Source organism: Streptomyces capillispiralis (genome assembly GCF_007829875.1).
GTDB lineage: Bacteria > Actinomycetota > Actinomycetes > Streptomycetales > Streptomycetaceae > Streptomyces > Streptomyces capillispiralis.
In genome coordinates, this window is record NZ_VIWV01000003.1 from 1 (window position 1) to 53,640 (window position 53,640).

The 53,640-nt window shown below is 70.0% G+C and carries 65 protein-coding genes and 2 pseudogenes (1 of these 67 only partly in view); 39 read left to right on the forward strand and 28 right to left on the reverse strand.

Translation table 11 applies throughout. The annotated features are described in order from the left end of the window. Nucleotides 1-144: 144 nt before the first annotated feature. The 3 genes from FHX78_RS36205 to tpg form a co-directional block, all read right to left on the reverse strand. Complete coding sequence (locus FHX78_RS36205) at nt 145-765, reverse strand: hypothetical protein (RefSeq protein ID WP_145872437.1); 621 nt, start codon at nt 763-765, stop codon at nt 145-147. A 66-nt stretch (nt 766-831) separates the two neighbouring features. Then, nucleotides 832-2,034, reverse strand: a complete 1,203-nt coding sequence (locus tag FHX78_RS36210) for an IS110 family RNA-guided transposase (protein ID WP_145872438.1) — start codon at nt 2,032-2,034, stop codon at nt 832-834. 379 nt (nt 2,035-2,413) lie between these two features. After that, nucleotides 2,414-3,004, reverse strand: coding sequence for a telomere-protecting terminal protein Tpg (tpg, locus tag FHX78_RS36215; protein WP_145872439.1), 591 nt, complete (start codon nt 3,002-3,004; stop codon nt 2,414-2,416). A 60-nt stretch (nt 3,005-3,064) separates the two neighbouring features. On the opposite strand from tpg, the gene FHX78_RS36220 reads away from it, so the two are divergent. Continuing rightward, the gene (locus tag FHX78_RS36220) at nt 3,065-3,553 is read left to right on the forward strand and encodes a hypothetical protein (protein WP_145872440.1); all 489 of its coding nucleotides are present in this window, start codon (nt 3,065-3,067) and stop codon (nt 3,551-3,553) included. Nucleotides 3,554-3,633: 80 nt separating this feature from the next. Here FHX78_RS36220 and FHX78_RS37865 read toward each other — a convergent pair whose 3' ends face one another. Then, nucleotides 3,634-6,348, reverse strand: a complete 2,715-nt coding sequence (locus tag FHX78_RS37865) for a SpoIIE family protein phosphatase (RefSeq protein WP_229924236.1) — start codon at nt 6,346-6,348, stop codon at nt 3,634-3,636. A gap of 245 nt (nt 6,349-6,593) precedes the next feature. Between FHX78_RS37865 and FHX78_RS36230 the strand changes: the two genes are divergently transcribed. Beyond that, nucleotides 6,594-6,791, forward strand: coding sequence for a hypothetical protein (locus tag FHX78_RS36230; protein WP_145872441.1), 198 nt, complete (start codon nt 6,594-6,596; stop codon nt 6,789-6,791). Nucleotides 6,792-7,225: 434 nt separating this feature from the next. On the opposite strand, the gene FHX78_RS36235 is transcribed toward FHX78_RS36230, so the two are convergent. Beyond that, nucleotides 7,226-8,032, reverse strand: coding sequence for a hypothetical protein (locus FHX78_RS36235; protein ID WP_229924237.1), 807 nt, complete (start codon nt 8,030-8,032; stop codon nt 7,226-7,228). Nucleotides 8,033-8,210: 178 nt separating this feature from the next. On the opposite strand from FHX78_RS36235, the gene FHX78_RS36240 reads away from it, so the two are divergent. Then, nucleotides 8,211-8,810 (forward strand): hypothetical protein, encoded by a 600-nt coding sequence (locus FHX78_RS36240; protein WP_145872442.1) that lies wholly within the window; start codon nt 8,211-8,213, stop codon nt 8,808-8,810. Nucleotides 8,811-8,879: 69 nt separating this feature from the next. Here the strand turns inward: FHX78_RS36240 and FHX78_RS36245 are convergent, their stop codons facing one another. From FHX78_RS36245 to FHX78_RS36265, 5 genes are all read right to left on the reverse strand, one after another. Beyond that, nucleotides 8,880-9,080, reverse strand: coding sequence for a hypothetical protein (locus FHX78_RS36245; protein WP_145872443.1), 201 nt, complete (start codon nt 9,078-9,080; stop codon nt 8,880-8,882). Between the two features lie 179 nt (nt 9,081-9,259). Continuing rightward, nucleotides 9,260-9,928: a hypothetical protein gene (locus FHX78_RS36250; RefSeq protein ID WP_145872444.1), complete on the reverse strand. Its 669-nt coding sequence runs from the start codon at nt 9,926-9,928 to the stop codon at nt 9,260-9,262. Next, on the reverse strand, nt 9,925-10,527 hold the full coding sequence (locus FHX78_RS36255; protein ID WP_145872445.1) for a sigma-70 family RNA polymerase sigma factor: 603 nt from the start codon (nt 10,525-10,527) through the stop codon (nt 9,925-9,927). Before FHX78_RS36255 ends, FHX78_RS36250 begins: the two co-directional genes overlap by 4 nt. A gap of 376 nt (nt 10,528-10,903) precedes the next feature. Continuing rightward, nucleotides 10,904-11,344 (reverse strand): sigma-70 family RNA polymerase sigma factor, encoded by a 441-nt coding sequence (locus FHX78_RS36260; RefSeq protein ID WP_145872446.1) that lies wholly within the window; start codon nt 11,342-11,344, stop codon nt 10,904-10,906. 345 nt (nt 11,345-11,689) lie between these two features. Beyond that, nucleotides 11,690-11,815, reverse strand: coding sequence for a terminal protein (locus FHX78_RS36265; protein WP_229924238.1), 126 nt, complete (start codon nt 11,813-11,815; stop codon nt 11,690-11,692). Here FHX78_RS36265 and FHX78_RS36270 point away from each other — a divergent pair, their 5' ends adjacent. Further along, entirely contained in the window at nt 11,816-12,016 is a 201-nt protein-coding gene (locus tag FHX78_RS36270; protein WP_145872447.1) for a hypothetical protein, read from the forward strand. A 40-nt stretch (nt 12,017-12,056) separates the two neighbouring features. Here the strand turns inward: FHX78_RS36270 and FHX78_RS36275 are convergent, their stop codons facing one another. Both FHX78_RS36275 and FHX78_RS36280 read right to left on the reverse strand, forming a co-directional pair. Next, a complete protein-coding gene (locus tag FHX78_RS36275; protein WP_145872448.1) occupies nt 12,057-12,254 on the reverse strand; it encodes a hypothetical protein in 198 nt (65 codons plus the stop codon). Beyond that, nucleotides 12,251-13,783 carry a hypothetical protein gene (locus FHX78_RS36280; protein ID WP_145872449.1) on the reverse strand — a complete coding sequence of 511 codons (1,533 nt, stop codon included), beginning with the start codon at nt 13,781-13,783 and terminating at the stop codon, nt 12,251-12,253. The genes FHX78_RS36275 and FHX78_RS36280 overlap by 4 nt, the downstream gene beginning before the upstream one ends. A 257-nt stretch (nt 13,784-14,040) precedes the next feature. On the opposite strand from FHX78_RS36280, the gene FHX78_RS36285 reads away from it, so the two are divergent. Both FHX78_RS36285 and FHX78_RS37870 read left to right on the forward strand, forming a co-directional pair. After that, on the forward strand, nt 14,041-14,601 hold the full coding sequence (locus tag FHX78_RS36285) for a hypothetical protein (RefSeq protein WP_145872485.1): 561 nt from the start codon (nt 14,041-14,043) through the stop codon (nt 14,599-14,601). 4 nt (nt 14,602-14,605) lie between these two features. Continuing rightward, the gene (locus FHX78_RS37870; protein WP_229924242.1) at nt 14,606-15,511 is read left to right on the forward strand and encodes a DUF4231 domain-containing protein; all 906 of its coding nucleotides are present in this window, start codon (nt 14,606-14,608) and stop codon (nt 15,509-15,511) included. Nucleotides 15,512-15,632: 121 nt separating this feature from the next. Here FHX78_RS37870 and FHX78_RS38030 read toward each other — a convergent pair whose 3' ends face one another. From FHX78_RS38030 to FHX78_RS36320, 7 genes are all read right to left on the reverse strand, one after another. Beyond that, on the reverse strand, nt 15,633-16,484 hold the full coding sequence (locus FHX78_RS38030; RefSeq protein WP_268257239.1) for a serine/threonine-protein kinase: 852 nt from the start codon (nt 16,482-16,484) through the stop codon (nt 15,633-15,635). After that, nucleotides 16,478-16,792 (reverse strand): protein kinase domain-containing protein, encoded by a 315-nt coding sequence (locus FHX78_RS38035; protein WP_268257240.1) that lies wholly within the window; start codon nt 16,790-16,792, stop codon nt 16,478-16,480. Before FHX78_RS38035 ends, FHX78_RS38030 begins: the two co-directional genes overlap by 7 nt. A gap of 111 nt (nt 16,793-16,903) precedes the next feature. Beyond that, nucleotides 16,904-17,740 carry a DciA family protein gene (locus FHX78_RS36300; RefSeq protein WP_145872450.1) on the reverse strand — a complete coding sequence of 279 codons (837 nt, stop codon included), beginning with the start codon at nt 17,738-17,740 and terminating at the stop codon, nt 16,904-16,906. Further along, nucleotides 17,737-20,367 carry a hypothetical protein gene (locus tag FHX78_RS36305; RefSeq protein WP_229924243.1) on the reverse strand — a complete coding sequence of 877 codons (2,631 nt, stop codon included), beginning with the start codon at nt 20,365-20,367 and terminating at the stop codon, nt 17,737-17,739. The genes FHX78_RS36300 and FHX78_RS36305 overlap by 4 nt, the downstream gene beginning before the upstream one ends. Nucleotides 20,368-21,297: 930 nt before the next feature. Continuing rightward, a complete protein-coding gene (locus tag FHX78_RS36310; RefSeq protein ID WP_145872451.1) occupies nt 21,298-21,627 on the reverse strand; it encodes a hypothetical protein in 330 nt (109 codons plus the stop codon). A 72-nt stretch (nt 21,628-21,699) separates the two neighbouring features. Then, nucleotides 21,700-22,260: a UTRA domain-containing protein gene (locus tag FHX78_RS36315; RefSeq protein WP_145872452.1), complete on the reverse strand. Its 561-nt coding sequence runs from the start codon at nt 22,258-22,260 to the stop codon at nt 21,700-21,702. A gap of 69 nt (nt 22,261-22,329) precedes the next feature. Continuing rightward, complete coding sequence (locus FHX78_RS36320; RefSeq protein WP_189908797.1) at nt 22,330-23,142, reverse strand: GntR family transcriptional regulator; 813 nt, start codon at nt 23,140-23,142, stop codon at nt 22,330-22,332. A 490-nt stretch (nt 23,143-23,632) separates the two neighbouring features. Between FHX78_RS36320 and FHX78_RS36325 the strand changes: the two genes are divergently transcribed. The 14 genes from FHX78_RS36325 to FHX78_RS36385 all read left to right on the forward strand — a co-directional run bounded on the left by FHX78_RS36325 (nt 23,633) and on the right by FHX78_RS36385 (nt 35,244). Beyond that, the gene (locus tag FHX78_RS36325; protein WP_145872454.1) at nt 23,633-24,241 is read left to right on the forward strand and encodes a hypothetical protein; all 609 of its coding nucleotides are present in this window, start codon (nt 23,633-23,635) and stop codon (nt 24,239-24,241) included. Nucleotides 24,242-24,412: 171 nt separating this feature from the next. Continuing rightward, the gene (locus tag FHX78_RS37100; RefSeq protein ID WP_167532038.1) at nt 24,413-24,577 is read left to right on the forward strand and encodes a hypothetical protein; all 165 of its coding nucleotides are present in this window, start codon (nt 24,413-24,415) and stop codon (nt 24,575-24,577) included. 82 nt (nt 24,578-24,659) lie between these two features. Continuing rightward, nucleotides 24,660-24,842: a hypothetical protein gene (locus tag FHX78_RS36330; RefSeq protein WP_145872455.1), complete on the forward strand. Its 183-nt coding sequence runs from the start codon at nt 24,660-24,662 to the stop codon at nt 24,840-24,842. 160 nt (nt 24,843-25,002) lie between these two features. Next, nucleotides 25,003-25,308 carry a WhiB family transcriptional regulator gene (locus FHX78_RS36335; protein WP_229924247.1) on the forward strand — a complete coding sequence of 102 codons (306 nt, stop codon included), beginning with the start codon at nt 25,003-25,005 and terminating at the stop codon, nt 25,306-25,308. 109 nt (nt 25,309-25,417) lie between these two features. Beyond that, nucleotides 25,418-25,777 (forward strand): hypothetical protein, encoded by a 360-nt coding sequence (locus FHX78_RS36340; protein ID WP_229924248.1) that lies wholly within the window; start codon nt 25,418-25,420, stop codon nt 25,775-25,777. Between the two features lie 241 nt (nt 25,778-26,018). Continuing rightward, entirely contained in the window at nt 26,019-27,740 is a 1,722-nt protein-coding gene (locus tag FHX78_RS36345) for a DUF2637 domain-containing protein (RefSeq protein WP_145872456.1), read from the forward strand. Nucleotides 27,741-27,877: 137 nt separating this feature from the next. Beyond that, nucleotides 27,878-28,426 (forward strand): hypothetical protein, encoded by a 549-nt coding sequence (locus tag FHX78_RS36350; RefSeq protein WP_145872457.1) that lies wholly within the window; start codon nt 27,878-27,880, stop codon nt 28,424-28,426. Then, complete coding sequence (locus tag FHX78_RS36355; protein WP_037970934.1) at nt 28,423-28,626, forward strand: hypothetical protein; 204 nt, start codon at nt 28,423-28,425, stop codon at nt 28,624-28,626. The genes FHX78_RS36350 and FHX78_RS36355 overlap by 4 nt, the downstream gene beginning before the upstream one ends. Before the next feature lie 123 nt (nt 28,627-28,749). Continuing rightward, entirely contained in the window at nt 28,750-31,362 is a 2,613-nt protein-coding gene (locus FHX78_RS36360) for a hypothetical protein (RefSeq protein WP_145872458.1), read from the forward strand. A gap of 14 nt (nt 31,363-31,376) precedes the next feature. Further along, on the forward strand, nt 31,377-31,811 hold the full coding sequence (locus FHX78_RS36365) for a conjugal transfer protein TraB (protein ID WP_145872459.1): 435 nt from the start codon (nt 31,377-31,379) through the stop codon (nt 31,809-31,811). Nucleotides 31,812-31,897: 86 nt separating this feature from the next. Next, nucleotides 31,898-34,192: a hypothetical protein gene (locus tag FHX78_RS36370; protein ID WP_145872460.1), complete on the forward strand. Its 2,295-nt coding sequence runs from the start codon at nt 31,898-31,900 to the stop codon at nt 34,190-34,192. 40 nt (nt 34,193-34,232) lie between these two features. Further along, nucleotides 34,233-34,421 (forward strand): hypothetical protein, encoded by a 189-nt coding sequence (locus FHX78_RS36375; RefSeq protein WP_029380917.1) that lies wholly within the window; start codon nt 34,233-34,235, stop codon nt 34,419-34,421. A 44-nt stretch (nt 34,422-34,465) separates the two neighbouring features. After that, nucleotides 34,466-34,654: a hypothetical protein gene (locus tag FHX78_RS36380; protein WP_145872461.1), complete on the forward strand. Its 189-nt coding sequence runs from the start codon at nt 34,466-34,468 to the stop codon at nt 34,652-34,654. A gap of 92 nt (nt 34,655-34,746) precedes the next feature. Then, nucleotides 34,747-35,244: a hypothetical protein gene (locus FHX78_RS36385; protein ID WP_145872462.1), complete on the forward strand. Its 498-nt coding sequence runs from the start codon at nt 34,747-34,749 to the stop codon at nt 35,242-35,244. A gap of 83 nt (nt 35,245-35,327) precedes the next feature. On the opposite strand, the gene FHX78_RS36390 is transcribed toward FHX78_RS36385, so the two are convergent. Next, entirely contained in the window at nt 35,328-35,546 is a 219-nt protein-coding gene (locus tag FHX78_RS36390) for a hypothetical protein (protein WP_145872463.1), read from the reverse strand. 91 nt (nt 35,547-35,637) lie between these two features. Between FHX78_RS36390 and FHX78_RS36395 the strand changes: the two genes are divergently transcribed. After that, on the forward strand, nt 35,638-36,417 hold the full coding sequence (locus tag FHX78_RS36395) for a hypothetical protein (RefSeq protein WP_145872464.1): 780 nt from the start codon (nt 35,638-35,640) through the stop codon (nt 36,415-36,417). A gap of 264 nt (nt 36,418-36,681) precedes the next feature. Further along, nucleotides 36,682-37,107 (forward strand): RRQRL motif-containing zinc-binding protein, encoded by a 426-nt coding sequence (locus FHX78_RS36400; RefSeq protein WP_145872465.1) that lies wholly within the window; start codon nt 36,682-36,684, stop codon nt 37,105-37,107. Between the two features lie 8 nt (nt 37,108-37,115). Here FHX78_RS36400 and FHX78_RS36405 read toward each other — a convergent pair. Continuing rightward, a pseudogene (locus FHX78_RS36405) lies at nt 37,116-38,305 on the reverse strand (IS110 family RNA-guided transposase). Between the two features lie 256 nt (nt 38,306-38,561). On the opposite strand from FHX78_RS36405, the gene FHX78_RS36410 reads away from it, so the two are divergent. From FHX78_RS36410 to FHX78_RS36485, 16 genes and pseudogenes are all read left to right on the forward strand, one after another. Then, the gene (locus FHX78_RS36410; protein WP_145872466.1) at nt 38,562-38,810 is read left to right on the forward strand and encodes a hypothetical protein; all 249 of its coding nucleotides are present in this window, start codon (nt 38,562-38,564) and stop codon (nt 38,808-38,810) included. Next, nucleotides 38,807-39,094 (forward strand): hypothetical protein, encoded by a 288-nt coding sequence (locus tag FHX78_RS36415; RefSeq protein WP_145872467.1) that lies wholly within the window; start codon nt 38,807-38,809, stop codon nt 39,092-39,094. Before FHX78_RS36410 ends, FHX78_RS36415 begins: the two co-directional genes overlap by 4 nt. Nucleotides 39,095-39,206: 112 nt before the next feature. Continuing rightward, nucleotides 39,207-39,713 carry a hypothetical protein gene (locus FHX78_RS36420; RefSeq protein ID WP_145872468.1) on the forward strand — a complete coding sequence of 169 codons (507 nt, stop codon included), beginning with the start codon at nt 39,207-39,209 and terminating at the stop codon, nt 39,711-39,713. Then, nucleotides 39,710-40,057: a hypothetical protein gene (locus FHX78_RS37245; protein ID WP_189908778.1), complete on the forward strand. Its 348-nt coding sequence runs from the start codon at nt 39,710-39,712 to the stop codon at nt 40,055-40,057. Before FHX78_RS36420 ends, FHX78_RS37245 begins: the two co-directional genes overlap by 4 nt. A 1-nt stretch (nt 40,058) precedes the next feature. Next, nucleotides 40,059-40,226 carry a pRL2-8 gene (locus tag FHX78_RS36430; RefSeq protein WP_145872469.1) on the forward strand — a complete coding sequence of 56 codons (168 nt, stop codon included), beginning with the start codon at nt 40,059-40,061 and terminating at the stop codon, nt 40,224-40,226. An 88-nt stretch (nt 40,227-40,314) separates the two neighbouring features. Further along, nucleotides 40,315-41,258 (forward strand): annotated as a pseudogene (locus tag FHX78_RS36435) (AAA family ATPase). Between the two features lie 98 nt (nt 41,259-41,356). Continuing rightward, on the forward strand, nt 41,357-41,659 hold the full coding sequence (locus FHX78_RS36440; RefSeq protein WP_145872470.1) for a hypothetical protein: 303 nt from the start codon (nt 41,357-41,359) through the stop codon (nt 41,657-41,659). An 89-nt stretch (nt 41,660-41,748) separates the two neighbouring features. After that, the gene (locus FHX78_RS36445) at nt 41,749-42,426 is read left to right on the forward strand and encodes a GGDEF domain-containing protein (protein WP_145872471.1); all 678 of its coding nucleotides are present in this window, start codon (nt 41,749-41,751) and stop codon (nt 42,424-42,426) included. Further along, nucleotides 42,423-42,863, forward strand: coding sequence for an ASCH domain-containing protein (locus FHX78_RS36450; RefSeq protein WP_145872472.1), 441 nt, complete (start codon nt 42,423-42,425; stop codon nt 42,861-42,863). Before FHX78_RS36445 ends, FHX78_RS36450 begins: the two co-directional genes overlap by 4 nt. After that, nucleotides 42,860-43,156: a hypothetical protein gene (locus FHX78_RS36455; protein WP_145872473.1), complete on the forward strand. Its 297-nt coding sequence runs from the start codon at nt 42,860-42,862 to the stop codon at nt 43,154-43,156. The genes FHX78_RS36450 and FHX78_RS36455 overlap by 4 nt, the downstream gene beginning before the upstream one ends. A gap of 18 nt (nt 43,157-43,174) precedes the next feature. After that, nucleotides 43,175-43,378: a hypothetical protein gene (locus tag FHX78_RS36460; RefSeq protein ID WP_145872474.1), complete on the forward strand. Its 204-nt coding sequence runs from the start codon at nt 43,175-43,177 to the stop codon at nt 43,376-43,378. Next, on the forward strand, nt 43,378-43,860 hold the full coding sequence (locus FHX78_RS36465; RefSeq protein WP_145872475.1) for a hypothetical protein: 483 nt from the start codon (nt 43,378-43,380) through the stop codon (nt 43,858-43,860). Before FHX78_RS36460 ends, FHX78_RS36465 begins: the two co-directional genes overlap by 1 nt. Beyond that, nucleotides 43,860-44,045, forward strand: coding sequence for a hypothetical protein (locus FHX78_RS36470; protein WP_145872476.1), 186 nt, complete (start codon nt 43,860-43,862; stop codon nt 44,043-44,045). Before FHX78_RS36465 ends, FHX78_RS36470 begins: the two co-directional genes overlap by 1 nt. Nucleotides 44,046-44,135: 90 nt before the next feature. After that, a complete protein-coding gene (locus tag FHX78_RS36475) occupies nt 44,136-44,573 on the forward strand; it encodes a RapZ C-terminal domain-containing protein (protein WP_145872477.1) in 438 nt (145 codons plus the stop codon). After that, nucleotides 44,570-45,259, forward strand: a complete 690-nt coding sequence (locus FHX78_RS36480) for a hypothetical protein (protein WP_145872478.1) — start codon at nt 44,570-44,572, stop codon at nt 45,257-45,259. Before FHX78_RS36475 ends, FHX78_RS36480 begins: the two co-directional genes overlap by 4 nt. 541 nt (nt 45,260-45,800) lie before the next feature. Then, nucleotides 45,801-46,070, forward strand: coding sequence for a hypothetical protein (locus FHX78_RS36485; RefSeq protein ID WP_145872479.1), 270 nt, complete (start codon nt 45,801-45,803; stop codon nt 46,068-46,070). Nucleotides 46,071-46,927: 857 nt separating this feature from the next. On the opposite strand, the gene FHX78_RS37105 is transcribed toward FHX78_RS36485, so the two are convergent. After that, complete coding sequence (locus FHX78_RS37105; protein WP_167532039.1) at nt 46,928-47,185, reverse strand: hypothetical protein; 258 nt, start codon at nt 47,183-47,185, stop codon at nt 46,928-46,930. 342 nt (nt 47,186-47,527) lie between these two features. On the opposite strand from FHX78_RS37105, the gene FHX78_RS37110 reads away from it, so the two are divergent. Beyond that, nucleotides 47,528-48,199: a helix-turn-helix domain-containing protein gene (locus tag FHX78_RS37110; RefSeq protein WP_167532040.1), complete on the forward strand. Its 672-nt coding sequence runs from the start codon at nt 47,528-47,530 to the stop codon at nt 48,197-48,199. Between the two features lie 412 nt (nt 48,200-48,611). On the opposite strand, the gene FHX78_RS36495 is transcribed toward FHX78_RS37110, so the two are convergent. The 6 genes from FHX78_RS36495 to FHX78_RS36520 form a co-directional block, all read right to left on the reverse strand. Next, the gene (locus tag FHX78_RS36495; protein ID WP_145872481.1) at nt 48,612-49,760 is read right to left on the reverse strand and encodes a ParB/RepB/Spo0J family partition protein; all 1,149 of its coding nucleotides are present in this window, start codon (nt 49,758-49,760) and stop codon (nt 48,612-48,614) included. Continuing rightward, complete coding sequence (locus FHX78_RS36500) at nt 49,757-51,019, reverse strand: ParA family protein (RefSeq protein WP_145872482.1); 1,263 nt, start codon at nt 51,017-51,019, stop codon at nt 49,757-49,759. Before FHX78_RS36500 ends, FHX78_RS36495 begins: the two co-directional genes overlap by 4 nt. 140 nt (nt 51,020-51,159) lie before the next feature. Then, nucleotides 51,160-51,474 carry a hypothetical protein gene (locus FHX78_RS36505; protein WP_145872483.1) on the reverse strand — a complete coding sequence of 105 codons (315 nt, stop codon included), beginning with the start codon at nt 51,472-51,474 and terminating at the stop codon, nt 51,160-51,162. Nucleotides 51,475-51,810: 336 nt separating this feature from the next. Then, a complete protein-coding gene (locus tag FHX78_RS36510) occupies nt 51,811-52,080 on the reverse strand; it encodes a hypothetical protein (RefSeq protein WP_145872479.1) in 270 nt (89 codons plus the stop codon). A 541-nt stretch (nt 52,081-52,621) separates the two neighbouring features. Next, nucleotides 52,622-53,311 carry a hypothetical protein gene (locus FHX78_RS36515; protein ID WP_145872478.1) on the reverse strand — a complete coding sequence of 230 codons (690 nt, stop codon included), beginning with the start codon at nt 53,309-53,311 and terminating at the stop codon, nt 52,622-52,624. Beyond that, nucleotides 53,308-53,640 carry the 3' portion of a RapZ C-terminal domain-containing protein gene (locus FHX78_RS36520; protein ID WP_145872477.1) on the reverse strand. Its footprint extends 105 nt past the window's final position, so the window shows 333 of its 438 coding nt (coding positions 106-438); its start codon lies off the right edge, out of view — the gene reads right to left on this strand; it ends in the stop codon at nt 53,308-53,310. The genes FHX78_RS36515 and FHX78_RS36520 overlap by 4 nt, the downstream gene beginning before the upstream one ends.

Sequence of the window (53,640 nt, forward strand, 5' to 3'; positions counted from 1 at the left end):
GTGACACAGATGGTCACGACGACCTGGGAAAACAGGACCCAGGACCCAGGTGCGTGTGGCCACCTGGCAGAACGCCGGACCCAGGACCCAGGGACCCAGGTTCGTACGGCGCCGCTGGGTCCCATCGGGTGGGTCAGGCCGGGGTCATTGGCCGGCCCGCGACAGGCCCTCCACGAGCTGGGTGACCTGGCCGTCAGCGGTGAGCGTCTCGTACCGGGTGCCGCACCAGGTCGGCGTCACCCACACGGCGACGACCGTGTCCGGGTCGCCCGTCATGACGCGGTCCCCGGGCGCTGGCCAGCTCCGTCGTAGGCGCGGGCGAGCAGGGTGTTGAGGGCGAGCGCGGCCGCGGGGTCGGAGACGGGCAGCCGGGCGATGGCGGCCCGCTCGTGGAGGCCCGTGCGGGCCAGGGTGCGCAGCAGCGAGGGCGGCTTCGGCTTCCTCCTCCTGGCGGCGCTTGTCGTCCTCCAGCTGCATCACGCGTTCGCGTTCGGCGTCGGCGGCGAGCTCGTCCTGGACGACGGCGTCGGTGTCAGGGTCGTACGTGCCGCCGGATTCGGCGAGCAGCTGCACGATGCGCGTCCACTCCGCGACTTCTGCCGGCCCGCGCTCATCGCCGGCCAGGTCCTCGCGGTCACGGTCCAGGTGCTGTTGCAGCTCGGCTTCCTCGAGGGCGGCCGCCGCCTCCGGGTGGGTCATGCCGCGGGCGCGTCGGCGGACCGAGCGGTGGCCGATCTTCGCTTGGTCGATCGGCTCGCGGGGCACGGCCGCGCGGCGGACGGGGACGCGCGGCCGCCGGTGGGATCGGGGGGGGTGCCTCTATGTCCTTCGTCAAGCGGTGCGAGGGGTCCTCGGCTCGTAGAAGGTTCCGTCGCGGAGCATGGCGAACAGGACGCTGATGCGGTGGCGGGCGAGTCGGAGGAGGGCCTGGGTGTGGGTTTTGCCGCGGGCTCGGCAGCGGTCGTAGTAGGTCCGGGAGGCGGGGTCGTGGAGGGCTGCGAACGCGGAGAGGAACATCGCCCGTTTCAGCTGCCGGTTGCCGCCTCTGGGGGCGTGTTCGCCGTGGATCGAGGTGCCGGACTGCTTCGTGGCCGGGGCGAGGCCGGCGTAGGAGGCCAGGTGGCCGGCGCTCGGGAACGAGCTGCCGTCGCCGACGGTGGTCAGGAGGACTGCGGCGGTCCTGACGCCGATGCCGGGCATCGAGGTCAGGACCGGGGAAAGAGGGTGGGCCTCCAGCAGTGCCTCGATCCTGGTTTCCAGGGCCCGGCGTTGCTCGTGAACGGCGGCCAGCGACTTTGCCAGTGAGGGGACGATGACGTCGAGGGTGCTGGTGCCCGGGACGGTGACGGTCTGCTCGTCGAGCGCGGTGAAGATGTCGTCGACCAGCCGCTCGGCCATGCGTGGTGCCCTGGGGCGGACGACTTCGACCAGCTTTCGGCGGCCCGCTTTGCGGAGTGCTTGCGGGGATCCGTAGCGCTCGAGGAGCCAGGTCACTGCCGGGTGGTCCAGACGCGGCCCGAGGACCCGTTCGAGGCTGGGGTGGAACTGGGTGAGCAGGCCGCGGATGCGGTTGGAGGTGCGGTTGGCCTCGCCGGCGAGGTCCTGGTCGAAGCCGACCAGCATGGTCAGTTCCGCGGTGACCTCATCGGCCAGGTCGAGGGTGCGCAGGGTGTGGGGCATGGTGCGGGCGGCGTCCGCGATGACCACGGCGTCCTTCGCGTCGGTCTTGGCCTCGCCGGGGTAGAGGTCGGCGATCCGTCGCATCGCCAGTCCGGGCAGGTAGGCGACCTGGCAGCCGGCGTCCCGGGCGACGGTCAGCGGGAGGGCGCCGATGGAGGCGGGCTGGTCCACGACCACCAGGACGGTGCCGAACTTGGCCGTGAGCTTGTCGAAGACGGCCCGCAACTTCGTTTCGCTGTTCGGCAGCGGCTTGTCGAACACCGTCTTCCCGGCCGGAGTCAGGCCGTGGCCGTGATGCGTCTGCTTGCCGACGTCCAGGCCCAGGAAGACGCCCACCCCGTCGATACTGATCACCGTGCCCCCACAGGTCTCGCAGCGTGCCGGCCCCAGGGTCGGGAGCCGTTCTCGCGCATCCACGTTATGCAGACCTGCCGCCCGCGAGCGGCCGGGCATTGCGCCCGGCCGGACGGTGGTCGGACCTCTGATCAGCGTCTCCGACGGCACCCCTCGGACCCGGTGACACCACCCCCCAGGTCATCCCATCGACAGGGGGCAACAGCCATGCCGGGCCCGGAGGCCAGCGGCCCTCTTGCAGGACCGCAAAGAACATAACGGGGCGGGGGTGCTCACACGAGCCTCCCATTCGTCGCGAGAACAGTGTTGGGGAAGCCGGCTGCCGCACGGTGGGCACGGCAGTCATAGACAGGTTTATAGCAGCCACGAATTCCGGCGGCTAAAACGAGATATCGAGCCGTTCTATGTCCTTGAATTCGACGTGCAGGCCCGCGCGCCCGCCGCCCTCCTTGCGGAAATAGGCGTCGGCGATGGCCTCCGCAACCAGCTCGTGCGCGTCATCGTCCGTCGCTCTACTCTCCCGCGCGGCCAGGATCAGGTCGGCGTATGCAGGCGAGACAGCGTTCATCACGTCCCTCATCCGGCCCGCATCCGAGCTCCCCTCCGGGCCGAATCCGAAGTAGGCCTGGCAGGAGATGACGAGCCCTCCAGACGTGGCCGCCCGCTGCCTCGCCTGTGCCCTGACCTGCGGTTGCCACTGCGCTTCGGTCTCCTGCACCGGTGCCTCCTGGAGGCGCTTCTGCGGCTTCGTGGCGGCCCCCGAGCGGTAGCGCTCCACGGTGCGGCGGGAGACGCCCAAGCGCTCGGCTACGGCCGTCGTGGAGCCCTTCGCGCGCGTGAGAAGGAATTTCACCTGGGCTCGCGCGGATTTCGGCGCGGGGCGGGTGAACAGAGCTCGTTCGGCCCGTTCGAGGTTGTCGAAGAGCTTGCGCCGGGAGCATGGCGGACACCGGGTTGGTGTGCTGATCATCCATACCCGGCAGCGTCGGGCCCCTCCCCTGTGGACAGCGGCCGCCGACCGCCGGGAAGGATGGGCGGCGAGCACATCATCATGGGAGGGGGCGTCGTGCGGCTGACCATCGACACCAGGACGGACACCCACGAGCAGGCGATCGCCGCGGTCCAGGGCGCGTACGGGCTGAGGCCGGACGTCCCGGTCGCCTGGCCGCACGCCCCGGCCGCGGAACCGCGCCCCGGCCTGCAGGACCTCGCCGACGACGATCTCGCCGACGGCTGGACGGACCAGCTGCTGTTCCAGATGGTCGCCTCGCTGGCGCCCGGGGCCCGGGCGGTACTGAGCCGGATCACCGAGCTGGACGACGCCACCGCGTACGAGGAAGTCCAGCAGCACTTCGCCGACCATCCGACGAACCCGATCCCGCCATCACGGATCGGCGGGACCCTGACCAGCGTCAAGCGGTGCAGAGCCGAATCGGCCCGTCGGACGGCGGCGGACTTTGGCAGGGCGCGGGGGACGACGGGGTGGGGGGCGATGCCCCAGGCCCCGGTCGGCGGCTAGACGCGGCCGGCGCGGCCGCGCGTGCCGGACCCTGGGCGACTGAGCCTGCCGGACAGCGGCCTGGTCTTGGCGGCCCTACCTCACCGGCCGATATCGAGTTCAAACCAGACCACCTTGCCCGTGCTCAGTCGCGTCGCGCCCCAGCGTCGGGCCAGCCGATTCACTACGTGCAGTCCGCGGCCGCCCTCGCCGGTGACATTGATCTGCCGCAGCCGAGGTAGTTGCGGCACATCGTCGCCGATTTCACAGCGCAGCACGTCTGTGCGAAGCAGCCGCATGGTGACCGGCCGAGAGGCATACCGCACCGCGTTGGTCACGACCTCGCTGACCAGCAGCTCCACGGAGTCCGTGAGTGCCTCCATGCCCCAGCGCTGCAACGCACGCCGGGCCAGCCGGCGGGCCCGGCCCGGGGCGGCGTCCTCCGGCTCCAGGAACCAGTACGCCACATCGCTGGGCGCGATCCCGTCGAAGCGGGCGGCGAGCAGCGCGATGTCGTCGTCCCGGTCGCCCGGGCCGAGCATGTCGAGCACCTCGTCGCACAGCGCTTCCAGGGGCGGCGGATGGTCCGGCCCAGTGAGCTGCGCGACCGTGCCGATCTTCTCCCGCAGCTGCTCGATGCCGGTCCAAACATCGCGCATGCGCGACTCCACGAGACCGTCGGTGTAGAGCAGCAGCGTCGCACCAACGGGCGCGTCCAGCTCCACGACCTCGAAGTCGACACCGCCGACCCCGATCGGGGCGCCGGAGGGCACCCGCAGCACCTCGGCGCGGCCGCCCAGGTGGAGCAGGAACGGCGGCGGATGACCGGCGTTGGCGATGGTGATGCGGTGCGATACCGGATCGTAGACCGCGTACAGGCAGGTCGCTATGTAGTCAGTGCCCAGTCGCTGGGCTTGCTCATCGAGGGCATGCAGCACCTCCTGCGGCGGCAGGTCCAGGCCCGCGAGGGTCTGTGCGGTAGTGCGGAGTTGGCCCATAAGGGCTGCCGACGTCATGGAGTGGCCCATGACATCACCGACGACTAAGGCAACCCGGCTACCGGGCAGCGGGATCGCGTCGTACCAGTCACCGCCGACCCGGGCTGTTTCCGCCGCAGGCAGATAACGGGAGGCCAACCGCACACCGGTGCAGCGGGGCAGGGTCTCCGGGAGCATTCTGCGCTGCAACTCGTCAGCGATAAAAGCCTCGCGCCCGTCCAACGCTGTCTTATCGATGCCCAGTGCGCTGTGCGTGGCGAGCTGCGCCGCCACCAGCAGGTCGTCCTCCTCGAATGCGCGCCGCTCGGGGTCGCGCAGGAACAGCGCGGTGCCGATCACTCGGCGCCGCCCGCGCAGCGGCGCGAGGATCGCACGCTTTCCGGGTGGGACGCAGCACACAGCCTCCATCCCGAGCAACTCGGTCAGGGCCGCCCGTGCTGCGGGCGGGTCGGTGAAGACCGGGCGCACGCCGCGCAGCACCTCGGCGAGCCCGCTACCCGGCCGAACCTCGCACAACTGAGTGACAACCACGTCCAGTTCCGTGGACTCCAGTTGCACCAGCGGCATGAACCCCTGGTCAGCTTCGCCCTCCCCCGGTCTATGGTCGGTGCGGCTCAGCCGAAGCACCAGCGGGCCGGTGGGCCGCTCGTCACCGACGGGCAACGGGTCGCGCAGATAGACCAGGATCGCGTCGGAGAAAGTGGGCACGGTCGCCCGGCACAGCCCCATCACGATCTCGTCGAGATCGAGGCCCCGGGCGATGCGCCTAGTCGCGGCACCTATGTAGCGCAAACGATCAGCCGACAGGCGCGATGCATCGACAGCAATAGTGGCGTCGGGGCTGGTCAGCTGGTTGTCCCGGGTTGTTCGGGACAACACAGAGGACTCTTCATCTGCCCCAGGAAGGGACTGCTGAGTGGCTATGTGCTGAGCCTGGGCCGGCACCACCTTGATGGTGACACTGGCAGAATCCGAGGACGGAGACGCGCGATATCCCATGTCGTGCGCAGCTTGCTGAACGGCATTGTGCTCCTCATCAAGCACGGCACGTGCCTTCTCCAAGGCAAGATCGACGTCGTCGAGAGCCGCGTCATCGTCAGAGATCGCTTGCATGCCGGGCTGAGGAACCGGCGGGGTCAGCTCCTGCGCGAGGTCGTGATCCGCATATCCCGCCCACTCGCGCAGCTCAGCGAGTTCGGCTTCCAAGATATGCATACGGCGCGCGGCATGGTCGGCCACCTGCTGGGCGGTGTCTCTCTCCTGCTCGGCACGTGCCAGCTGCTGGCGCAGGTCGATCTGTTGCCGCTGCGCGCGGGACAGGCGTAGCTCCAGTGCTGTGTGCGTCTCCGGGTCCTTTGGCGGCAGCACCTGTAGGGCGTCAACCCGGCGTTTCAGTTCCACCGCCTTGGCCTGAGCTTGGCCGAGCATGGCGAACAGAAGCGTGGCGATCTGAAGTGCCTGGGCGCGACTGCGTTCGCTGGCCTCGTAGGCCTGCCGGACGACCTGGAGTTCCTGATACACCTCAATGGTGCGGTCCTTAGCCGCCAGCAATTCATGAGCGAGTGCCAGCTCTTGCCTGCCCTCCGCAAGCGGCGTCGGACTGGCACGGGCCTTCTCCCATAAGTCTCGTGCCATCTGCAGACGTTGCCCGGCGCGGTCGACCGGTTCGTTGGGGAAACAGACGTCAGCCACCGCTTCGACCAGGTCCCACGTCAGTGCTTCACCGGACAACAGATCACGCAGTCGGCGTAGCTCGGGCACCTCTCCGGCCGTGAAGTGGTCCGGCGTAAGACACTGGTGGAGCTGCCTCACCGACATTGAGGCATCGTCCAGCCAGGACCGCACCTGCTCAACCAACTGGTTGATCTCAGCACACGAGCCTCTTGGTGGTGCCCATGGCCGGCCCGGTCGCTTCCCCTTGCCGCCCACGCGCCCTCCCGCTCAGTTGTTCACCGGACAACCCCCTGTTGTCGCTGGAGAACATTCAACCTGCTCACCAGCGGGTTTTACTCAGGATCATCGGAATTCCTTCCCGGTGAAACCTCATCAAGGGCGGTGCACTCGTGAACTACGGCTCCACGGCGGTCCTGCTTCTCATCCTGGCGGTGGCCGTCTTGTTCGCCACGGTTGCCGCAGTGATCGCCTTCGGCCTTGCCCGTTGGGAGGGAGCCGCCATTCCGGCGGCCCTTTCGCGCAGCGGTGTCGCCTTTGCTGCAGCCCTGACCCTGTGTCTTGCCATCCTCACCTTCCTCGGCCGGTAGCCCGACAACAGAAGGTGGCCCACTCCTCTGAGTGAGGGCGCCCCGGCGGCGCTGGAGCGGGGTCAGTACGTTCCCCGTGGTCAGACCGACCGGAGGGTGCAAGCGATGGGCGAGCGAGACACGTTACGGGCGCTGAGGGTCGCGATGCGGGTGGTGAGCGCGATCCAGGTGCCGCTGTACCTGGTATGGCTGGTGCTGGTCGGCTTTCTGACGGGGCAGCGGCTGGACGACGGAGACGTCGCCCGGTGGGTGCCGCAGGTACTGCTGCCCCCGGCCGCCGTCGTGTTCTGCTGGCGGCCGGATGGGCGTGGTGGACCAGCATGGTGGCGAGGGAGAAGTTCCCCGCTACAGCGGCCGCGGATCGCTGCGACGCTCGTCTTCACCGTCGTGGCGTGGGTGTGTCGCGGGTGGTATCGGTTGCCGATCCGTCGGTGTCAATCGGCCTGCTGAGCGTGGTGATCACCGGCTTGGGCATGGTCGGGCTGTTCTTCATCCCGGCCGCCAGTTCCCGCCGGCTGCCGGACGTCATCCGCCGGCGCGTTTACGACCGCACCGGCCCGGCTGGGCCGAGCAGCGCCCGACTGAACAGAGCCCGGTCGTTGCTGCCCCAGTCGCCCGGGAAGCGTCCCTGTAGGGGACGACGGCTCACCCGGACGCAGTGCGAGAACCGCTTTCTCGATCTTCCCCAGCTTGGTCTCCAGTTGCTTGGTGGGCCGGTCCTCCAGCAATGCCCATGCCACGGCGTCAAGGTCGACGGTGAACTCCAACGTCTCCACTGCACCAGCAGGACCGTCCGCGTTCACCGTGAAGGTGTACACGCGGGGTAGCTCGGTGTTCTTGAACCTCTCACGGCTGTCCAGGAGGAAAGTGAGGCGGCGGTGCGGCGGCAGCATCGGGATGGTCCGGGCCAGCACCTGCTGGATGACCTGGGTCAGATCCGGTTCGTCCCCCACAGGAGTCCAACTTGACTCCAAAGGTGGGTCGCAGGAGATACGGACGTTGCGGGCGACGGTTGGACCGGCATTCTCGATGACCAGCAGGAGCGAACCGTCGTTGCGTTCCGGCTGGATGTCGACGATGACGTACGGCTCGTTCTGCTCCCGGTGGATGCGTTCCGCGAGGGCCAGTTGCTGGGCGGCTGATCGGCGGGCAATAGTGGCCTGCCAGACGGCGATGACAGCAGCAACGACGGCGACAGCGACCGCCCATTGGTCGACGGTCAGGTCTGTGAGGTGGTTCATGTTCTGACGCTACCGACAGAGGCCGACAGCGGGGCCCAGCGGCTCCGCTGCCAGTGCAGCAGGCAGGGCATGCCTCGCGTCGTCCGGGCGCCCACCTGCGGCAACGGGCGCGTACGGGTTGTGCATCAGATGCGCAACGAGCCGCACCCGGGGGCAGGTGCACGGTCAGCCTGCGCGGATGGACAAGTTGATCGAGTTGGCGAGCACGATCGTTTCGGGGGCGTTCATCGCCGTCCTCGCGACGTGGCTGACCAACCGCTCCCGCAACCGCCAGGAGCAGCAGGCCGAGATCGGTGCCCTGCGGGTGCAGGCCGACGCGATGATGGTGGCGGTGGCGGAACTGCAGGGCGCGGCCGCCGCCAACCGCCTGCTGTGGGAAGGCCCGGCTGAACGGGCACGGTCGTTCCTGCTGGCCGTCCTCGCCTTCGCGGGGGGCGCCGCCCGGGCCCGGATCGCCGGCGGCACCGACAACTTGAGCGGCCTGGTGGGTCTCGGGCAGGCGGCGGAACTGCTGAGCTGGGACCGACGGGCGACCAAGCAGACCGTGGCCGCCGTGCGGGAGCCACTCGCCCGGGCTGCCGCCGCGGCGGCCCCGCTGATGCGCTACCCCGACCCGGCCGTCGCCGCCACCACCGAGCAGCTGCTGGGCGCTTGCGGGGACGTGGAGAACACGGCGCAACTGAAGGCTGCACTGGAAGCGTTCGGGCAGGCCGTCCGCGCGGCTACCGCACCGCGCCTGTCCTGGTGGGCCCGGCGGCGCGGCGTCCCGGCGGAATGATGGCCGGCCCCTGGCTGCCCACGGTGCCGGGGCTGCGGGCCCGCAGGTGAGTGCGGGCCCGCAGCGAGATCAGCGGCGGGTCTCCCACCACAGGATCAGCAGCGTCACAGCGCCGCTGCCCAGCTTGTAGGCGACACCCTGCAGGAATTCGCGCGGGATGTTCTGTCCCTGTTGACTGATCCATTTCCGCAGGCGGCGCACGATGCCGGTGCGTCGCCTGACCCAGCGGAACGGGTGCTTGGGCTGGTCTTTCGCGTTACTCTCGTCCATACGGAGTTCCTCTCGTTACAGGCGTGCTGGAACACCGCGCAAGGAGCCCTCCCAACTCAGAGGCCTAGGGAACCTGTTGGGACGTAGGGGCTCCTTTTGCGCGTTCCGGAAGTCTATCGACGGCCGCCTGAATCGAATGTCGCCTTGGCGTCATGGTTCGGCTGGAACCGTACGAATGCTCAGCGGCGGGTGAAGTCATGCAGTAGGTCAGCGAGGCGCTGGTCGGGGCGCTGGACGATGATGCAGGAGTCGTCCTTCGCGGTGGCCAGGCGGTCCACCTCCATCTCGAGTCCCCCGGTGGGGGCGTTGGCGAGGCTGGTGCCGGTCCTGCGTACGTACATCGCGACGGCCTCCAGCGTGTCGAGGAAGGTGCCGTCAGGGGCCTCGGAGTCGAGGACGTCGTCGGTGACCACGTGCAGCCAGTGCCGCGCCTCGCGGGACTCGCCCAGGGCGAGGTGGTGCAGGTGCAGGCAGTACGCGGCGGCGCGGTGGCCGGCCCCGGCGGCGAGCTGCCACCAGAACTGGGCGCTCTCTCGGTGGTCGGTCAGGTGGAGCAGGCACGCGAAGACGAGGGCTCCGTCGACGTCCAACTGGTCCACGGTCACCGCGTCGGGTTCCTGGGCGAGGCGGTCCACGTGGTCGGCGGCGTCGGGCTTGTTGAGGATCCAGCGGCACACCACGGACAGCCGCTGCCCTGCCTGGGTGGCGCGGACGGTGTCCGGGTGCGGCTTGGCCGCGACGGCGGCCGCGTCGGCGGCGAGGCGGCGCAGAGCAGCGCCGACATCGAAGCCGTCACGCGGTGCGGTGGGGATGCGGGCGTCGGCCAGAAGTTCGTCGATGGCGGTCACTGTCCTGTCCCCTTCTTGTTCTTGGCGGGAGCCGCCGGCAGGTCAAGGCGGATGCGCAGGCGTTCCTTGCCCTTGCGACCGTGGTAGTCGACGGTGCGGGTGTCCAGGCCCATGTAGCGGGCGATCCGCTTGGTGGGGTAGCCGAGCAGGTGGCGCAGGACGATCACGGTGAACTGGCGGGTGGGCAGCTCCAGGATCGCCTCGTACAGGCCGCCGGCACTGCTGTTGAGCTCCAGCTGGCTGCGGACCGCCTCGAGGTTCTGCGCTATCGGGCCGTTGATGAGGAACGCCGGCGGGCGTCCGTCCTCTTCGAGGCGGCGGGTGACGCCGCGGTGCAGTACGGCGAGCGTCTGCTGTTCGAGGTCGCCCTGCTGCAGCAGCTCGTTCCAGCCTCCGAGAATCTCCAGGAACACCTGGTGGACCACCTGTTCGGCGGTGCGACGGCTGCCGAGGTGGATCTCCGCGAAGTCGTGGAAGAACTCCTGGTGCCCCAGGTAGAAGCCCTCGAAGTCGAGGGGCAGATCGGGCGGGGCCTGGACGGGCTGGCCGTGGCCGCCGTCCTGAGGCGATGCGTCAGTGGTGACGTCGCCGTTGCCCATGCAGTCCTCCAGGCGGTGAACACCGGTCCTCTCCGTTGAGGCCGGCGGGATCGGACGCGGGCCAACTCACCCGCGTGAGCGCCCCGTTGGGTGGGGCTCTCACGCACCACCCTGGCGTTTTTCGGGTTCGGAAACTCATACGACCCTCGGAAATCGTGACTCTGCGATTTTCTCCATAAACGGAACGTGATTACGAGATTGGCTCGCATGTTCGAGGATGGGCCGTGAGCTGCGACAACTCACTCAGGTACGAAAGTTCTCATTTCAAAAATCGTCAGACTCGTGGCATAGCTCACACTGGGCTCGGCACTGCGTGGACATCTCGTGAAGCGCAAGCCGCCCCAGGCGGCCGTCTGCGCTCACAACCGATCTGCCGTCACCCGTTCGAGTGATGAGTGTGTCGCCGCTGACATCCCGGTGCCTGCGAGCCCTCGCTGAAAGGTGCCGGGGCGGGCGCGGCGGAGCCGCGCTCTTCCTTTTCCGCCTGGGCAGGGGCGGTCGGCACGAGAGAGACGCAAAGGCGTAGTTGGCTCCTGCGGATGCGGTAGCGAACGGAGTTCGGGTGCATGCCCAAGTAGCGGGCGATCTCGTCAGTACGGTAGCCGAGTAGGTAGTGCAGGACGATGACAGTGAACTGTTGCTCAGGCAACTCGAGGATCGCCTTGTACAGGTCGTTGTTACTGCTGTCGATCTCAAGCTGACTGCGGATGTACTCGAGGAAGCCGACCCCGGGATTACCGGTGTCCTTTTGGAGGCGTTGGATGATGTGGCTGCGCAAGATCGCCTGCGTCTGCTGTTCGAGGTCGGCCTGCTGCATCCAGACCGGAAAATCCGCAGCTCACAGGCGTGGATGTGATACCGGTCACCATCAAGCAGCGAAGCGGCATTCGCCGGTCTCCCCTCCTGCGAGAAACGCAGGAAAGGTCTCACCTCCTGCGAGAAACGCAGGAAAACGCAGGCTCCAATGCGCTCCAAATTAATCCATTGCATTTCATTGCATCGCGATGAGATGCAATGAAATAGATTACAGACGGTTACAGCAGGAGCGCCGGGCTTGAGGTCGCCTCGGGAGCCGAGGCCTCACGCGCTCCTCGCGGGAATGTGAAGCGCCTCGTCCCCGGCAGCTTCAATGCCGGGGACGAGGCGCTTGTGATGGCCGGACCTACAGCTGGATCTCGATGTGCTCCACGTCGGTGAACTCCACGCCCAGGCCGGCTGCGCGGGTGTTGCCCGCGCGGAAGTACATCTCCGCGACCTCCACCACGTCGTCCGCAACGACCAGGACCACGTGGCCACGACGATCGCCCGGCTGCGCGAGAACACCCGCGGCGGAGACTTCGCCTACTACAGCGACATCGTCGCCTTCATGGCCGACCTGCCCCTCGAGGAAGCCTCACCGACACGCTGGATCGACGGCGCCCAGCACACGCGGCGGCGATGGCGAGGCCTGGTCACCGCCCGCCGCGACGACCTGCGCATGTCGCTGTGACCACGGCGTCGGCCCGGGCGTCCTGTTCGCCCGGGCCGGTTCAGCCGATCACGGACCGGGCGAAGGCCACGGTGCCAGCGAAGGCGCCCCCGGCGGCCAGTACCGCGACAGCCCATGCGTTCCCTGCCAGCACGGTCAGCACGCCGGCGGCCACGGCGATCTGCGTACCCAGCATCAGGATGACCGCGGCACGCACCGTCATCAGCGGCTCCTGCGATCGGTCGGAGAGTGCGCTCACGGAAGCTCCTGACGGTTGTTCTCGCGCCTGCGCCATTCCTTGCCGAGGCGGTTCAGTTTGCGTCGGGCCCGCTCTCCTTGCGCCTCATCCTGCTGCACCAGATCCGACGCCTTGGGCCACGTCATGGGGTGGTTCTCCGACCAGACACGGACCACGGCCTGTTCCTGCTCGTTGAGCTGTTTGGCCACGTATCGCACGGCGGCTGTCTCAAACTGCTGGGCCCAGGAAACAAGGCGAGGGATCACCAGATCCTCCGGTCCGGGCACGGTGTCCGGCTGATCCCAACCGTCCGGGATGTAACCGATCGAGGCACCGCGGATCTGGTGATCGCGCTCGAAATCGCAGCCCTGGCGGGCGTACCGGACCAGGACCCTGCGCACCGACTGGTCGTCGGTGAGGTCGGCCTCCTGCTCCCATGCGCGCTCGAACATCGCCACAGCCAGGGCCTGACAGTGGTCCTCCAGCACCGGCCACAGACGCAGGCAGCGGCGCAGAAAGTCCTTCATCGGCTCCGTGTCGCCCTTCCTGTACGCGTCGTAGGCGTAGCGGGCCTCGGCAAGGACGGACGGCTTCAGCCGCTTCGCCCAGTCGGCGACAGACCGGACTCCGGCGAAGAGGTCGGCCATATGGCCACCGATGAGGTCCGCCATCGTCGGGAGGGTGCGCAGGACCTCCTGCATCATCCGCGGCACTCCCACCTGGATGGCGAAGCACGGGGCGAGCGTTCCTGCCAGCTTCGCCAGGCTGGGCAGCGGGGGAATCAGAGCCGGGAGACCTTCGAACACCGGGGCCAGGCCGAAGTGCAACGGACGAACGAGTTCACCGAGACCAACCAGCGGCTGGAAGGCGTCGGCCATCGACGACAGACGGGCGGCCGATCCCAGCACGCTCGCCATGCTGTTGACCTGCGGCTCGATTACGGACAAGACCGCCCTGGCCGGGTTGAGCCCGTCCAGCAGCCCCAGGGTGTTCACGACGGAGGGCAGTACCGAGTTCACGCTCTCGGACAGCGAGAGGATTTGGGGCTGCACGCCAGCCAGCGCCGACAGCGCGGCATTGTGGGCCGTCAGTCCGTCCAGCAGCGACTGGCCGACCATCTCTCCGATGTCAGGAAGCCGGGGAACTGTCAGCTCGATGCCGGCGAGAGCCGGGGCGAGCCCGAAGTTCGCCCGCTCGGTGAACTCGCTGAGCATCGTGCTGAGACCGACCAGCGGCTGGAAGGAGTCGCTGACGCCGGACCAGAAGGCAGCCGTGTCCATCACATCAGCCAGACTGGCGGAGTTCAGGACGGCATCGTCAAGCGGCGGGAAGACACCGTGGTCCACGTCGGGCCCGTCCATGTCCAGGTCGGGCCCGTCCGTCGGCGCTGCGAGACCGGCGTCGCCCGGCTCGTCGAGCGCGACGGTTTCGGGCGAGCCGCATCCTTCCGCTGAGGGAACGAGCAGCGCTCCTGTTGCGTCGGACGGTGCTGCAGCAGGACGCTGAGCGGCATCCTCGGGTGCCGAGTCCGGCGTTGAAACCGCAGGCATCTCGGGCCTCCTTTGTTGCTTGGGTAAGTCTGTTCACTTACCTGCGGCGGGGAAGAGCTGATCCGGCACTCAATTTCTCGACACCCGCTGTGATTCACGCCACACCCCGCTGTCTGGCGGCGCTCCCCTTTCACCAGCCCAGCATCCGCCGCTTGAAGGGGCTGGCCGATCATCGCCCTGACACCGCATCACTCCGCGTGGCAGGGTCGGCTGCGATCACGAACAGCTGAGATAAGGGGGCTTCCGTGGACGCGCGGATGTGGGACGGGCTGGTCGGCGTCGCGAAGGAGACGTACACCGCCTCGCTGGGCGAGGGGGTCGTGCCGCGGCCGCTCATGGTGCCGCCGGTGCGCGGCGAGCTGGTTGGGCTGATCTGGGTCCGCCCGCTCAAGGTCGGCCAAGACGCGCTCGCCGGGATTGCGGAGCTCGCGAACATCGCCGCGGCGGCCGGCGCGGACGAGGTCGTCCTCGCGTGGGAGACCCACGACGTCGCCACCGCCTGCGAGCTGCCCATCGTCGGCCCGGCGCCGTGCCTGAACATGGTGCTCGCCACACGCGACGGGCACGTGCTGCACCAGTTCCCCTACACCGAGCAGCTCCTGTCCCGCAGCCCCGAGGGCTGGGCCTTGGTCGCCCCCGACTGGAGGCCGACCCCCGCGCCGCAGCCCGGCGGCGAACTGGTGCCGCCGATCCAGGCCGCGGTGAACTTCTCCTTCACCCCCATCGAGTTGGACCACCCCGACCCGTTCGGCGTCACCGTCGTGCTGATGGAAGAGGACGGCTACCGCATCAGCCTGACCGAAGCGTTCGCACGCTGATCCCGTGGCCCGCGACTTCGACGACGACGCGCCCCGCCGGATCGGGGACGCGAACGAACTGGTCCTCGCCCGCCAGCGGGACGCCGACGAACGGATCTACGTGGTGACCACCAACCTCGTCATCGACGCCCAGGAAAAACTCGCCCGGCGCCGGCGGCTGGACCGCATCTGGCGCGCAGGGGCGGTCGTCATCTGGCTGTCCATACTCACAGCCATCATCGGCACGGGCATCGCCGCGCTGACCACGGGCGACTCGGCGCGGTTCGTCCTGGGCGATCTGATCTGCGGCAGCTTGCTCTTGATGTCCCTGCTGGCGCTGGTCGGCGTGCACTTCGCCGGGCGGGGCCTGCCCACCCTCCAGCGCCTGGAGGCACAGCTCACCTCCGCACAGGAGTCGCTGTGGCAGCAGAAGGTCGACCGGCGCCCCGCCCTGGACGACCGGCGTGACCTCTACCGTGAGGAAGTTGCCACCGCGATCGAGAAGTACCAGGCCGACAGCCGTAAGTACCGGCGGATCCACAACAGCCTGCAGTCCCTCATCATGATCGGCTCTGCGTCCACGACCACGATCGCGGCCCTGGACACCGGCAAGGAGCTGACCTGGCAGAGCGTCGCCCTGACCGCCATCAGCTTCGCTATCACGGTGGCCGCGATGTTCACCGGCTACTACAAGTTCCGCGAGCGCAGCTACTTCCTCCAGCAGACCGCCGACGCCATCGAGCAGGAGGCCAACGCCGTCACCCTCGGCATCGGCCCCTACAGCGAGTTCGGCGAAGACAGGGAAGTCGAAGCGCTGAAGCTGTTCACCCAGCGCGTCGAGGACCACCGCAACGAGCAGCGGCGCCGCCAGCAGCAGCTGGACCAGCCTGCCGACCAGGCCGCCCCGTCCAGTCAGCCGCCTGCGGCCTGACGACGCAGCGTCTACCGTCGGCGGCGGCCGCCGCCGGTGCGGTAGCGGTTGCTCGCTGTCCCTCATGCCGGCTGCCGTACGACCGACGCCTCGCGGCCCGATGCCCCGCCTGCTTGGGTTGTCATCCCTCGATCCGTACAACGACGAAGAGGTCGCCCGCCTCGCCCCCGTTCCTTCCCGGCCAACCCAGTCCTCTCAGGCGTAGTCGCTGTCCTGCTTTTACCCCCGGGGGGATCCGGATCCGATGAGAAGTTTCTGCGGAAGCCTCGCCTGTTCCCTGGCAGGACTCACACCCTTCTGCGCCGCTCGCGCCAGGCTCGGGGGCGCAGAGCGGGCACGGCGCCCGGTCTGCCAGAAGAATGTGCGTGACCGCACCGAAGGCTGCGATGCGGGGGCTGACGGCGGAGCGGACGTATCTGTCCAGCCCACGGTTGGGCAGGCCCTGGTCGAAGTACCGCCGGTCGATCTCGCGGAGGGCCAGCATGACCTGGAAGGCCTCGGCTGGGCGGTCGTCAGGGTTCTTGGCCAGGAGCCGTTCGACAAGGTTGACCAGTGTAGGCGGGGTGGAGAGCCGTCGTTTGATCAAGGGAGGCGGCTGTTCGTTGAGGTGCTGGTTGATCAGGTGCCAGGAGGTGCCGGTGAAGGGCTGGTGCCCGGTGAGCATCTCGTAGAGCACGCACCCGAGCGAGTACAGGTCGGAGCGGTGGTCGAACGTGCCGTTGAAGCACTCGGGTGCCATGTAGGCCGGGGTGCCGATCAGGACGCCGCTGGTGGTGATGTCATGCCGTTCGTCGCTGCCCTTGGTGATGCCGAAGTCGACTACCGTCGCCTGGCCGTTGGGGCGGACGATGATGTTGGACGGCTTGATATCCCGGTGGGTCAGACCTGCCCCGTGCGCGGTGCCCAGGGCATCGGCGATGCAGACCGCCGTGCGGACGGCATCGGACAGAGGCAGCCGGCCGTCCTTCAGCACACGCTGAGGGGCTTGCCGCGAATCAACTCCATCACCAGGTAGGCGTGTAACCGTCCGTCGTACATCGCGGAGCCGAAGTCGTGGACGGTGACGATGTGCGGATGGGACAGGCCGCCGGCGACCGCGGCTTCGCGGGCGAAGCGGGCCGCCTGCCGGCTGCTGTCCGCGCTGCCGTCGCCGGTGAGGACCTTGACCACCACCAGCCGGTCGACCTTGGGATCGTGCGCCTGCCAGACCTGCCCGAACCCGCCCGCACCGATCGGTTCGATCAGCCGGTAGCGGCCGTCCAGCACGGTCCCTGCCTGCACGACTCCCCCTTCTCGGCACGCACCGCGACGCACGGTGTACCAGGCGTGTACCCGTCACGCTACGCCGGGACAACCACCTGTCACCAGGGAAGTGCTGATCGCGTTCTCGGGTCAGGCCGTGGTCCGCAGTGCAGGAGGCGGACCGACGGCCGGCGTCCCGGCTTCCCGGGCCGCACGCTCTTGCCGGGCCCGGCGCAGGGCGGCGGCCTCGGTGGCCGCGGCCTGGCGGCGGCGCTGAGCGCGAGCCGCGTCGATCGGGGCCGGCGCGTCGTCCGGAACCACGTCCGGCTCCGGGAACGCACGACGGCTCAGCTCCCGCATCGCGGCGGTCTGCCGCTCCACCGCTTCCGCGATGTCCGGGTCAACCCGGGACGGCCGCGCGGCCTGGCGGTGCGCTTCGACGGCCAGGCGGTAGCCGTCCGGCGGGGTCCGTCGCTGCACCGGCCCGGCGGGCGGGGCCGTCTGCGGGATCGGATCGGCGGCCGCCGTGGCGGAGCCGGCCTTCACGGGCGCGGGCGCCAGGACGTGCAGGGCGCGGACGTTCGCATCCCGCGCCCGCTCGTTGGCCGCCGCGATCAGCTTCGGTGCGATCCAGCGCAGCTTCGTGCCGTACGCGGGAGCGTCGGAAGCGACGTCCAGGCGGCCGGTGTCCGCGTCGAAGCCAACGGCCTGGACGTGCCCGGCGAGCTCGGGCGCGGCCGCGGCGAGGATGTCGTCGAACTGGGCGAGGACGCTGCCGCCGGCGGCCGGGGCGACCATGCCGCGCTCTATCATCATCATGCCGATCGCCGCACCGAGCCCGAGAGGCTCCCGGCCGTCACGGCGCAGAGCCGTGCCGGTACGCCGCTTCGGCTTCTCCTTGCGGGGTGTGCCGTTCTTCTTCGCCGCCTCTCGGGCCGCGACCAGGGCCTGGCGCGCGAGGTCGACCCCGCTCAGCTCAGTGCTCACGCCATCACCGCCCCGGCCGTACCGCCGTCCAGCGAACGCGCGGCGAGCCTGGTGAGCCGGTCCGTCCACGGCGCGGGCGCGGCCATCTCGGTGCGGGCCGCCGCCTGCTCGCGCAGCTGCTCCAGCCGCGCCGTCAGCAGGTACTCGGCGACGCGCTCCCGGGCCGCGTCGGCGGCCTTCGTCGCGGCGTCGATGGCGTCCGCGCCGCTCGGGTTGTGCTGGAACCACGGGCGGTGCTGCTCGGCCTTGAACGCCCGCCGGGCCTCGGCTTCGGCCTCCTCGGTCCGGCCCAGCATCGCCAGGGCGTTGTCCTGGTACTCCTGGACGGCCTGCTGTGCGGTCTGGAACGCGGCGAATGCGTACGCGTCCGCAGCTGCCTGCGGATTGGCCTTCAGCATGGCGACGTCGGTGATCTGCAGGAACTCCTGCCATGCGGTGGCGATGCTGTTGCCGATGGCCGTCCGGACTTCGGCGACGACGGCCGCGACGTTGCCCGGGTCGGTCAGGTCGGCGGACCAGGCCGCCGCGAGGAGACAGGCCTCACCGATCAGGGTCTCGGTCTGACGGCGGTGGTCGCACGCCTCGCACAGCCCGGCCGCCTGGTCCTGCCCGCAGTCCTCGCACGGCAGGGCCTGGCGCACCGCGTCGGCGGCGGTCGCGGCCTCACGTTCGCGCTCCGCCCGCTTCCGGGCAGCCGCCCGGGCGGCATCGCGGCGGGCCTGCTCCGCGCGGGCCTGCTCCCGACGCCGCACGAGGTCCTCCGCCTCGATGGCCGCCTGCTCCCGCAGCCGCTCCTCGAGGACCCGGCGGCGCTCGCCCTCACTCAGGCCAGGCAGCTCCCGGTCGACCTCCGCCGCGATCTTCGCCCGCCGGGCACGCCGGATGTGGACCACGTTGCCGCAGTTCTCGCACTCCCCGCCGGTGTCCAGCCGGATCCCGTCATCGCAACGCTGGTCCGTGCACGCCTGACGCTGCACCAGGCCCCGCCGGATCAGCCACGGGTACGGCCGGTCGACCAAGGCTTCGCCGCCGGTCTCCTTCAGCCGGTCGGTGAGCCGGTCGGCCAGCAGCCGCGGCGCGCCACCCGGCAGCGCCAGCAGACCCTCCAGGCGTGCCAGCTCCGCCTTCGCGGCCGCCTCCACCTGGTCCTGCTGCCAGCCCGACAGCCGATCCCACAGGCCCGAACCCGGCCCCAGAGCCACCCGCAGACCAAGATCAGCCGGAAGGTCAACCCTCCGCTGCTGCTGCGCCTTTCCACCACCCACGGCCTTCAGCCGGCCATTGGCCACAGCCCCGGCAGCACGCTGCCCACCCCGCTCATCGACCGAGGACTCCTTCGGCTTTTCCCCGCGAAGCGGGCCGCCCTCAGCCATCGGCGACGCCGACCCGGCAACGTCGCTCTCACCGTCGGCTGCCTGGTCCTCGCGCACGCACACGCGCTTCGGCCGACGGCCTTCACCCCCACGGCCTTCGCCGGAAAAACCATAAGAGAGCTGAGGAGGAACTACAGGAGTAACCACAGAAGCGTGGACTGCGTGGAGCTCTGCACCATCGGGACGCTCCTGATCTCCCGCACTTTCACCACCCTCAGCACCGCCGATCCCAGACATACCAAGGGCACCAGCCACATCAGCGGGAGCATGATCTCCGCACGCACCATCAGGACGCGCCAAAAACACGCTCTCGGAGCTCTGAACAGCCTCCACAGAGGCCACGGTGCGGCCGTACGCACGAGCCACGGGCAGCAGCATGACCTTGCCCCGGCCATTCATCCGCGTCGTCGTCGACTTGCGCTGCCGGGCCACGACACCGGCCTCCGTCAGCCGCGCCAGGACCTTCCGTGCCCCGGACGGCGAGCAGCCGAGCAGCCGGGCCAGCGTCGCCGCCCCGCGCCCCTCCTTCTTCTTGACCGAGCCGCCGCACAGCTGCAGCCAGCCCGACGCCCGCGTGTTCAGCACCATCAGCAGCAACCCGAGCCGGTCGGTCGCCGCTCCCTTGCCCGTACGGCCGGCCAGCAGCCCCGGCGGCGTCGCCTCCCGGTTCTCCGGCGTCCAGCCGTGCCCGAACAGTGCCTCGATGAGGCGCAGCAGCGTCGCCAGCTCCGCCTTGTCCAGCGCCAGCGGGTGCCCCGCTCCCCCGCCGTGGTGGGCGTTCCACAGCGGCATGACCAGGCAGTCCAGCCCGGTCGGGTGCCCCTTCGCGTCCCTCACCACACGGGTCCGCAGCGCGCCCGAGCCACGCAGCACCGGCAGCACCTTGTGGTGAACGGTCGACTCCTTCACGCCCATCCACCGGCCAAGCTCCGAGCCCCAGATGGACGTCTGGAGGTCGTTCTTCTCGCCCTGCGGCGCCCGCGACTTCGCGTACAGCACCACCGCTGCCAACTTCGGCGCGTCCTTCAACCCGGCGATCGACGGATCCGACAGCAGCGCCTGGACCGCGGCGAGCAGCCGCAGCCGCATCTTCCGACCGAGGCGCAGCGGGTCCTCCAGGCTGTCGTCACCCGACCGCCCGGAGGCCGGCACCGATCGCAGCGCGTTCCGCTGCCCGGGAAGGACCGGAACGTCGACCGCAGCGCCGTAGAGGGACTCCGGCAGCATCGCGGCCTCCGCCGCGAACACGCTCACAGAGACACCCCCCAGGTCAGGCGGGCCGCCGAACCGGCGACATCCGTGTGACAGTGAAGGGGTGTGATGTACGTCACATTTCCGTCAGGCGGGACACCGCAACCTGCGGCAATCCCCCCAGAGGGGGTACTGACCTGATCGTGGTCGACCTGACAAGACGACTCACGCTCGTGCACTATGGCGATACCGACCTTCCATATGGATCAACGCAGACGGGCCCCTTGGCCGGGGCTCACCTCGATGGCTCGTGTGGTGGGTGGCAGTACGAAGGCCAGAGGCGGATCTCCTTTCCGTCGATGGACTTGGTGCTGTGTTCCGAAAGCCCTTGGCCGGGCCTCGGAGCGAACCGCGAAGCCCCTTGGCGGGGGCCCGCGGGTTTTGCATTGGCCCTGATGAGGGGCCGGGTGAAAATGAGCGGCTTGATAAGCCGCGGCTCAGAACCGGTGACAGCCGGGATCTGAGCGGACCGCTCTGGTGGCGAATCCAGGCGGTAGACGGGCTGCGCGAGGCCGAAGGGGATGGCTAGTCCACTTCTCTTGGCGCGCGCGGCCGATGGCCGTTAGGTCATCCCAACCCCCTGAATCCGGAGGCTGGCGTCAGCATGCGCGCACACGGCTCGGACGGTGTGATTGCGATGGAGGAACGGCGTAGCTGCGCGTGTAGTTCCACGCGGGCGGGTAGCCTTCATCCCGCGAGCACCTCCCAACCAGGTGTGTCGCCCAACGAGGCTGAGCCCCGTTCGAGAAGCCCCAGTGGACCAGGCACGGTCCCTGGGGTTCTCGTCGTTATGGATCATCTCTGCGAACAGCCTAGCCCTACGACCCGACAGTTTTGCGGGATGAATTCGCGCAGAGTCCGAGGTGCCCGGAATGCCGAGCCCGCCAGGTGGGAAGCGCGAAGTGAATTGCCCGTCACACGGGAAGCTGTTCATTAGCCGTCCCGACCGATGAGCCCTTGAGCCTGCGTCAGGTAGGCGTAAGCCGTGCCCAGGTGGTGGTAGTGGGCTGCACCTTCGGTCACGAGTGCCATGTCCGCAGCGTCTGCGGCGCGCTGGAGGACCGGCGTTAGGGCGGCCGGCACCTCTGGGGCAGAGGTGAACGCCAGGAGTCGTTCCACGACTGCTTCGAGTCCCGCATCGGCAGGGAGGCCGGCCGGGCCGTTGGGCGCGCAGAGGGCGGGAAGCCAACCGGTGTCAGCGTCCAAGGCGGTGCGGAGCTCCCGCACCAGTTCCTCGCTGGTCAGGCGCCTCTCGGCGGTCATGGAAGTGAACTCCTGGTGTTCGAAGGGGGATACGAACAGGCGCCCCGGCCATCCGGCCAGGGCGCCTGGGGGTCAGGCCAGCGGGACCGCGAAGCGAAGCTTCCAGCCCTTGCTCAGCACGTGCTGGGTGACCTCGACAACGCGGCCTTCAGCTGTGAAGCCGACGTGGGTGATGGTCATGACCGACTCGCCCTCGGCCAGTCCGAGGCGGGAAGCCTCTTCCTGTGTGGCGGGGCGGAGCTCGACGTCTTCGACGGCCGTGTCGCCCTGGTCAAAGCCAGCTTCCTTCATCCGGCTGATGATGCCGCCGACGCCCGTGTCCACCTGCTCGATGCCCGCAGCCTCGGCTACGTCGACCGGGATGTAGGTCTTGGCGAGCTGGACCAGGCGGTCGCCGTCGAACATCTCCCGACTGCGAACCACGACCGCGTCGTTCGAGCCCAGGAGCTCGGCGACGTCGGCGGGCGCGGCGACGCGGCTCACGGAAACCTCGGTGCGAGGAGTGCGGCCAGTGCGGCGCAGTTCGGCGTCAAAGGCGCCATGTGCCCCGTCTTCCTCACGCTGGCCGGTGGTGTAGCGAGTGCGCGCGTCACGCAAGATCGTGCCGGTGCTGTCGATGCTGTTGCTGGGCATGTAGTGCGTGCTCCTTATTGGTTGCTCAGGATCTTCGGTATGTCGCTGAATCAGCGCACGAGGGCGCAGTCAGGTCGCGTCGGGCGTCTCAATCACCCACTCGTACGCCAATCTCCATTTGGACCGAGGCAGGACATGTAGGCCGATCTCGACAACACGACCTTCAGTGGTCAGTCCCTTATGCGTGATTTCCATAACGGCCTGCTCGGCTGGGATGCCGAGTGCCTTTGCCTCTGCCGCAGTTGGAGATCGCACCTCGATCTCCTCTCGGAGACGGACCTGCCTGAAGCCGGCCTCCGCCATGCGGGACTTGCTGCCTCCAGTACCCGTATTACTCTCGGCGAGTACCGGGCACGCGTCCGCTACGTCCTGTGGAAACCACGACGTGGCAACCTGCACGACTTCTTCGGCCTCATCGTTGCCGGGAATCCCGACAGGCATGATCCGCTCACGCTTGAGGGTCTTCGCACGATGGTGCATCCCGAAGGCTTCGGCAACCTTCTTCGGAGGCACGTCCCTCGCGATGGTGAGGACCACCGGCCGTGGCTCGAACCCCATCGCGCGCATCTCGGCTTCGAACGCGCCGACGGCTCCGCCGGCCTCCCGCAGTGATGGCAGGTAGCGCCGGTTTCGCTCGCTCACGATCTTGCCGAGCACCAGCGAGACGTAGGTGCCCTTCCCCTGCTTGGAGAACAGCAGGCCCTCGCTCTCCAGCAGGCCATAGATGTCGCGGGCCGTCTGGTAGGCGATGCCGTGTTCCTTCTGGAGCTGAGGCACACCAGGCAGGCGTGACCCAGGCGCGAGTACGCCCCGCGCGATTTTGTCTCGGATCTCGGCTGCGATCCGTTCGACCTTCCCTGGTTCCCTCTGCTTGGCGGCCACCGCTCCCCCTCTCGTACGCATCGTGCGGGCTAGCGGATCTCACTACCCGATGCGCACAGCATGGCATGACTAGTTGTTTCCCGAAAGCCGGGACTCGCGCTCGTTTAACTGACACCAGAAACTAGCAGGTCAGAGTGGGTGTCGGAAACGAGTTAGTTAGACAGGTTGACCCGAGGTGGATAGGAGGGTTCTAATCGAGATGCCCCAGCAAGCGGTGAGTAGCCGGATGCAGGGCGTAGCCGGTGGTGTGCTCGCACGCTTCGGAACTACCCGCCGGCCGCAAGACCGCAGTAGTCGTCCGCCCTTCGGGGCGGCCGAGGTTGAGAGCTTCATCAAACTCCCTCGGAGCCTGACGGCCGCGACGACTGCGTGCACGTCGCAGCGCTGTGCGCTGTCTGTCCTGCGGGACGCCGGCCTTGTGCCGTGCGGCCCGGAGGGCGGAGAGAGCATCGCGACGCTTCCCCTGCCGCTCCGTCCATGAGGAGTTCAGATGCCTGCTTCGACCCTTGAGCGCACCGCCCGTCCTCGCCGGAGCCGGACCCGCTCCCGCAACATCAACGGCCGCCCGGCGCTTGCCGTTTCCACCCTCAAGCCCCACCAGTACGACCTGCGTCCGGCCTGCGCGTCGCTGGTCTGCCCCGACTGCAAGACGTGGGTTCCGATCACCGGCATCCAGGCCAAGAAGCCCAAGCTCGTGCCGCACGACACCGGCCTGGCGGGCAAGGACGTGGCCGTCCGCTGCCAGGGCAGCAACCGCCTGGTCGCGGTCGACGTGAAGGCCAAGAAGTGGGAGGAGCGCCTGGTGGACGGCCACGCGGAGACCGCTCACCGCCGCCGGACCACCGTGCTGCGCAAGCCGAAGGTCGCGGTTGCCCCGGCCGTCAGTCAGATCGCCGCGCAGAAGCAGACGGCGACGACGGGCGACGAGTCCAGCGACGGCCGGCCTCTGTGGCTGCTGCGTGAGATGAAGTGGGCGTCGACCGAGTCGGCGGTCCGCGACGCCGACACCCGCCGCGCGGAGCTGCCCGCCGGTGACGCGCCGCTGGGTGCACCGCCGGTGCCGCTCAAGACGCTGCACCCCAAGCGCCGCGCGAGCTGACCGGCTGGACGAACGACCACGGCCCCGGCCACCCCTCTTACGGGGTGGCCGGGGCCGTGGCTGCTCGTACAAGCAGTCAGCTCCCCAACTGGGGAGTGATCGCGACAGCCCTTGGGATTGCGGCCCGGGGACTGTCCAGGACCTGACTCGGAGGACCTGATGCAGAAAAGCATGACACGCACCGCGCCGCAGCCGCGGGCCGGGATCATCGACGACATCGAGCGCGAGGACGACTCCAAGGGCTACGAGCCCGAAGACGCCGCCCGCGACGACGTCGCCCCGATCCTCGGTCCGACCACCGCGCCGGTGCTGGCCGGTTGGGAGGTGGCGGCGTGATCACCAGCCTCACCGACGCCGAACGCGAGGCGCTCCCGCAGAAGAACCGGGAGCAGAACCAGCGGTCGGAGGCCAACCGCCGATGAACGCCCGCCCGACCGACGACCTGTTCGTCCGCTACATGAAGGCGTTCGAGGACTCCTCCAAGCACACCGCTGACTGCCCGGCCTGCCAGGGCGAGACGCCGTGTGCGGAGGGGGTGCCGATCCACGATCGGTTCGCTCGTCTCCAAGACGCCTACACCGCACGTCAGAAGCAGCGCTGATCCCCGACCCTGCCCGTCGTCCCCGCGCCTTTCCCGGCCGGGGCCGGCGGAGAGCGCCGGGAGCTCCCGACCGCTCCGGCCGTCCGGCCGCCGACACAGAACAGCCCCAGGGTGGCCGCCCTAGGGCTGTCTCTTGCACTGGACCTTCTGGGAGGCCCTGATGAATCGCGACTCCATCGTACGCACCCCGTACTACGGCGCCGTCTCCACTGCCGTTGCGCCCGAGCGTCCCCGCGCGGCCTGCGCCGATGAGGACCCGGAGCTGTTCTTCCCGATCGGGGATAGCGGCCCGGCCCTGCTCCAGGAGGAAGAGGCCAAGGCTGTCTGCCGTCGCTGCCCGCTGATGGAGTCCTGCCTCCAGGGCGCGCTGGAGCGGGGTGAGACCGCCGGAGTGTGGGGCGGGCTGTCCGAGAAGGAGCGCCGCTCCCTCAAGCGCCGCGCCGCCCGCAGCCGCGCCGCTTCCTGATCCGTTCTGGCGGCTGCCTGATCCGCCCGCACCGGCCGCTGCACCACGGCGGCCGGGACGGGCGGTGACGGGGAGCCGGACAGCCCGGACCACAGTCGAGGGAGGCCCCATGGCCACGACGATGACCCCGCTCCAGCCCGGCACGGAAGCCGCCGCCCAGGCCGCCGCATTCGCGATCTTCGGCAGCGACATCCCGCCGATCGGGCCGGAGGACTACAGCGGCAGCTGGCGCACCACCCTCCACGTCATCGCGGAGGAGTGGGTGGGCGAGGGCCGCTTCGAGCAGCACGCCGCCCGCACCGCGACCGCGCTCAACGAGCTGTTCGCCACGCAGGAGCGGTACGGCGTCGGCTCGCCCGAGGCACTCGCCGGCGGTAGCGCGCTCCAGCCGCTGATCGACCGGTGCCGCCACTTCGGCATCACCACCGCCGACCTCACCCGGCACGGCGCGCGGTTCCCCGAGAGCTGATTTCGTTCCCGCCCGGCGGGAGCGGCAGGCAGTTTCGGGTCCGCCCCGCAGCGCTCCCCCGCACCGGTCGCCCGCCCCTCGGGAGGCTGGCCTTTCCGTGCGCCCGGAGCGGGTAGTGCCGGTGCCAGTTTCGTGATCAACCGTCCGCACCGGCTGCCGTTTCGGGAACGCACCCCTCGCGTTTCGGGAGCACCGGCCGCCGTTTCGACCCCGCCCTGAACGACCCCTTCCGGAGGCCCCCATGACGATCACCGACATGCCGCAGACCGCGGCTCCCGACACCCCCGCTTCGCACCCGCAGGGCCACGCTTCGGGCGTACCCGAGAAGGTTTCGGGTACGCCTCGGGGCGTTTCGAGCCCGGACAAGCGGAAGACGATCAAGCCCACCCGCGACCGGCTGATGACCGCCCTGTCGCTCGTCGCCGCGTTCGGCGGCACGCTGGTCGGCGTCATCGGCTTCGCGATGTCCTACAGCACCCTGGCCAAGGTCGCCCTGAGCTGGGGATTCAGCAAGGAACTGGCCCCCTGGTTCCCGGTCGGCGTCGACGCCAGCATCATCGCCTTCCTCGCGCTGGACCTGTACCTGATCCGCAAGGGCACCCCGTGGCCGCTCCTGCGGATGGCCGCGCACGCCATGACGGGCGCGACGATCTGGTTCAACGCCAGCTCACAGGGCCACATCGGCACCGACCCGGTACAGGCCGCCAGCCACGGCGTCATGCCGATCCTGTTCGTGATCGGCGTCGAGGCCGCCCGCCGCCTGATCATCCAAAAGGCCAGGCTGGAGGCGGGGACGGTCACCGACCGGATCCCGCTGCACCGCTGGATCCTCTCCCCTATCGCAACCCCGCGGTTCTACCGCCGGATGCGGCTGCACAACGTCACCTCCTACCCGGAGATGATCCGGCGCCAGCAGGAGCTCATCGGCTACGAGCAGTGGCTCAAGCGCAAGTACGACGGCGACCTCGGCAAGGCCACCGAGGACGAACTGCTGCCGATGAAGATGGCCGCCCACGGCTACACCGTCGCGCAGGCCCTCGCGATGCCTGAGCAGCAGGAACGCGCTGCTGAGGCCCGCGCGGAGGAGGCGGAGCGCCGGCGCCTGGACGCGGAGACGCGCCGGGAGCTCGCGCGCAAGCAGGCCGAAGCCGACCGGCTGGAGGCGGAGGGCAAGCTCGAAGCCGTCCGCGCCCGGGTGGAGGGCGAGACCGGCCAGGCCCGCGCACACGCCCGAGCCCAGGTCAGCGCCGCAGAGCGGGCCGCTGAGCTGGAGGAGGCCGCGCTGGAGACGGCCGTCATCGCCGAAGCCCGCGCCCGCGAGGCGGAGGCGGAGCGCAAGGAGGCCCAGGAGCGCGAGGCCAAGGCCGCCGCGGACGTCCGCGCGGCGGAGCTGGAGCGCCAGGCGGCGGAGAAGCGGAGGCTCGCGGCGGAGGCCGACCGGGTCGCCGCGGCGGAGGCTCAGGCCATCGAGACGGCGGAGATCGCGGAGGCCCGGCAGCGTGCTGCCGAAGCCGATCGGGTCGCCGCCGAAGCAGAGCGGGCCGCTGCCGAAACCCGCCGCCGCGCCGCCGAAGCCGACCGGCTCACGGCGGAGGAGAACGAGCGCAAGGCGACCGCCGACGCGAACACGCAGGCGGCCCGCAAGCGTGAAGCCGAAACCGAGTACGCCGCTGCCGAAAGGCGGCTCGCCGCCGCCGAACTGGAGCAGCGCGCCGCCGAAATCGAGGACGCCGCGAAGCTGACGCCGCGCGAGCGGGCGGTCCGCAAGGTCGCGCGCATGGCGTTCGCGGCCGGCGCGGTGTTCGTCGGCCTGGACGCCGACGGCATGCACCGCGAGCTGTGCCGGGTCGTCTCGATCGCCGACGTCCAGCGCGAGTTCAACGTGTCGTCCACCGACACCGCCTCCAAGTACCGCCAGGAGGCCGTCGCGCTCATCGCTGGCGGATACCGCCCGGAGCAGTGACCTGCACAAACGAGCCTTTCGACGGTTCCACCGGCCCCCGAGACGAAGTCAGCGCCTCGGGAGCGCGGTGAAGGCGCCGAAACGCCATGACAAAGCCTCCCAGATCACCCCCGCCCCGAGAAGGAGAACCCCACCTCATGGATATCAACGCCCTGTTCACGGATGAGGGCCTGCGGGCCTTCACTGCGACCGTCCGCGACCAGCACGTTCGCGACGCCCAGCAGTACGGGCAGATCGCCGACATCGTGCGCCGGCGCCTGGAGCAGACGCCGATCGACGGCGACCGCTGGATGTCCAAGAAGCTCCGCGCCTGGAAGGTGTCGCGGCAGCTCAAGGCCATGCAGAAGGCGTCCGGCGAGGCCGCGAGCAAGGCGGAGGCCCTGTACGCGACCTACAAGAACGAGGTCCTGGAGCTCCCCCAGCGCAGGGCCGCGGCGGAGGCCCGGAAGCTGGAGCGCAAGTCCGGCCGCCAGGCCGCCCTGGGCGCCGCCGTCGCCAAGTCCCTGGACAAGACGGTGACCTCGCTGAACGCCCCGGCCGACCAGGCGCCGGGCGGGGCCGGGCAGGCGAGGCCGGCGGAGTTCGTGGCCCCGGACAACCCCTGGCAGCAGTGGCCGATGGCGGCTGGCGGTGAGCGGCCGACCGCCTCGATCAACGACTACTTCCCGAAGGGAGAGCAGGGTTGAGCACGCCTCGGCAGACGCAAAACCGCGCGAAGCACTGGAACGCGCGGATCGCGGAAGCCACGACCGAGAAGGAGCGGGCCGGGGTCTGGTACGACGCGTGCCGGACCCTGGCCATCAAGGCCGAACGCGAGGGTCGTCCCGAGGTGTGGCGCAAGCTCACCGAGGAGCTGCACGACTTCTTCAAGCGCAACGGAGGGTGACGAAGTTCTTCTTCATCACCGCCTCTTCCTCGCCGCCTGGAGCACCCCAAGGTGCGCGCGTGTCGTGCGCGCGCGAGGGTGCCCCAGGCGGTGACCGTCTGTCAACTCCGAGAGGGAGACGTCATGGCCGACGACGACGGCCCGAACAACCTGATCCACTTCCCCCGCGTGGGCTACACCGCCCCTGCCGAAGCCCCCGCGGAACCCTCTGCTTCGGCCCCGGTCGACGTGCCGTTCGCTGCCCCCGCAGACACCTCTCCGGCCACCCCCGAAGCGTTTGCACCCGCGACGCGAACCGACCCGATGGACGTCATCGCGGCCCTGCCCGAGCCCGGTCTCGGTACCCCGTTCTCCGGCGACTCGGAGCCCGCCGCCGCACCCGCCGCGACCCCCGCGACGGGCGGCGCGATGGTCCCGGCGACCTTCCGTTCGGAGGGTGCCCAGCCCGCCGCGCCGCGTCTGGGTTCGCTGTCCCTGGCGGCGATCCTCGCGGTGTCCCTGGCGGCCATGCGCGGCATTCACTCCGCCGTCGCGGCGGGCCGGGCCAACCGGGAGCAGCGCGAAGCGGTCGCGAAGACCGCGAGCACCGCCAAGGACGGCTCCTCCGGGGGCGGTTCAAAGAAGCAGGTGCAGCCCAGCCACGAGTACGGCCGCAAGACGCTCCAGCGCGGTCCTGGCGGCCTGGGAGGCCGCTCCGGCGGCGCAGGTCCGGGCAGGTCCGGGCGGGGCGGCAGCGGCTCGTACAGCGGCTCGGGAGGCCGGGGGCGCGGCGGGTCGACGACCCGCTCGCCCAGCGGCGCCGGCGGCTCTGGCGGCGGCTCCCGGGGCGGGCGCGGCGGCGGTGGCTCCGGGCCCGGCCGCTCCAACTCCGGCTCCGGCGGCAAGGGCGGCTCGGGCGTCACCCCGCTGCGCCGCACCTCGCAGGGCGGCGGCGTGAACCTCAAGAAGAACCGCGGCCCCGGATCGTCCGGCGGCTCGGGCGGTTCGGGAGGCTCCGGCGGCGGCAAGGGCCCGAGCAACAGCGGCGGCGGGGGCGGCCGGAAGAACCGCAGCCCCGGCAGCGGCGGCGGGTCCGGCTCCTCCGGGGGCGGCACGAGCACGAACCGCAAGCCCGGCCCCGGCAGCGGGGCCGGCGGTTCGTCCGGCGGCGGCAGGAAGCGCGGACCGGGCTCCGGGACGGGCACCGGCAAGACGACCGGCCCTGGCACCAAGAGCCCCGGCAAGGGCACGGGGTCGGGCGGGAAGACCACGCCCGGCACCACCAGCTCGAAGGGCCCCGGCACCGGCAAGGGCACGACGACCGGCCCCAAGAGCGGGACGAAGAAGTCGCCGCGCGGTACGACCGGCACGTCCGGGATCCTGCGCAAGAAGCCCGGCACCACCACCTCCGGCACCGGCCCGAAGACGAAGCCGAAGGGGAAGGGCAGCAGCGGCGCGGGCAGCACGGCGCCCGGCAGCAAGCGCGGCGGCGGGAAGAAGGGCAAGACCCGCTCCGGTAAGGGCGGCACCGGTCCGGCCTCGGTGCCCAAGGCGCCGGGCGGCAAGTCCCGCAAGGGCAAGAAGGTCACGCTCACGCCGGGCATCGCGCACGGCACGTTCGCGGCGACCGACAAGTACGGCTGCCGCTGCCGCAAGTGCCGGCGCTTCCAGAAGGAGTACAGCCGCAAGGTCCTGGGGGCGATGAAGTCCGCCGCCAGGGGCCGGACCACCTTCGGCGAGGCAGTGCACGAGACCGCGGAGAAGCGGCTCAAGCGCCGCCGCAAGAAGATGCGGCCGCCCATCGTCACGAAGGTCAAGGTCAAGAAGCCCAAGAAGAAGACCGGCCCGAAGACCAAGACCACCAAGTCCGGCAGCACGAAGCCCGCCGGTCCGGCCGCGAAGGCGCCGCTCGGCCCGGCCGCGAAGGCGCCGACCCGCCGCACGCCCTGGTCCACGGCCAAGGCACGGGCCCGCAAGCGCGCCCGGATGCGCACCACCACCGTCCCGGTCGGAGGCCCGACCCCGACGCCGGCCCCGACGCCTGGCCCGGTCGCGCCAACTCCGGCCGCCGTGGTCACCGGGCCCGCCACCGCACCGCCTTCTGCGGGCGGGGGCACGGTGCCGGGCACCGGAACACGTCGCCTGTCGCCGTTCGAGGCGATGGGCATGGCGACCGCGGGCTCCGCCCCGGCCGGCCCGATCACAGTCGAGCGGGCCGACTCCCCCGGGGCGGGCGTGCCCGACGGCACCTCGAGCACGAAGGAGAACAGCGTGAGTGACGCGTCCAAGACGGGCGGTCTCGTAGCGGCGAACCTGGAGCGCGATTCCTGGATCAAGCGGTGGGGCAGCGGTGCCATCGCGGACATGGACGCGCAGCACGAGACCGAGGTCACCCTCGACGACACGCTCGACGTCCTGGAGGAGCTCACCAAGCAGTCCTTCAGCGCACACGAGACGTGCCTGAAGCTGGCCACGAAGGCACGCGAGATCCGGCACGAGCTGGACGAACTCGCCGCCGACCTGCGCTCCACGCACAACGTCATCGGCCGTCTGACGGGCGCCGCGATGGCGAAGCTGGCGGAGTCCATGGAACTGCTGGCCCGCAAGGCCGACGAGATGTCCACGAAGTCGCTGACGGCGGCGGAGGTCTCCGAGTCGACGGAGAACGCGATGTTCGACGCCTACCGGCCGTTGCAGCAGGCCACCGAGGACGCGGGCCTGCTCGTGCCTGCCGCCCGCATCCACAACGAGAACTGAGAGGAGATCAGCACGTGAGCGACAACCTCCCGGCCATCCCGGGCATGAACAGCGGCGGCAGCGCCAGCAGCGGCAACGGCTTCCTCGCCCTGGCCGGCCGGACCGCCAAACTCGCGGCCTCCGCCCTCTTCCTCAAGGAGGGCATGCACCTGCTCCGCTCGCACATGAAGGCCAACGCCAACGCGGCCCTGCGCCTGTCGGAGATGAACAACCAGGCAGAGGTCGAGCCCCAGTTCATCTCCATGATCGAGGACGTCGCCACCCACCTCACCGCGGTCGCGGAGGCGTCCGGCGAGATGGTCAATGCCGCCGACTCCGTCGACACCGACGCCCGCGGCTTCAACAACGCGCACGACCGGGAGTACCGCCCCGGCTACGAAGCCTCCAACGGCTCCGGAGTCCGGCAGGCCAAGCCCGGCTACTACCGGCGCACCGGCCGCCGCAGCTGAACAACCCCTCACCCCGCAGCAGCAGGGGCCGCACCCGGCGATCGGGTGCGGCCCCTGCTGCTGCCTGTCCCTGAACGGAGGCAGTGTTGAGCACCATCGACCAGGCGGCGCCGGCCGCCGACACCACCAAGCGCGTCCCGGGCCACGTCATCTACCGGCGCGTCCTGGCCGAACGCACCTCCTACGCCCTCGCGGCGGCCGGGATGGCCGTCGGCCCGCAGCTCGACGACAGCGCCTGGTCCTACCTCGCCTCCGGCGGGATCGGACTGGGCACCCTCGCCTGGCTCTACACGAAGACCAAGGACCCCGACCAGGGCCTGAGCGTCCTGACCCGGGCGCAGCGGGCGATCCCGTTCCTGACGGCCGCCGGCACCTACGTGGCGAACCTGATCACCCCCGGCTTCAACTGGTGGGAGGTCGTCGCCCCGGCCGCGTGGGCGTCCCTGATGGGCTGGATGGCACCGCTCACCCGCAGCGCCGGCCTGGTCCTGGAGCTCACCGAGCACCAGGCGCAGCACGGCGCCGGACCCGGGGAGCCGCTGACCTACACCGAGTTCCTCGCCGCGAAGTGGCAGCAGGCCACCGGCGACGGAACCCGGCTGGTGTCCATCAGCCCGTACCGCGCCGACCGGCCCGACTTCGAGGCCGTCGTCGTCGCCCAGGCCGGGAAGGCAGTGCCCACCTTCACCGAGGTGCAGCTCGCCGCCGCGTTCGACTTCCCGGTCGGCACCGTGAAGATCCGCCCGATCCAGGGCTCCGGGCCCGGCCGGATGCGGCTGGTCGCCCGCCCCACCACCGAGGACGTGGAGGCCGTCGCCGAAGGCATCCGCGGCCTGTGGGAGACAGCGGTCGCCGCCCCGGGCAAGGCCGCCCCCGGCGTCGACCTCATCGACTACCGGTCCGAGCCGCACCGCATCGTGCTGCTGGTCGCCTCCCCGCCGGGCAAGGAAATCCACCTGCCGCACACGGCGATCTGCTCCGCCTTCGGCATCGACGACCCCTCCCGCCTAGTCATCGAAACGGATGGAATTCGTATGGGCGTCATCTCCATCTACAAGACGAACCCGCTGATGAAGGTCCGCAAGGCCACCGTCGAAGACCTGACGATGGACTCCAAGGGCCGCGTCACCATCGGCGTCTGCCACGACGGCAAGCCCGCCCGGATGCGGCTGTGGGATCCCGGACAGGGCGCCCTGCGCGGCATCACCGCCGGCGTCACGGGAGCTGGCAAGTCCGTCCTGCAGAACCTGATCCTCGCCGCGGAGAAGCGCTCCGGCGTCGTCTCCTGGGTCGGCGACGTCCAGGGCGGCATGAGCCTCCCGGAGGCGGAGGGCCGGGTCGACTGGTTCGCCAAGGGCCCGGTGGAGACGCTCCTGATGCTCACGGCCGCGCACGCGGTCATGAAGTACCGCGAGCGGATCTCCAACGAGATGGGCCGCGGCGACTTCGCCCTGAACCGGCCGTGGCCGCTCATCAACATCACGCTGGACGAGATCAACCGGCTGCTGTCCCACCCGGACGAAGCGATGCGCAAGGCCACCGCCTACCTCATCGCCGACATCCAGAAGACCGGCCGCAAGGTCGGCATCGGCATCCGGCTCGCCGTGCAGTCCCTGCACCTCAAGGACCTCGGTGACGACGACGCGATCCGCCAGCAGGGCAAGGTCGGCGCGCTGTTCCTCATGCGCACCGCCTCCTCCTCCACCAAGGAGATGGGCCTGGACGGCATCGCCCCGGCCGGTTTCCAGATGGAGAACATCCCTGCCCGGATCTACGAGAACGGGCAGATCGAGGCGCTGTTCTCCGGCAAGGACGACGAGGACGGCGAGTCCACCGCGGGCATGGCGTACATGTTCCTCGACGGGCGCGCCAAGTTCATGCGCACCTTCTTCGCGGAGAAGAAGGACGGGGTCTACCCCGACCTGATCGCCCTGTACGGCGAGGACCCGCCCACCGGGCTGACCGAGGGCGAGGCCAAGGCCGCGCAGGCCGGGGCCGCGATCTACGGCGTGCGGCACACCAACCCCTACGCCGACTGCGACACCCTCGCCCAGGCGTTCTCCGACGCCCCTGGCAGCACTCCGGCGGCCGGCACCCCGGCCCCGGACGCCGACGGCGGAGACGGCGATGAGGCGCCCGCCGCGTTCGAGGCGCCGTTCGGCATCCCGTTCGGCGACGGCGGCCCCGAGATCGGGGAGGAGCCCGGCCTCCAGGACCAGATCCTCGACCTGCTCGCCGACGGGCCCAAGAGCCTCAAGCAGCTGCGCGAGGCCCTGCCCAGCTTCCAGCCCTCCAGCGTCAGTAACGCCTGCACCCAGCTCAAGGCGAAGGGCCTGGCCAAGTCGCTCAAGCGCGGCCACTGGCAGCTCGCCGACAGCTGACCCGCACCCACCACCCACTCACCGAAGGAAACCGATCCCCGTGGCCCTGTCGATCTCCCTGGTCCTCCTGCTTGGCATCATCGTCGTCATCCTGGTGCGCACCGGCTACCAGCGGATCATGCCGGGCATCGCCGTCTGCCTGTTCGGCTTCTTCCTCGCCAGCACCGGCATCGCCCCCACGATCACCAGCGCCGTGTCCTCCCTCACCGGATGGATCAGTAGCTTCTGACCACCCCGGTCCCGTCCCTGCCGAACGAGAAGGAGAACACCTCGATGAACCGCCCCCTGGTCCTGGTCGTCGACGACGCCACCGACATCCTCGCGGCCAGCCCCGAGGCCCGCGCCCTGGTCGCCGACCTCCTGCGCACCGGCCGCCAGGACGGCCTGGTGGTCCGCTCCGAGACCCGCCGGCCGTTGCAGTACCCGACGCTGGCCGCGCTCGAGGACGCCGCCGACCAGTAGCAGTAGCACCGCCAGCCCCCTCCCGCCCCTGCGCCCTCCCCGCCACCACGGCGGGGAGGGCGCCCCGCGTCTGCCCCGAAACGGAGATCACCGTGGACTTCGAGCCCATCACCCGCCCGCTCACCGACGACGAAGCCAAGGCCGAAGCCGAGCGGATCATCGCCCGGTCCTTCCAGCCCGAGATGCCGCCCGTGCGGCACATCCCGACGTCGTTCCGCGACGACACCCCGCTGCCCGCCTACGGCGACACCCCGCCCGTCCATCAGGACGACAAGCGGATCGTCCCCGCGTGGGCGGCCGGGATCGCGGTGGCCTCCATCGGCGTCGGCGCCGGCATCACCGGTGTCGGCTGCGGTGCCTGGCTGGTCCTCCAGGGTCTGGCCTCCGTCACGCTCTACGGCGTCCTCATGGTCACCCTGCCGTTCGCCGGCGTCGCGATGGTCGCCACCGCGATCGGCGGCGCGTTCAGCAAGGCCCGCAGGTCGGTGTCCAAGACGGTCTACGAGGGCCCGGTCACCCAGAACACGCAGATCAACAACACCAGCAACCAGCGGGGGATGTTCTCCCGCACCCGCAACGACGTCCGCTGAACTCCGGGCGCCCTGCCTCGTATCCGACACCTCGCCCACCGGGCCGGGGCTTCGGGTGCGGGACAGGCCGTCCGGCCTCGCGGTCAGTCGTAGTCGATCCAGATTCGGCCGTGCTCATCGACCTCGGCACCCCGGATCTGCCCGTCGACGATCGCGCCATTGATCGTCACCTCGACGTCGTAGTCCACGTCGATCCACAGCACACCGTCGTCGTCGGTGAACGCGGGCCAGATCTGCCCGTCCGTGTCCACGACCTCTTCGAAGACGACTTCCTCCGGCTCATCGTGGGTGAACCACCCCATCGCAGCCGCCCCCTCTCTTCAATCCCGTCGCTCACAGCTTGGCCCACTCGCACGCTCCGTGAACCCCGCATCGACAACGAGGAGTTGCCCCGTGCCGTCCAACGACAACACCCCCCGCGCCGACCGCCAGGAGCTCGCCTACCTCCCCGTGCCCTTCCCGAAGGCTCCGCCCAAGGAGCCGCGGTTCGCCGCACTGCGCACCTGGTGGCAGGAGGCATGGGAGGAAGACGGCGTCCTGCGCGCGATGTGGGAGGACGTCCTCAGCGCCCCCGAGGACGGCTTCCGGTACATGGCCCCCTGGCTCCGGGCCGTCCTGATGGTGGCCGGCGTGTCCTTCATCGTGCTGATGGCCAAGGCCGCCGGCGAAGTCGTCCTTGAGGGGCTGCACCAGCTGCTCACCGCCGTGCCCAAGGTGCAGGTCGGCGGCGACACGTCCAGCGGCGTGTTCGCCGTCGTCGACCAGCCGGTGCGCACCTACATCGCGCAGCACTCCGCCGGTCTCCCGGTCGCGGCCTCCACCGTCTACACGCTGTGGCTGCTCACCGGCATCACCGGCCTGGTCCTCGGCTACCTCTCCCGGAACAACGGGGTGCGTGCGATGTGGGCGGGGTGGGGCGCGGCTTCCGTGTTCATGGTCTGGACGGCGACCCCCGCCACCAGCCGTCCCATCGCGGTCGGCCTCGCGGTCCTCGCCTGGACGGTCCTGTCCGCGTTCGCGATGCGCGGCCTGACCCTGCGCCGCCGCGTCGGCCGTCCGGCCCGCCCGGCGAGGGTCTCCGTCAAGCCCGAGATCCACGTCCACGTACCCGCCCCGGCTCCGGCCCCGGTCGTCGAACAGCACCCGCACAGCGGCTGCCCGTTCCGGGACTGACCTTCCGGTCGCTCCGCCTGGTCCTCGCCCACCCCGCTCGCGGGTGGGCGAGGGCTGGACAGGCCGACCGGCCACCTCGCACCGCGCCCCGCCGACACCAGCACGACGTCGGCGAGGCGCGGTGCTTGCTGTCCAACGACACCAGGAGGAACCGCTCGTGCTCATCCCCCGCCCGCGCCGCCGGATCGGCCGGCCCCGCCCGCAGCGTCCCGGACCTCGCTACCCGCTGCCTCAGCGCCGGTTGCCCGGTACCTGGAGCAGGTGATGGCCGACCAGGACCAGGACCTGCTCGACGTCGACCCGTACGACCCCGGCGACGGCTCCTTACTGGTCTTCCGGTGGAAGCAGGCCGGGCGCGACAACCTCGCCACCCGCCGCCAACTGCGGGAGATGGGACTGCGCCCCGGCGGCCAAGAGCCCGTCGCCCGGATCGAGTGCCGCGGCGGCAAGCGCTTCGCATGGCTGTACCGGATCGACCTGGCGAAGCCGAAGCGCCCGATGACCCTCGCGAAGGAAGCCGCGCTCGACAAGGCCATGGCCGCACGCCAGACGTGCGGCACCTGCCGCCGGCGCTACTTCCACTGCCTCCCGCTGAAGACCTTGGGGTCCTGCCTGGAGTGCTTCGACGGCACGCCCGCCGACCCCGCCTCCTACATCGCTCCCCCGGCCAAGCACCTGCTTGCTTCCTAATGCTGTTGTCAAGCGGCGGCCGTGGCCGGGGGTGCCACTTCGTAGCACCGTCGGTCACGGATCAGAGCCCAGATGACGTTGACGCGTCGGCGGGCGAGGGCGAGCACGGCCTGGACATGCTTCTTGCCCTCGGCGCGTTTGCGGTCGTAGAACTTCCGCGAGTTCGGGTCGTAGCGGACGCTGACGAGCGCGGAGGTGTAGAAGACGCGCTGGAGTCTTCGGTGGTAGGCGATCGGCCGGTGGAGGTTGCCGCTGACCTTGCCCGAGTCGCGAGGTGCTGGGGCGACGCCGGCGAAGGCTGCCAGGGCGTCCGGGGAGTCGAACTCGTCGAGGCTGCCGCGGACGGCGGCGAGGAACTCCGCTCCCAGAACCGTGCCGATGCCGGGGACGCTCAGAATGATGTCGGCGAGCTCGTGCTCGCGAAACCGGCCCTCGATGAGCTTGTCCAGCTCACGGATCTGCTCGTTGAGGGCCATCACCTCCTCGGCCAGGGTGTGGACCAGCTTGGCGATGGTCTTCTCACCGGGGACGGCGGTGTGCTGGCGTTCGGCGGCCTCGACCGCAGCCTCGGCCAGGGCTCTGGCATTGCGGACCTTGCGGTTGGCCAGCCACCTCGCGAGCCGTGTGATGCCGGCCCAGCGGATCGCGGCCGGGGTCTGGTAGCCCGTCAGCAGCCTGAGCGGTCCCGTGCTGGTGACATCCAGGGCCCGTTCCAGGGCCGGGAACATGCTCAGCAGGGTGCCGCGCAGGCGGTTCACCACGCGGGTGCGGTCCTCGACCAGGTCGGCCCGGCGTCCGGTCAGCAGTTTGAGTTCCACGGCGGCTTCGTCGCCGGGACGGATGGGCCGCAGGTCGCGGCGCATTCTGGCCTGGTCGGCGATGACATAGGCGTCGCGGGCGTCGGTCTTGCCCTCGCCGCGGTAGCCGTCGGATGCCCGGTTGACCAGCCGGCCGGGCATGTAGAGGACCTCCTGGCCGTGGTTGACCAGCAGGGCCAGCAGCAGTGCCGGCTCTCCGCCGGTCATGTCGATGGCCCAGGTGACCTCACGGCCGTCGGCCAGGTCCAGGACGTCAGCTTCAACAGCTCGGGCTCGTCGTTGGCCACCCGCCGCGACAACAGGGTCTTGCCGTCCGCGTCCAGAACAAGGCCGTGGTGATGGCCCTTGCCGCTGTCGATCCCCGCCCATATCCGACTCATTGCGCTCCTGACATGCGTGTGCGTACTGCTCGTGCCACGGACGACTTCGCCGGCATTGCTCTACACAGCGACTTGTTCGCACTTCCTAATCGGCGGCCGAGTCGTCGTGGGGCGCTGAGCGGCGAAGCAAGGGAAGCCACGAGACGGCAGCCGCCTGATAGCCACACCCAGCACCCCTGGGCGACCCAACCCTACGAATGGCTCGATCAACCCGATCAAGAAGGTAGAGCCGCCTGATCCGAGAGGACCACCGCCCATGAGTACCGCTGTCCGCGCCGCCGCCTTCACCGAGCCCGACCGCCCCAAGAACCTGCTGATCCGGTTCATCACGGTCGGCGGCAGCTACGTGGACGTCACCGGCCCCGGCGAGCACTCGGACAAGAACCGCTGGAACTGCCACGGCTGCGGAGACTTCTCCGACCGGCCCGAGGAAGACTTCCTGTTCTGCATCCGGCCGGACGCCAACAGCCACGCCGCCAACTGCCGCGCCATCCCGCTGCGGTGACCGGCTGCCGTCTGCGCGCCGCCCTGCTGATCGCCGCCGCCGTCCCGTTCGCCGCCGTGTCCGTGCTCAAGGCCGGCCACTGGCGGCTGTACGCCGACCGGCACCGCATCGAACTGACGCCCCGGCCCCGCCGCTCCTGCCCCGACTGCCGGGGCGCAGGCGGCTGGTGGGTCGGCGGCGCGAACCCGGAGATGGAGGCGTGCGGCTGCTGGTCGGACCGGCGCGAGCTGCGCGTCCGGCTCCTGCCCGTTCCGGCCTGGCCGGACAACGAGCCCCCGTTCTGAACGACCCGACCCCGGCCACGCCGGCCGGGGTCGGGACCGCCGGGTGGCCGCGCATCGGCAAAGGGCCGGCCACCCGCTCCCTCACCCTCTTCGAGATCAGGAGACCTCCAGCATGCATCGTCCCGCCGTCTTCGCCGCCCTGCTTGGACTGACCCGCGCCGCCAGCGCGGTCGGCGACTTCTGGGTCCAGAACGACTTCTGCGCCCGCGTGAAGGGCGCCTCCGACGACGCCCCGGTGACCTACGAGGACCCGGCCACCAAGGAGAAGACCACCCACGGCACCGCCGACGGCCGCAAGGCGTGCCTGCACCACTGCGTCACCTACACCGCCACCCAGGCGGTCGTCGCCGGGCTCGGGGCCCGCGCGCTGGGCATTCGGGTCCACCCCGGCGCGGCCGCGGCCGCGCTCGCCCTGTCCTTCGGCACGCACTACATCGCGGACCGCCGCGTGCCCGGCCACGGCGTCATGGAGAAGCTCGCCGACAAGACCGGCAAGACCGACTTCTACAAGCTGGCCTCGCACGGAATGAACGGCGCCTTCCACCTCGACAACTCCTGGCACCACGGCTGGGAGACCGTCGCCGCGCTCATTGCCACGGCCAAGGCCACCACCCGGTGACCAGCCAGCCCCGGACGCGACTGGAACGCGCCCGCGCCTCGGTCGGGATCGCCTCGCTGGCCCTCCAGCAGATCGAGGACGACCTTCGCGCCGACGACGTCGACCAGGAGGAGCTCGCCGCGATCCTGCGCGAGCTCATCGAGGACACCGACCCGGCCGGCGGCTTCCTCGCGGCCCTGGCGCAGCTGCTCACCGCCGCCGCGCGCCGTGCCGAGCAGATCGAGCCTGACCGCGACGGAGACGCCTCCTGCCCGTTGCACGAGGCCGCCGCCCTGATCACCGACGACGCCGGGCAGCGCCTGATCTGGTCTGCCCGCGCCCTTCACCCGCAAGGAGACAGCTGAGATGGCGAGCGCGAAGGCGACGGACCCGCCCCGGGGGCAGTGCACGCAGTGCTGGTTCCACGCGTACGCCAGCCGCGAGGCCCACGCCGGGCTCGGTCCGCGCGAGGACTGCCCGCAGTGCGTGGACCACATGAAAGGCGGCCACCCCGCCCACATGATCGTCCGCTGACGGCGCGCGAAGCCGTCCCGTTCACCCACCACGCCGGGCAGCGCGTCCACCGAGCTGCCCGGCACCCTCACCCCTCCAAGGAGTCCGTATGACCGCGCCGTACTACCCGCAGATGCCCGAGAACAGCCTGGTCGTCCTCATCGGCCCCGCCGGGGCCGGGAAGACCACCATCGCGAACACCTGGCCCGCCTCGCAGGTCCTGTCCCTGGACGCGCTCCGCGAGACGGTCAGCGACGACGCGGGCGACCAGGACGCCACCGCCGACGCGGTCGCCGCCCTGCACCTGCTCCTGGAGGCGAGGATGCGCCGCCGGCTGTTCACGGTCGTCGACGCAACCAACGTCACCGAGGCGGCCAGGCGGCCGCTGGTCGCCGCAGCCAAGCGGCACAACATGCTCCCCATCGCGCTCCTGGTCGCCACCCCCAGCACGGTGTGCGTGGACCGGCAGGGCGCGCGGCCGGCCAACCGCCGCGTGCCGGAGGAAGTGGTCATCCGGCAGCGCAAGGACATGGTCGACTCACAGCGCCGCGGCCTCAAAGCGGAGGGCTTCACCGAGGTCGTCTACTCCGAGAGCCTCTACCGGCTGCTTCCGTTCCTGGAGCGCCTGAGCGGGGCCCGGCAGGCCGACCTCGGCCTGGACGGCAGCGACGGCCTCGGTGACCTGAACCTCGTGGCCCGGATGTTCGGCGAGGAGATCGTGCCGCTGTGGCAGTGGAAGCCCGGCTCGAACGTCGCCGGCGGCGACCGCGTCGCAGAGGTCCGCCTCGGTCAGATGTACCTCACCCTCGCCCTGCGCACCGACGTGGACGGCGAGGGCGACGTCGGGTTCGACGTCATGGTGCCGTGCCCGCACGACGACGAATGCGACGGCTACGCCTGGGTGCCCGCCTACAGCGTCACCTGCCTGTTCCGCGCGCTCAACGGCGACCTGGACGACGACGAGACATCGTCTGCACCGTCCACGACCAGGACGACGACCCCGACGGGCGCGCCGACCTCGAGGAGCAGGCCCTCGAAGCGATCCGAGGCTGACGGATCCTCCGTGCTGCCCCAGCCCCGGCCCACCGCCGGAGGCCGGGGCGGTCGCGGTGGTCCCTCAACCGCCGCGATCACGAGAGGAGACGGACGTCATGACCCTGCCCTACTTCGAGGTCGACGTCCCCATACGGAGCACCGAGACCCCCGGCCTGGAAGGCGTGCACGTCTTCACCGGCCAGGCCGACAGCCGTAGCGCCGCCATGAAGGCCGCGCACGAGGTCTACGACGCGGCACGCGCCGCGGCGGAGGCCGGACTTGAGATTCCCCACGGGCGCCCGGACGGCTGGGGTGCCTGCGGATACCGGCCCGGCTGGGAGCTCGACTGGCCCGCCGCGAAGGCCGGCCCCTGGAGGAGCCCGTACAGCTGGCTCAACTCCAGCCCCTTCGAGCTGTAGCTCTGCCCCGGGACAGGCGTCCAGGCGTGGAAACCGTCGCCTGCCCCGGGCCCACCCAACCCGTACGAGACGAGAGGGAGATCCTCAGTATGGACTCCGTCCTGCACCACCGGGGCCGAATCGGCTCGCGCACCCTCCTGCTGACGACCGCCGCCGTGCCGCTGACCGGCTGGGCGGTGCACGCCGTCGCGCTGCACAAGCGGTTCGCCGCCACGCGGAAGGACCCGCTGACCGGACTCTTGCGCCGCGACGCCTACACCGCCCGCGCCCGCCGGATCCTCGCCCGGCACGGCGACAGCGTGACCGTGGTCATGGTCGACGCCGACCACTTCAAGCAGATCAACGACACGGCCGGGCACCCGGGCGGGGACGCCGTGCTCGCCGCGTTCGGCGCCCGGATCACCGCGTGGGCGGGCCCGCGCGCCGCTGCGGGCCGCCTCGGAGGCGATGAGTTCGCGGTCGTACTGCAGTTGCCCGCCGGCCGTCGCGAGCAGCGCCTCGCGCAGCTGGTCCAGATGCTGCACACGCCGGTCACCCTGGACGACGGCCGCACCCTCAAAGTCGCCGCCTCGGTCGGCGCCGCAGCCCCCGACATCCTCGGCACCCGCGACCTGACCGGCCTGCAGAGGGCGGCCGACACCGCGCTGTACGACGGCAAGCACTCCGGCCGCGCGGTCCTCGCCACCCCCGCGCACACCACGGTCCCGCCCATCAACGGACGCCGGGCGGGCAGGCCGGGCACGGCCGTGTGGGGGCGGGCCGCATGAGCACCGCGACCCTGCCCGAGGGCGACTGGATCCGGGGCATCAGCATCCGGCAGCCATGCGCGGCCTGCATCCTCGCCGGGGCCAAGACGGTGGAGAACCGGCCCACGCGGTGGCGGCCCGGCTGGGTGCTGCTGCACACGAGCAAGACCATCGACCGGCCCGCCCTGCGAACTCCGCTGATCGGCCGCACGATCCGCGACCGCCAGCTGGTCACCGGCGCCGTGGTCGGCGTCGCCCGGATCACCGACTGCCACCAAGACCCCGACGGTGCGCCGCCCTGCTCGGAGTGGGCGCACCCGGGCGCCTGGCACCTGGTGCTCGACGACGTCCAGGAGCTCCCCCTGCCCGTCCCCGCGCGCGGGCAGGTCGTGCCCTGGAAGCCGACGCCGGGCCTGCTGGAGCGCGTGTTCCAGCAGCTGCCCGCCTTCCGGCCGTGACCCGCAGGGGACGCGCGAAGAAGGAGAAGCCGCCGTTCGAGCCGGGCCTGATTCCGGCTCCCGGCGAGCTTCTCGTCTGGCGCGACGGCCAGCACTTCGACCGCTGGCAGGACCTCCCCTGCACGCTGTGCGGCCAGCCCACGCACATGCGCTCCCACTCCGGTGAGCCCGTGCACAAGGCATGCGCGGAGGACTGGATCACCGCCAACCCCGTTGAGGCCCGCCTCGGGCGGTTCGCCTCCGACCTCGCGCCGAAGCCCAAGTCCAAGAAGGGCCAAGGCGACCACGCCTGACCTCCACCTGGAGGACCCATGAGCAGCACCGACCGCGACGTCGACCACGCCCTCGCCTACCCCGAGCCGCCCGCCTCCCCGCTCTGGCACCGCCATGGCACGAAGGCCCGCCCGCTCACCGAAGCCCAGCAGCGGCGCAACCGCGAGCTGCTGGACATCGCCCAGCGCACCACCCGACCCCGCTCCCCTCGCCCCACCAAGACCCTGGCGGAGGCCAACTGATGGACACCAAGCACTGCGCCGTCGACGGCTGGGTCGACGCGATTCCCGTCCCCGGACCGCGCGACACCGTCACCTTCGACCTGGTCGTCCGGCCCGCCGACATCGACGCGCTCGACGACGACGCCCCCGACACGGTCATCACCTGCACCAGCGGTGACCCCCGAATCACCCACGAGCTGCTGAACGGCATACAGCCCGGCGACCTGCTGCGCGCGACCGGCACCCTGGTCCAGCCGCCGACGCCCGGCGAGCACGCCCGGCTCACCGTCGACGCCCTGGAGGTTCTGGACACCACACTGGTCCCCGTCCTACGGGAGACGGTGCTCGACAGGTACGGCGACTACGTCGTGATCTTCGACGGAGACACGGACGCCGTGCCCGTCTTCACCGCGCACGGGCAGTGGGTCGGCCTGGCGGACAACCCCGACGCCATCGCCACCCTCATCGACATCCACGAGCGCGTGAACGGCGGCGACGCCTGATGGCCACCACCACCGCGCACGCCACCCGGACCATCCTGGAGCGGTTCCCCGCCGGAGCTCCCCGCGGCTCCTGGCCGGCCGAAGAGTACGCAGCCGCCCAACGCGCCCAGGGCACCAACGCCCAGGTCGTGATGGACCTGCCCAGCGACCAGTTCCTCGTGGTCACCGACACCACCACCCAGTAGCACCACCCCGGAGCGCCGCCCCCGCCCTTCCCGGCCGGTCGCGGCGCTCCGTGTGTTCCCGCCCCTCACCACCGAGCAGGAGGCTCACCCTTGCGCCCGATCCGTCTGACCTCGTTCGGCTACCTGCACTTGCCCACCGGCCCGGACGGCTCCCCCGTCCCGCCCGCCGCCGACCGGATCGAAGACGTCCGCGACCGGCTCCGCGACCCCGCCGCCGCCCGCGACATCCTCGACCTCGACGGCCTCAACCCCCGCGTCCAGGACGTCGTCCTCGCAACCCCCGGCGCCCGCGAGCTACTCGCCAACCTCGCCGACTACGCCGACCTGCCCGCCGGCCCCAGCCGCATCGCCATCGGTTGCGCGGGCGGCAGGCACAGGGCCAGCGGTCTTACCGAACTCCTGGCCCGAGAACTCCGCGACCGCGGCCGCGAGGTCGTAGTCGAGCACCTGCACGTCCATCTGCCGCGCGTCCTCAAGACACCCGCCAGCCCCAGCACCGCCAACACCGAGCAGGAGACCGCCCGATGATCCGTCGCTTCCGCCGCTGCGGCCACGGCCCCGGCACCCTCACACCCGAGGACCAGGCCATCGTCGACCAGTTCCGCGCGATGCTCACCGCCCTGCGCAACCCCGAGCCCTGGACGCCCGGCAGCGCCCGGGACATCGCCGTGCGCATCGGCCCGTTCGTGGAACGTGCGCACACCCGACCTGGCGACGACCACGGCCCCGAGATGATCGCCGTCGCCCTGGTCCACCCCGACACCCCGCACGCCAGCGCCTACCTCCAGGGCCGCCAGCTCGTCTACACCGAGCGCGGCTGGCTGCGCTGCGAAACGAGCGCGATCCTCGGCTTCTGGCAGCCCGGCTACGCGATGCTCACCCACGCCGCCGCCGGCCTGCCCCTGCCCGACGACGTCGGCATGGAACCCGCGCACTACGCCCTCTACATCGAGGCCCGCAAACGCAACGACAGCCGCGACGGCTACACCCTGCTGCGCATCGGCCCCTACACCCAGGCCCGGCACGCCCAGCAGGACTACGACCTGCTCACCGCCGCACTGGAGGGGAGGGAGACCACCCTCGTGCCCGGACACTGCGTTTCTGCAAGGCTCGGGCCGTTCGACGTGAGCGACCACGACCTGTTCGCCGACCCGTACGAGACTGACGCCGTGGCGCTCCTGGACACGGCTGTCGAAGGGATGAGCACCGAGTGACCACCGTCCCCACCTCCCCCACCGACAGGAATCTGGACGCCGCGCTCCGCAGTCGCCGGCGAGATCGCCCGCACTGGTGGCAAAGCGTCCCTGCTGCTGGCCATTACTCGACTGAGCTGACGTCGTAGCTCAGCACGGCGCAAAGCGCTCCATACCGCTCCTAGCACACTGCACCGCTAGCGTCGCAACCGTTCAAGGCCCCGGAGACGAGTCCCCCTCGTCTCCGGGGCCTTTTCGCGTTTCTGGCCCTCCCACCGCGCACGTCCACTCCCGTGCCCTGTAGCGGTTCCGGACCTGTCATTCAAGGAAAGGACGGCCCTGAATCCGCACGAAGTCCCAGGCCATGACTCTCGAATACGGCTTCGCCGGCTGTCATGGTTCCTCCGCCGTCGGGCTTGCGGAGCTAACCCACCCGTCCCTCACTGTGCTGGGCACCAGCCCCGGCTGCCGTGCAGCACGCACCCCAAGACGTAAGGGACGGGACTGCTCCATGCTCCGCTCACTCGCCAGCCCGGCGAGTACACCGACTGAAGGAACCGACGTGCCCGACCACAACACCCCGACCCCCGACCCGGCCACCCCGTCCGACCCGGCCCCCGTCTCACCCCCGCGGCCGCAGCCCACCTCCCCCGCGCTACTCGTCGGGATCGGCCTCGTTGCCGCATTCCTCATCGGCTTCATGGCGGTGTTCTTCGGCTATCTCTCCTGGCAGCACCCCGCGGCCGCAGAACCGCTGCAGGTCGCCGCCGCCTGGGCCGGTGTCGGCTCCACCGTCCTGTTCGCCCTGCTCGCCATGGCGGCCCGGCGATGACGAACCCCCAGCACCTTCACAGCGTGGAAACCGGCCCTCTAGTCCGATCACCGCAGCCGAGCACCCAGCCGACCACAACCGCGTCGACAGAGCCCGGCACGCCCCATCCGCGTCACGTCCTGGTCGCCGCCGGCGGCGACCGAGTTCCCCTGGGCGACGTCAACGGACTAGGCAACGTGGGCCGCGACCGCGGCTACCGCGAGAGCGCCGTCGTCAGCGATGGCAAAGCCTTCTACGAAGCCCTGCGCACGGGCCGGCCCCTGCATCCCATCACCTACGTACGCCCGGACCTGGGCGTCATGGCTGGCGGCTCCCACTATCGGCGCCACCCCGGACATGCTCCAGGCCACCTACCGCATGCAGCAGCACCGCCAGGCCCTTGCCCTGGCCGTCTGCCTCGCCCCAATCACCCCCACCCACGATCTGGTCGTCCTCAACAGCGCGCCCGAGCCCCCACTGCGGCAGTTGGCCCTGTCCGCAGCCCGGCTGATGTATCGCTCCCACCCGCTCCGACAAGGCGAGCATCACGGCCTCTGCAGCATCAGCCGCCGGTTTCAGCTGGTCCGCCGCACCGTCGACGCTCTCGAGGTCCTAGATACCGTCGGCACGGACAGCTTGCCTACTCCGGCCGTGCCCACGTTCGCCGCTCCGGCACTCATCGTCGTTCCTGGCTCCTCACACTGGACGGAGCTGGCAACCTCCCTGGTAGCAGTGGCCATTTGGGCGTTCCTCGCCTGGCGTGGCCGCCCCGGTGGGCCCCCGGTGTCCTGACACTTTGAGGGCCGATGTCCCCTCGGCTCTCGTCGTGATCTGCGTGCATCCGCGCGACGAAACGGCTGCACATCCACCGCTCACTGTCACGTTTCCCGGGCGACGATCCCCATTTCGTCGCCCGGGAAAGCCACACGCAAGGGAGAAACGCCACGATGGGGAACACCTTTTCGCAGCCGACGTGCAAACAGTGCGGCAAGGAACGACGCTTTCAGGCCACAGGGCGGCCCGGCGAGTACTGCAGTACCGCCTGCCGACAGCGAGCCCGCCGGCAACGACAGGCTGCCTCCCAGCCTCCAGACACCGAGGAGTTCGATCAGGCCCTGCGCGTCCAGCTCAACCAAATCATTCACCTGTCCCGGGACATGCTGCTCGCCCTCGACCAGCCCGGCGCCGCCGTCACGGCTCCGCTGGAGCAGATGGCACGCCTCCAGGTACTCGCTGACCGCCTCACTCCCAGCATGGTGGCCCGCAGCAAGCGTCGGGGAGCCTCCTGGGAAGCGATCGGAACCTCGCTCGGGATGAGCAAGGACACCGCCCGCAAGAAGTGGGCGTCGGTCCGCCGCACACCCGGTCCACGCCGCATCCCCTCCCCCGCCGCCCCATCGCCTCCGTCATCACCACCAGGCCCCTCAACGGCCAGCACGCACAACCTCGACGCCAGCGCAGGTCCTGCCTCAGCGCCCATGACCACGGTCCCTCCAGCGACACTCGCCGGACAGGACCTTGCCAACATCCTCAGCAGCCTTCAGCGCGCCTCCGGACTCAGCCTGCGTGCTCTGGCCACCCGCACCGGTCTCTCCGCCGGCCATCTTTCCCGCATGATGTCCGGCGAGCGCTTCCCCTCCTGGAAACACGTCGCCGCACTGGCCCGCGCCTGCGGCGCCGACCCCGAAGTCCTGCGCCGCGTCTGGGAAACCTCCAGCGCACGCCGCGACAGTCAGGCCCGACCCACCTCGCTCGCTTCCGCCTTGCGGTTTCTCCACTTGCGCGCCGGAAGCCCAACGCCCTGGGCCATTGCCATCACCAGTGGCAACCAACTCGACCAGGACCGCATCACAGCCCTCCTCGACGGAACGGCAACAGGTGACTGGGAGGAGATCCAGCGTCTCGTACAACTTCTGGACGGTGAGCCCACGTACTTCCACCCCTTATGGGAAGCCGAAATCCGCTCCCAGCCCGTCACGCCACAACCAGCTGTAGTCAAGTCGACGGCCCAGGAGGAGACCTCGACGGCCAGCACCCGGGTCGAAGACCTCCTCATCGCCTTCCGCGACGCGTTGGGCGGCACCTCACGAGCCCCCGCCTACTCCCCCGTCCGCCGCTGCCTCGCCACTCCCATACATCCGGCGAGATAGGCAACACCTCTGGCTCACACATGCACGTCGGGGATCCACCGGCTGCCCGGCAGTTGTGCAACCAGCCGAACGCTCACTTCCTACTGGCCATGACCAGTCGGCGGCCCAATGGCATGCGGCCGTCGGCGTCTCATGCGCGGGTGAGCGCAGAGAAACGGGCTGGGTTCTGTTGCGTGATCAGGGCATCTGCGAGGGCAGCCACCCAAGTGCTTCCGCCGGCGTCGCCCACCGACTTGGACGGGTATCACCTTGAGCCCCGTCATCAACTGGGCAGCGAGGTGAGGCGGCTGGCGGCACACCCTTTCATTGAGGCCGGCCGACCTGGACGGTGGAGGTCACGTCCACACTTGAGGCTTCGCAGGGGGCCCATCCACAGCAGATGGGCCCCCTGCGTAGTTGGAATGCAGCTGAGTCAGACAGTCCGTTCAGCGGCATGCTCAGCAAACGATCGCGCCAGCTCACCTGCCCGGGCCGGGTCTCTGTCGAGTGCCTTGCTGTGCAGCAGCCTCAGGAGCGCGAAGAAGTCGTCATTCGTCTTCACTCTGACGTCCAGCAGCAACGCGAGTTCTCCGGGCTTGTCGAACGGCACCCGGCGGGCTTGCTGCTCTCGGCTCGCTTCCCTGTCCTTGGGCGAGGCGGAGTCGGCGCGTGGCTCGGGGACGAGATCTGCCGCTGCCGCTGCCGAACTCACGGTTCGACCCTCGTCGGTTGCCCTCGCGCCCTGGCTGTTGTTAGCCGAGTCACCTTCCGCGGAATCGGTGATTACGTCGTAATCACTGCCAGGGCTACTGGTCGTGTCCTCGCCAGTATCTGACGTCTGCCGCGTCGCGCGGCGGCTCGACGTACGGGCCGCCTCTTTGGCTGCTCGCTCGGCTTTGAGCTCGTCCAGGGCTGCTGCCTGGTGTTCCACGGGCTTGTTGCCGACTGCGCGCAGCAGGTCGATGGGTTCCTGACCGATGCGGGCTTGGAGTTCCGGGGTCAGGTTGAGCAGGGCAAGGCGCTGGGAGACCCAGCCCTGGGAACGGTGGAGACGCTTGGCGAGGGCTCGCTGGCTGCCGTGGATCTCCAGCAGGCGCTGGAGCGCGCGGGCTTCGTCGAGTTCTTCGAGGGCCTGACGGTGGATGTTGGCCACGAGGGCGGATTCGAGGAGCTCTTCTGGGGTCGAGCCCTGGTTGTCGCTGACCATGACCGCGAGCGTGTCGAGGCCGGCCTCGCGGGCTGCGGCGAGGCGGCTGCTGCCGTCGACAACAACGTGGGTGGTGTCCGGTTCGAGATCGGCTTCGCGTTCCGGGTTGGCCTTGACGTAGGCGTCGCGGTTCATCACCGTGACGGCCTGCTTCTGGCCGTGAGTCTTCAGGCTGCCGGCGAGGTCGGTGAGGTCCCCGAGGGTGGAGCGGGGGTTGTCCGGGTTGAGACTGATTCGATTGACGGGGAGTTCTGTGGGCGGGGCGATTCCCTCTGTGGGGACGCCCGTGGCGGCGGCGACGGCCTGACGGCGTGCGCTGACCGTGCGTACTCCCCCGCCGAACCGGCCGGAGCCCAGCTGATCGGCCTTGCTCACAGCACCTCCCTCGCCAGGGCCCGCATGCCGACGGCCTGCTGGGACTTGGGGGCGTAGGAGAGCAAGGGTTGCTTCACGCGTACTGCTTCTTTCTGTTCCTTGAGGTCTCCGATGAGTCCCACGACTCTCGGATCCTTTATGTCCACCCACCCCTGCAGGGAGGAAGTCGCGATGTATCCGCGGCGGGAGTCGTAGAGGTTGACCACGATGCCCAGGTAGTCGATGTCGACCTGAAGGTCGCCGCGCAGGTCGTCGATCTGAGTGGTGAGCAGTTCGTAGGCGTCGGCGGAGCTGTCCTCGGCCTGGACCACGATGAGGGCTCCGGACTGTCCGGGCTTCTCTCCGTCGCGCCGTCGGCCGTAGTAGGCCGCGGCGTCCATGCTGAGACCGAGGCTGGGAGGGCAGTCGACGATGATTACGTCGTAATCAGCTTCGAGCGGAGCGAGGGCACGCTCAAGGGCCGCTTCCCGGGCTCGGACCGCGGACAGGCGCACATCGAGCAGGAAGGCGTCGTTGCAGGCGGGCAGCAGGTGAAGGCGGCCGCCGAACGTATCGTCATCAACAGCAACGATGAGATCACGCAGGTCGCCCTTGGGATCTCCCGCCATGTGGTTGGTGAGGCTGTCGCCGTTCATCGGCAGTGGGCTGCCACCGAGCTGGTTGGTGAGGTGGCACTGCGGATCGAAGTCCACGAGGAGCACCCGCAGTCCCGGGCCGGGGAGGTTCTCGATGTCGAGCGGGTCTGCGGCCGCTTCGGCGTCATCGTGTGTCTCGCTCGCACGCAGTGCCTTGGTGAGTGCTTTGGCAACGCGTACGGGGTGCAGGGTGTTGCGGTCTTCCGCCAGGGCCTCGCCGAGCCCGGCCGTGATAGCGGTTTTGCCGACGCCGCCTTTCTGGTTGCAGACGACGATGCGCCGGGTGATCGCCGGTCGCTCGATGTCTGGGGCCGGGTTGGCGTCGAGCCACAACTGGACGGACTGCGCAAGGCCTTGAATGAGGGAGACACGCCGGTCTGCGGCAATCCGTCGGAACTCTTCCCACTGTCCGGAGGGCAGGAAGGTGGAGAAGGAGTCGGCGCCGGCAGTGTCGATGGTGGCGGGGGTGAAGGCGAGGCTGCACCAGTCGGTGATGCCCTGTTCGACGGCGGCCTGGATCTCGATGCCGTGCTGAGCGGCTCTGATTTTCAGGTTCTGCCGGAGCCATCCCGGCAGCTTGGAGACGACCTTGTCGCGGTCGCTGGAGGTGGCTGGCGAACTCATGGAGGAAACCATACTAACGTCCATGATCAATCACATCAGCGACACGTTAGTTAGACCAAGTTGATCAGAGGCGCCTCCGCCCCCAGGTGATTACGTCGTAATCACAACGCCTCCCGGTAGGACCACCCCTCACACGGTGATTACGGCGTAATCACCGTGGCTACGAAGCCAGGCAAGCTGTCCGTGCCGACGGTATCTAGGACCTCGAGAGCGTCGACGGTGCGGCGGACCAGCTGAAACCGGCGGCTGATGCTGCAGAGGCCGTGATGCTCGCCTTGTCGGAGCGGGTGGGAGCGATACATCAGCCGGGCTGCGGACAGGGCCAACTGCCGCAGTGGGGGCTCGGGCGCGCTGTTGAGGACGACCAGATCGTGGGTGGGGGTGATTGGGGCGAGGCAGACGGCCAGGGCAAGGGCCTGGCGGTGCTGCTGCATGCGGTAGGTGGCCTGGAGCATGTCCGGGGTGGCGCCGATAGTGGGAGCCGCCAGCCATGACGCCCAGGTCCGGGCGTACGTAGGTGATGGGATGCAGGGGCCGGCCCGTGCGCAGGGCTTCGTAGAAGGCTTTGCCATCGCTGACGACGGCGCTCTCGCGGTAGCCGCGGTCGCGGCCCACGTTGCCTAGTCCGTTGACGTCGCCCAGGGGAACTCGGTCGCCGCCGGCGGCGACCAGGACGTGACGCGGATGGGGCGTGCCGGGCTCTGTCGACGCGGTTGTGGTCGGCTGGGTGCTCGGCTGCGGTGATCGGACTAGAGGGCCGGTTTCCACGCTGTGAAGGTGCTGGGGGTTCGTCATCGCCGGGCCGCCATGGCGAGCAGGGCGAACAGGACGGTGGAGCCGACACCGGCCCAGGCGGCGGCGACCTGCAGCGGTTCTGCGGCCGCGGGGTGCTGCCAGGAGAGATAGCCGAAGAACACCGCCATGAAGCCGATGAGGAATGCGGCAACGAGGCCGATCCCGACGAGTAGCGCGGGGGAGGTGGGCTGCGGCCGCGGGGGTGAGACGGGGGCCGGGTCGGACGGGGTGGCCGGGTCGGGGGTCGGGGTGTTGTGGTCGGGCACGTCGGTTCCTTCAGTCGGTGTACTCGCCGGGCTGGCGAGTGAGCGGAGCATGGAGCAGTCCCGTCCCTTACGTCTTGGGGTGCGTGCTGCACGGCAGCCGGGGCTGGTGCCCAGCACAGTGAGGGACGGGTGGGTTAGCTCCGCAAGCCCGACGGCGGAGGAACCATGACAGCCGGCGAAGCCGTATTCGAGAGTCATGGCCTGGGACTTCGTGCGGATTCAGGGCCGTCCTTTCCTTGAATGACAGGTCCGGAACCGCTACAGGGCACGGGAGTGGACGTGCGCGGTGGGAGGGCCAGAAACGCGAAAAGGCCCCGGAGACGAGGGGGACTCGTCTCCGGGGCCTTGAACGGTTGCGACGCTAGCGGTGCAGTGTGCTAGGAGCGGTATGGAGCGCTTTGCGCCGTGCTGAGCTACGACGTCAGCTCAGTCGAGTAATGGCCAGCAGCAGGGACGCTTTGCCACCAGTGCGGGCGATCTCGCCGGCGACTGCGGAGCGCGGCGTCCAGATTCCTGTCGGTGGGGGAGGTGGGGACGGTGGTCACTCGGTGCTCATCCCTTCGACAGCCGTGTCCAGGAGCGCCACGGCGTCAGTCTCGTACGGGTCGGCGAACAGGTCGTGGTCGCTCACGTCGAACGGCCCGAGCCTTGCAGAAACGCAGTGTCCGGGCACGAGGGTGGTCTCCCTCCCCTCCAGTGCGGCGGTGAGCAGGTCGTAGTCCTGCTGGGCGTGCCGGGCCTGGGTGTAGGGGCCGATGCGCAGCAGGGTGTAGCCGTCGCGGCTGTCGTTGCGTTTGCGGGCCTCGATGTAGAGGGCGTAGTGCGCGGGTTCCATGCCGACGTCGTCGGGCAGGGGCAGGCCGGCGGCGGCGTGGGTGAGCATCGCGTAGCCGGGCTGCCAGAAGCCGAGGATCGCGCTCGTTTCGCAGCGCAGCCAGCCGCGCTCGGTGTAGACGAGCTGGCGGCCCTGGAGGTAGGCGCTGGCGTGCGGGGTGTCGGGGTGGACCAGGGCGACGGCGATCATCTCGGGGCCGTGGTCGTCGCCAGGTCGGGTGTGCGCACGTTCCACGAACGGGCCGATGCGCACGGCGATGTCCCGGGCGCTGCCGGGCGTCCAGGGCTCGGGGTTGCGCAGGGCGGTGAGCATCGCGCGGAACTGGTCGACGATGGCCTGGTCCTCGGGTGTGAGGGTGCCGGGGCCGTGGCCGCAGCGGCGGAAGCGACGGATCATCGGGCGGTCTCCTGCTCGGTGTTGGCGGTGCTGGGGCTGGCGGGTGTCTTGAGGACGCGCGGCAGATGGACGTGCAGGTGCTCGACTACGACCTCGCGGCCGCGGTCGCGGAGTTCTCGGGCCAGGAGTTCGGTAAGACCGCTGGCCCTGTGCCTGCCGCCCGCGCAACCGATGGCGATGCGGCTGGGGCCGGCGGGCAGGTCGGCGTAGTCGGCGAGGTTGGCGAGTAGCTCGCGGGCGCCGGGGGTTGCGAGGACGACGTCCTGGACGCGGGGGTTGAGGCCGTCGAGGTCGAGGATGTCGCGGGCGGCGGCGGGGTCGCGGAGCCG

What these genes read in the sequence shown, in the direction of transcription:
- FHX78_RS36255 (WP_145872445.1), bottom strand. Translation starts at nt 10,527, where the DNA reads ATGGGCAACGGCGACGTCACCACTGACGCATCGCCTCAGGACGGCGGC.
- FHX78_RS36440 (WP_145872470.1), top strand. Translation starts at nt 41,357, where the DNA reads ATGACCCTGCCCTACTTCGAGGTCGACGTCCCCATACGGAGCACCGAG.
- tpg (WP_145872439.1), bottom strand. Translation starts at nt 3,004, where the DNA reads ATGATCAGCACACCAACCCGGTGTCCGCCATGCTCCCGGCGCAAGCTC.
- FHX78_RS36220 (WP_145872440.1), top strand. Translation starts at nt 3,065, where the DNA reads ATGGGCGGCGAGCACATCATCATGGGAGGGGGCGTCGTGCGGCTGACC.
- FHX78_RS36515 (WP_145872478.1), bottom strand. Translation starts at nt 53,311, where the DNA reads ATGATCCGTCGCTTCCGCCGCTGCGGCCACGGCCCCGGCACCCTCACA.
- FHX78_RS36410 (WP_145872466.1), top strand. Translation starts at nt 38,562, where the DNA reads ATGAGTACCGCTGTCCGCGCCGCCGCCTTCACCGAGCCCGACCGCCCC.
- FHX78_RS36340 (WP_229924248.1), top strand. Translation starts at nt 25,418, where the DNA reads ATGGCCACGACGATGACCCCGCTCCAGCCCGGCACGGAAGCCGCCGCC.
- FHX78_RS36335 (WP_229924247.1), top strand. Translation starts at nt 25,003, where the DNA reads ATGAATCGCGACTCCATCGTACGCACCCCGTACTACGGCGCCGTCTCC.
- FHX78_RS36280 (WP_145872449.1), bottom strand. Translation starts at nt 13,783, where the DNA reads ATGCCTGCGGTTTCAACGCCGGACTCGGCACCCGAGGATGCCGCTCAG.
- FHX78_RS36240 (WP_145872442.1), top strand. Translation starts at nt 8,211, where the DNA reads ATGGACAAGTTGATCGAGTTGGCGAGCACGATCGTTTCGGGGGCGTTC.
- FHX78_RS36260 (WP_145872446.1), bottom strand. Translation starts at nt 11,344, where the DNA reads ATGCAGCAGGCCGACCTCGAACAGCAGACGCAGGCGATCTTGCGCAGC.
- FHX78_RS37100 (WP_167532038.1), top strand. Translation starts at nt 24,413, where the DNA reads ATGACACGCACCGCGCCGCAGCCGCGGGCCGGGATCATCGACGACATC.
- FHX78_RS36470 (WP_145872476.1), top strand. Translation starts at nt 43,860, where the DNA reads ATGGCCACCACCACCGCGCACGCCACCCGGACCATCCTGGAGCGGTTC.
- FHX78_RS36245 (WP_145872443.1), bottom strand. Translation starts at nt 9,080, where the DNA reads ATGGACGAGAGTAACGCGAAAGACCAGCCCAAGCACCCGTTCCGCTGG.
- FHX78_RS36390 (WP_145872463.1), bottom strand. Translation starts at nt 35,546, where the DNA reads ATGGGGTGGTTCACCCACGATGAGCCGGAGGAAGTCGTCTTCGAAGAG.
- FHX78_RS36285 (WP_145872485.1), top strand. Translation starts at nt 14,041, where the DNA reads ATGTGGGACGGGCTGGTCGGCGTCGCGAAGGAGACGTACACCGCCTCG.
- FHX78_RS36310 (WP_145872451.1), bottom strand. Translation starts at nt 21,627, where the DNA reads ATGACCGCCGAGAGGCGCCTGACCAGCGAGGAACTGGTGCGGGAGCTC.
- FHX78_RS36460 (WP_145872474.1), top strand. Translation starts at nt 43,175, where the DNA reads ATGAGCAGCACCGACCGCGACGTCGACCACGCCCTCGCCTACCCCGAG.
- FHX78_RS36330 (WP_145872455.1), top strand. Translation starts at nt 24,660, where the DNA reads ATGAACGCCCGCCCGACCGACGACCTGTTCGTCCGCTACATGAAGGCG.
- FHX78_RS36325 (WP_145872454.1), top strand. Translation starts at nt 23,633, where the DNA reads ATGCCTGCTTCGACCCTTGAGCGCACCGCCCGTCCTCGCCGGAGCCGG.
- FHX78_RS36505 (WP_145872483.1), bottom strand. Translation starts at nt 51,474, where the DNA reads ATGCTCCAGGCCACCTACCGCATGCAGCAGCACCGCCAGGCCCTTGCC.
- FHX78_RS36315 (WP_145872452.1), bottom strand. Translation starts at nt 22,260, where the DNA reads ATGCCCAGCAACAGCATCGACAGCACCGGCACGATCTTGCGTGACGCG.
- FHX78_RS36420 (WP_145872468.1), top strand. Translation starts at nt 39,207, where the DNA reads ATGCATCGTCCCGCCGTCTTCGCCGCCCTGCTTGGACTGACCCGCGCC.
- FHX78_RS36360 (WP_145872458.1), top strand. Translation starts at nt 28,750, where the DNA reads ATGGCCGACGACGACGGCCCGAACAACCTGATCCACTTCCCCCGCGTG.
- FHX78_RS36380 (WP_145872461.1), top strand. Translation starts at nt 34,466, where the DNA reads ATGAACCGCCCCCTGGTCCTGGTCGTCGACGACGCCACCGACATCCTC.
- FHX78_RS37110 (WP_167532040.1), top strand. Translation starts at nt 47,528, where the DNA reads ATGACCACGGTCCCTCCAGCGACACTCGCCGGACAGGACCTTGCCAAC.
- FHX78_RS36480 (WP_145872478.1), top strand. Translation starts at nt 44,570, where the DNA reads ATGATCCGTCGCTTCCGCCGCTGCGGCCACGGCCCCGGCACCCTCACA.
- FHX78_RS36350 (WP_145872457.1), top strand. Translation starts at nt 27,878, where the DNA reads ATGGATATCAACGCCCTGTTCACGGATGAGGGCCTGCGGGCCTTCACT.
- FHX78_RS36400 (WP_145872465.1), top strand. Translation starts at nt 36,682, where the DNA reads ATGGCCGACCAGGACCAGGACCTGCTCGACGTCGACCCGTACGACCCC.
- FHX78_RS36465 (WP_145872475.1), top strand. Translation starts at nt 43,378, where the DNA reads ATGGACACCAAGCACTGCGCCGTCGACGGCTGGGTCGACGCGATTCCC.
- FHX78_RS36450 (WP_145872472.1), top strand. Translation starts at nt 42,423, where the DNA reads ATGAGCACCGCGACCCTGCCCGAGGGCGACTGGATCCGGGGCATCAGC.
- FHX78_RS36445 (WP_145872471.1), top strand. Translation starts at nt 41,749, where the DNA reads ATGGACTCCGTCCTGCACCACCGGGGCCGAATCGGCTCGCGCACCCTC.
- FHX78_RS36500 (WP_145872482.1), bottom strand. Translation starts at nt 51,019, where the DNA reads ATGAGTTCGCCAGCCACCTCCAGCGACCGCGACAAGGTCGTCTCCAAG.
- FHX78_RS36430 (WP_145872469.1), top strand. Translation starts at nt 40,059, where the DNA reads ATGGCGAGCGCGAAGGCGACGGACCCGCCCCGGGGGCAGTGCACGCAG.
- FHX78_RS36345 (WP_145872456.1), top strand. Translation starts at nt 26,019, where the DNA reads ATGACGATCACCGACATGCCGCAGACCGCGGCTCCCGACACCCCCGCT.
- FHX78_RS36235 (WP_229924237.1), bottom strand. Translation starts at nt 8,032, where the DNA reads ATGAACCACCTCACAGACCTGACCGTCGACCAATGGGCGGTCGCTGTC.
- FHX78_RS37865 (WP_229924236.1), bottom strand. Translation starts at nt 6,348, where the DNA reads ATGTCGGTGAGGCAGCTCCACCAGTGTCTTACGCCGGACCACTTCACG.